This window comes from Arthrobacter sp. SDR-2R (assembly GCF_057747955.1).
Window position 1 is genome coordinate 168281 of sequence record NZ_CM173231.1, and the last position, 55581, is coordinate 223861.

Consider the following 55581-nt stretch of genomic DNA (forward strand, 5'->3'; position numbering starts at 1 on the left):
TGCCGGCCGAACCGTTCCAGGCGCTCCCCCTGGAGACGCTGATCGTGGTGGGCGAAAAGAGCCCCGCCTACTTCGGCATCGCCTGCGGCCAGATCCACGACGTGCTTTCCGGCTCCAGCTACACCATCCTGCCCGGGCTGGGCCACGACGGCGCCATCAAGGCCCCGGACAGGCTGATCAAGGAACTGAGCGACTTCTTCGCCGGCTAGCGCGGCCTGGGCTAATGTCCTGCGCCGTGGCCCTCGCCGGCGCCTTCGGTCTTGCGCATCATCGCTGAAAGCACGACGGCGGCAAGGGCTATGACGGTTGCCGTCAGGAAGGCGGCGCTCATCCCGGCGACGAGTCCCGACGTCGCACTCACAACCGCGAAGATTGACACCAGCAGCGCCGTTCCAGCGGCACCGGCCACCTGCTGGGTGGTGCTCATGATCGCGGAGCCGTGCGAGTAAAGGTGCGGCGGGAGCGGGTTGAGCCCGGTGGTGAAGGCGGGGGTAAACAGCAGCGCGAGGCCGAAACTCAGCCCAACGTGCAAGGTGACGATCCACCACACCGCTGTTCCGGCGTCGAGCATTGAAAACTGCCAGAGGGTCACCACCATCAGGACGGATCCGGTAATGGTGAGCGGCAGCGGACCCACCTTGTCGAACGCCCGGCCGATGACCGGGCCCAGCAGGCCCATGGCCAGGCCGCCGGGGAGCAATGCCAGGCCGGTTTCCAGCGACCCCAGGCCCCGGACCTGCTGGAGGTAGAGCGGCAGCAGGATGACGCCGCCGAACAGGGCCATCATGGCCACCACCATCAGCAGGACGGAGACGGTGAACATCCGGAACTTGAAGGCGCGCAGGTCCAGCAGCGGCGCGGCTGCTTTCTGTAGGCGCACCTGGCGGAGGACGAAAACCGTCAGGGCGGCCACGCCGATGACCAGGGCTGCGATGGCGCCGGCACTGGGGCCGGCCTGGCCGCCATGGCCGCCGCCGATCTGGCTGAGCCCGTAGACCAGGCCGCCAAAGGCCGGGACGGTGAGGATGACGGACAGCACATCCAGCCTGGCCTTTTCAGGCTTCCCCACGTTGGTGAGGTATTTGGCGCCGATGGCCAGCGCCGCCAGGGCAACCGGCAGCACGAAGACGAACATGAAGCGCCAGGTGAAATGCTCCAGGATCAGGCCGGACACTGTGGGACCCATTGCGGGTGCCACAGAGATGGCAATGCTCACGTTGCCCATGACGGCGCCGCGCTTGGCCAGCGGGACCAGGGTGAGGATGGTGGTCATCAGCAGCGGCAGCATGATGGCGGTGCCGCCGGCCTGGACAATGCGCGCCAGGAGCAGGACCTCGAACCCGGGAGCCACCGCCGCAAGCGCCGTTCCACCCGCGAACAGGCCCATGGCCAGCATGAAGACGGCGCGCGTGGACAGGCTCTGGAGGATGAAGCCGGTAGTGGGGATCACCACCGCCATGGTTAGCATGAACCCCGTGGATAGCCACTGGACCGTGGGAGCGTCCACGCGAAGGTCCACCATGAGCCGCTGCAGGGCGACGTTCATGATGGTCTCGTTGAGGATCACCACGAATGTCGCCACCAGCAGCGTGCTGATGATGGTTACCGATTCACGGGACATCTTCTCCGGCGCTGCGGACTGGGTTCCTTCGCGGGTTTCAGCGCGTATTCCTTCGCCCTGAACGGGCTTGCCGCTGGCGTTCGGAGAGACTTCGGTAGACATGGGTGTTCCCTCAGGGGTTTTTGGAAGTGATGCACGGCCGGCGCCGCTGCAGATGCAAACACTCTACCCGCTGGAGTAATTCCTCCATACGGGTTTTTCAACCCTGAGGGAACATTGGGGGTCAGGCGGTCTGGCCCGCGTGCTGGCCTTCGGAGATCTCTTCCACCAGCTTGTTGTTGAAGGCCGGGAGGTCGTCCGGGTTCCGGCTGGTCACCAGGCCCTGGTCCACCACCACTTCCTGGTCCGTCCAGTTGGCGCCGGCGTTCTTCAGGTCGGTTTCAAGCGTGAAGTAGGACGTGACGTTCCGGCCCCTGATGACTCCCGCCTCGATCAGCAGCCAGGGTCCGTGGCAGATGGATGCCACGGGCTTGTGCTGTTCAAAGAAGCTGCGCGTGAAGCTCTGGGCATCCTTGTCCACCCGCAGGTGGTCCGCGTTGACGACGCCCCCGGGAAGCACCAGGGCGTCAAAGTCCGTGGCATTCGCCTCTGCCACGGTGAGGTCGACGTCGAAGGTGTCGCCCTTCTCGGTGCCGTTGTAGCCCTGCAGCTTGCCGCTCTTGGGTGCCACCAGGGTGGGCTCGCCGCCGGCATCCTTCACTGCCTGCCAGGGGCTGGTGAGCTCCACCTGCTCCACGCCGTCAGTGAGCAGGAATGCCACCTTCTTGCCTGCGATGCTGTGCTCTGACATTGATCCTCCTCATGCTTGCGGTTGCACGCTTTTGGCGCACAGGTCCCCGCTTCGAGAGTTGTTTGCCTGACGCTTTCCAGCCTAGGAAAGTTGAAAGTCATAAGCAAGCTGACTATTTACTTTCCGGGGTACGTGCTTTGTTCGGTACGGCGGCTGCGGGCCGGCAAGGACGACGGCGGCACGGGGCTGCACGCTGGCGGGTTGTCTGCGGGCCTTTCGGGTTCCTTCTGCGCACGGCAAAGGGAGCTGCGAGTCCTGCGGATTGTGCCTCGGCGCCCTTTTCGCTGCGGATATCTTTTGGCGCTGCGCATCTTCCCTTTCGCGCGGCATATTTGGGGTGCGAAAAGGAATGTGCGTGTCGATAAGGCGTACGACGGCGGCACGGGGCTGGCACGCTCGCGGCACCTTGGCTGCGGCTGACGTTGGGGTACGGGCAGGAGCCTCGGGGGCAGGGCTGGTCGGCAGGCCTGATTGTCGGTGCCTCACTGGATGATGTGGGTATGGAAATCGGCACGGGTGTTGGGGTGGTTTTGGAGGGTGTTTCTGCCTCTGTTGCTGCCCTCGATGCGCTGGACCGTGAGGATCATTTCCTTGCCGCCGGGACTGGTGTTGGCGCTGATGTCGATGTGCTGCAGCGGCGGTATGAGCTCCGGCTGGAACGGCTGGAGGCAGTCTCCCGGGTCGAGGCTCAGCTCGCGGCGGTCAAAGCTCGTGATGCCGTGGAGTGCGTCGGTTTCCAGCAGGCACTGCTTGCCCCTGACGCCCCGGTGGATGAGCGCATGTTTTCGGAGATGTCCGCGGTGGAGGAGATCGCCGGTGTCCTGACCGTCAGTTCCGCGGCCGCAGGTGCTTTGGTGGAACAATCCCGCCGGGTGTGTTCCCTGCCGCCGCTCCTGGGCGCCCTGTCAGCCGGTGACCTGTCGTGGCAGCATGCCAGGATTGTCGCCGATGAAACCGAGGGGCTCACCCCCGACGGGGCTGCTGCCTTGGTGGCGCACTTCTTCGACCCCGACGCCCCCAACCCCGCCCGCGGCGCCGCGCCCGGCGAACTCGTCCCCGCCCGGTTCCGCGCCAAGGTCCGCGCCTGGCGGGAACGCCACCACCCCGAAACCCTCGCCAAACGCCACGCCAAAGGCGTCGCGGACCGGCGGATGGAATACACCCCGGACCGCGACGGCATGGCCTGGCTCTCGCTCTACCTCCCCGGCGACACCGCCTGCGCCATCTGGAACCGCACCACCGCCACCGCCCGCGGCCTCCAAGGCCCTAACGAGCCCCGCACCCTCACCCAACTCCGCCCCGACATCGCAGCAGCACTCCTCCTCGGCACCGGAAACGCCACGGCCACGGGTGATCCTGCGGGAACAACTACCGGGAGTAGCGGTGGTGTTGGAAAGGTTCCCACCCCGCGGGCCGATGTCCTGGTCACCGTCCCGGTCTTCGCGCTGCTCGGCCTGACCGATGAGCCGGCCGTGCTGGACGGCCTTGGCCCGATCCCGGCGTCGATGGCGCGGAGGCTTGTCGCGGACGGGGCGGAGTCGTTCTACCGCGTCCTGGTCGACCCCCGCGACGGGGCACCCCTGGAGATCGGACGCACCCGCTACCGGCTCCCCGAAACCATCAAACAATGGATCCGCATGCGGGACGGAAAATGCACCTTCCCCGGCTGCAGCAACCACACCCCCGACAACCACACCGACCACCTCACCGCCTGGGAACACGGCGGCAGAACAGCCGTCCGGAACCTGGCGCAGCTGTGCCCCAAACATCACCGTTTGAAGCACGCCCGCGCCTGGATCCCCGACCCCGCCACCAACAACGGACCGCCCGGCTGGACCTCACCCACAGGCCGCCACTACAACCCCGAACACCAAGACCCCGAACCAACCCACTGGCCACAATGGCCCATGCCCGCTGCTGCAACCCCGGGTGGAGATCCCGGCCCGGAGCACCCACAGTGGGAACCAGACGACGACACCTTCATAGACCTCAACGATCTGTCACCGGAAGACCCCCTCTGGGCAGACTTCTACACCACGCCATTCGCGCCCTTTCCGGACCGCGTTGGCGCCGGGCAGTAGTAACTGTGGCGCCGGAGCAATGCATCGCGTCGTACCTTATGCCTCGCCTCGGACGCCTATCTGGCGTCGGGCGCTATGCCCGGTGGTGCTCGATGAGCCAGCGCGCCATCTGTTGGGCGCGCTGGGCGGCCTGGAGGTCACCCTCGGTGGCTGAAGTTATGGAGCCCTTCATCAGGATGTGCCAGGAACGCGAAAATTCCTCCGGTCGGGCCAAACCGGCTTCCTCCGCCAGCCCCCGGACGTGCCCGCGGACCTTCGCCAGGTAGTCGATGCTCGCCTGGCCCAGGGGGTGGGAGGGCCCCATCTCCAGCAGGACATTGATAAAGGCACTGCCTTCGAAATCGTCCTGCTGGAACCAGTCGCCCAGGACGTCGAAGATCGCCAATAGTTGCTCAACGGGAGTGCTTCCCTTGCCGCGGGCCTTGGAAATGATGCTGTCCTCCGTCCACTGCTTATCCCGCCGTTCCAGGAAGGCCAGGACCAGCGAATCCTTGGATGGGAAATGCCGGTAGAAAGTCGCCTTCGCTACACCCGAACGCTCGATGAGCTCGTTGACGCCCACAGCCCGGATCCCCCGGCGCGAGAAGAGCTCGTACGCCACGGACAGGATCCGTTCCTCCGGGCTCGACTGGCCGCTCGGCGAAGCCGGCGCCGCTGGGAGTGGCACTGGCGATTCCGGCCCTGACGATGCTGGGGACGATGAATTTTCGGGCTCCGGATTCGTCACGTCCATGGGGTAATTCTGTCATGAGACAGACTTGTCTTCCCCGTTGTAATGTTTGTCCTACGTGCAGTGCATTCGAACGTCGCGGTGGTTCCCCGGCCACTGCAGCTTGATGCAAGGAGGCCACTATGACCGTAGAGCGGTCGGTCCAAGGCGTGCCATCGGCTCCCGAGCCGTGGATCCCCAGTGATACTCCTGTGGAGATCCGCCAGTTCGCCATCGAATCCCTGCGCTGGCAGGCGCAGGAGATTATCGACGAACAGCTTTCCAGCACGGATCCGGCCGAAGAACTCTCCAGGGCACGGCTTCGACAGTTCGTTGCACGCAACCCCGGCCGTCCGGAAAAAGCACTCCTGGAACAGCTGATGGCCAGCGAGGACGGGCTTGCCCCTTAACCCGCCATCGTCGTTCCCGGCGCTTCAGCCCGGCTGGAGGCCAGTGAAACAAGAAGTCAGGAACTGAGCGGCATATTGTCGATCAGCCGCACCGGGCCAACCTTGGCGGCGATGAGCGCCAGGGCCTCACCCCGGAAGGGAGTCTCGCGGCAGTTCTCGGCCAACGGTTCAAGGGTTCCCGGATCCACTACATCGAAGTAGTCCAGTTCCACCAGTGGCTGGGACCTCACAAGCGCCAGCGCGGAGTCCAGGTCCAGCGGCTCATGCGCGTTTGCCCGCTCCTCCAGCAGCCGCAGGGCCCTGGACAGAACAAGCGCGGCATCCCGCTCGGCGTCGGACAGGAAGCGGTTGCGGCTGGACAACGCCAAGCCGTCCTCCGCCCTGACCGTGGGCACGCCGACGATCTCGACCGGAAAGTTCAGGTCGGCAGCCATCCGCCGGACCAGGGCCAGCTGTTGTGCGTCCTTCTGCCCAAAGTAGGCCCGGTACGCCGGCAGGCCGCCTGCTTGTGAAGCCCCGTCAGTGGAACCGGAAGGAAGGCCCGCTGCCGGCATTCCGTAGTGCAGCAGTTTTGCCACAACGGTCAGGGCGCCGTCGAAGTGTCCGGGCCGGGAAGCGCCCTCCCACTTCTCCCCCAGGCGGCCGGAGGTAATCCGGACCAACGGCTCCCCACCGGGGTAAACCTCCTCCACGGACGGCGCGAACACCAGGTCAACACCCTGTTCCTCCAGCAGCGCAAGGTCGGCGTCCAGCGTCCTGGGATAGCGGTCCAGGTCCACAGCGTCGCCGAACTGCAGGGGGTTGACGAAGATGCTGGCCACCACAACGTCATTGTGCTCGACGGCGGTGCGCGCCAGAGCGGCATGGCCTTCGTGGAGTGCGCCCATGGTGGGCACCAGGCCCTGCGAGGTCCCGCGCCTGGCGCCAAGGAGCCTGGCGCTTTCCGCGTGCAGTTCGTGAACGGTTTTGACGAGTTGAATGGACATTCAGTCCTCCTTTGGATCGAGGGCCTCGTGCAGCCCCTTCAGCTGGTCAGGTTTCAGCAGTCCACGTCCTTCTGCCCTGAGGGCAGTGGCCCGCGCCATCGCAAGGTAGGCCTCAAGCACATCACCGTGCCCGCCGCCATCGAACTCCCGCAAAGCCTCCGCATGGGCACGGACCGTCCCCACGTCCCCGCGGGCCACCGGGCCGGTCAGCGCAGACTCCCCTGAGGCCAGCGCGTTTTCCAGCGTGGCCCTCAGCAGCGGACCAAGCATGCGTTCGGGCGCCTCCACGCCAACCTCCCGCAGGAGCTGCGACGCCTGCGCCACCAGGGTCACCAAATGGTTGGAGCCGTGCGCCAGGGCAGCGTGGTAAAGCGTCCGGTCCGCCTCGGCGATTGCAACCGGTTCCGCCCCCATCTCCACTACCAGCGCCTGGGCGATGGGCAGCATGGCGGCATCGGCCGTCACCCCGAAGGTGCAGTCCAGCAGCCGGGTGAGGTCCAGGCTCATTCCGGTGAAAGTCATGGCCGGGTGCAGCGCCAATGGAATGGCACCGGCGGCGCGGACGGGATGCAGCACGCCGACGCCGAACCGACCGGAAGTGTGTGCCACAAGCTGGCCGGGCTGCCATGCCCCAAGCTTCGCCAGGCCCTCCACCAGGCCCGGGAGGGCGTCATCCGGCACTGCCAGCAACACCAGTTCCGCGCGCTCAACGATGTCCTGCACTTCCAGGATGGGCACGCCGGGCAGCAGCGCTTCAGCCCGTTCCCGGCTTGCGTCGGACACCGCCGACACCCCGACGACGGCGTGCTCGGCTGCGCGCAAAGCCGCGCCAAGCACGGCTCCCACCTTGCCGGCACCGATGATTCCGACGCCGAGGCGTCCGGGCTTAGCCATGCTGCTGGCCTTCCTGTTGGTGGTGGGTGCGGGTTTCGCCGGCCGCCGCCTGGGACATCGGCGCGGCAGGGGTCGGCCCGGCAGGCAATTGCACGCCCAATTGCATGCCACCCGGCAGCGTGGGCGCAACTGCCGGAACAACCTGCAGCAACCATTGTTCGGTGGTTTGCCGCTTCCGGGCCAGCCGTGCGCGTGCTGACTGGTCGTCGAAGAGTTGCCTGGCTTCGTCCAGCCCGGCCTGCCTCAGGCGCGGCACAACCGGCCCGGCGGTTGTATGCAGGACCAGGTCCGCCACCCGGAACCGGCGTGCCAGGGGCCCCTGGTGCAGGGCCAGCGACTGGGTCCGCTGATGGGGAACCAGCACCAGCTCACGCCACCACCGCCCGGAACGGATCAGGAGGGCCGTGTCCGTTGACGTGAACCCGTTCCGGCGCCACGCGAGGGGCGCCAGCAGCCGGGCCCGGCGCGGCGTGGTGACGAATCCGCCGTCGGAATCCCTGCCTGCAAGCCCGGTGGTGAACACCAGCTCCGGCCGGTCCGTCCCGGGGTCCGGCAGGACCAGCGACAGCATTGCCATGACGTCGGCAAGCTTGCCGACGGGCAGGAGGATGGTCCTGGTGTTGCCCTCGACGGCGTTGCCGGAAACCCCGTAGCCGGCCGCATTCACCTGCATCCGATACCAGCCGAACGGCCGCCACAGCGGAGGCTGGGCGATTTTCACCGCCTGGATCCGGCCGGGCGGAAGCGTCTGCGCCTGGGTGTCCAGCAGCCCGTACCGCAGCCGGATGCCGTCGGGCGAAACCGCTGCGGTGAAGTTGAATCCCTTGTTGAAATAGTTCCAGTAGCCGGCGGCAAGGCCCAGGGCCGCCGGCACCAGGTAGAAGTAGAACGCGCGGTTGTCCGTCAGTGCCGACAGAACCACCGACGCAATGCCGCCCACCACAATGAAGACGCTTTGCTCGCTGAGGATCAGCGATCCGAGAAGGCGCGACGGCGGCACGGCGAGGACAGTGATTTCCGGCGCCTCGGGTGCGGGTTGGGGAAAGCGTCCCGGCCCCGCAGAATCCCCGGAAAAACCATCCGGGGCGGAACCAGCGCCGGCACCGGTATGGGAACCGGCGCCGGAGACTGCTCCGGAAGCCTGCGCCAGGATGGTGGCACGAAGCTGGCGGGCGTCATCGATCTTCAGGTAGGCCAGGCGCACCGCTGATTCGCCGGCGTCGGCCACCTCGAATTTGAGTTCGGCCAGTCCGAAGATCCGGGCCAGCAGGGGCTGCACGATGTCAATGGCCTGCACCCGGTCCAGCCGTGCCTGCCGGTGCTGGCGGAAGATGAGCCCGCTGTTGACCCGGACGTAGCCACCGGATACCTGGTACTTGGTGAAGTACCAGGTAAGCACGAATCCCAGCACCGCCACGGCCAGCACCACGGCCCCGCCGCCCAGCAGCCATGGGGCGCGCCTGGCGAACCCCTCCTCGAACACGGGTTGTCCCTGCAGTGTCCGCTCGAAGAGGTCCCGGCCGAAGAAGAACGTGATGGCTGCCAGGGCAACCCAGCCGCGGACGAACGGCGAGGCGGGATGCACGCGCAGCCATTCGCCGTCGGGCGTTCCGTTGGTTTGCGGGCCGGCCGCAGCAGGCGGAACCGCTGCCTGCCCGGGCAGCTGGCCGTCAGTGGTCACAGCCCTGCCAGCCTGGCTTCGCCGCGGGCGGCCAGCTGTTCCCGGAGCCGTGCGCCCTCCGCTGCCGGCAGGCCGGGGATGCGTGCGTTCGTTCCGGGTGACGCGGTGTGCAGCTTCACGGTGCACAGGCCCAGCGCGCGTTCCACGGGTCCGACGCCGATGTCCACGTACTGCATGCGGCCGTAGGGGACGGCCATGGTGCGCTGGAAGAAGATCCCGCCCCGGATCAGCAGGTCCTCGTCGCGCTCGGCGTAGCCGATGGCCCTGACCTGCCGCGGAATGAGCACCAGCCGCCACAGGGCAGCCAGGAGCGTGGCGGACGGAACAGTGATGGCGAGCCACAGCGGCGGCCACCGCCACCAGCCCAGGAGGACAAACAGCAGCGGAGCGGCCAGGACCACTACGGTGACAAGGTTGGCCACGGCCCATTCCACCAGGCGGACTGTGATGTATTTCGGTGAAACCCGCTGCCAGGCGATACCCGGCGGGTCAATCGCCTCGGTATGCATATTCGCCTTCCCCGGCGGCTTCCCCGCGGGCAGGGCGGCCCTTCTTCCCGTCGAGGCTGTTGGCGTCGCCGTCCTCCGGGGGGATCTTGCAGAAGCGCTCCACGAGGAGCCCCACCACGATCATCACCAGGCCGCCGCCGGCCATGGCCAGGGCCAGCCAGGTGATGCCCTGGTCGCTGCGCAGGCTCCAGATCCGCAACTGGTCCAGGAAGATGCCCACGTGCCAGCCCAGGAGCACCGTTCCAGCGTAGGCGCACGCCTGTGCCAGAATCAGCGTCCGCGCGGCCAGAAGGGGGTCCAGCTGAGTCTTCGTGGCCGTGCTGTTGGGCTTGAGGCTGTTGCGCCACCGCAGCACCCGGATACCCAGAATCAGCGTGATGGCAACGATGACGCCCATGGTGGCCAGCGCTGTGGCGGGCAGGACAGGCGTGGCCATGCTGTACCGGCTGGTGACTACCGTGGCTGACCAGCCCGCCACGGCGAGGATCACGCAGATCAGCAGGAGGCGCAGCGGGTTGATCGGCTTCATCGCTCCTCCACCGCTCCCGCCGTGGGCATGCCGTCAAAGTCGCCGAACCCGTCGAACGGCGACAGGTCTTTGAAATCCTCTGCCCGGGCTGCCAGGGCGCTGATCCGTTCGCCGTCCAGCGTAGCGGCTGGTTCGATAAGCGACCAGGGGTAGAGGACGAAAGCCCGCGTCGCGGCGCGCGGGTGCGGCAGGGTCAGCGCAGGATCATCGCTGCGGAGGTCACCGTAGGTGATGATGTCGACGTCGAGCGTCCGCGGGCCCCAGTGGACCTCGCGGACGCGGTGGTGCTTGTTCTCCACCGCCTGGCAGTGTTCCAGCAGTTCCTGGGGGCTCAGGCTGGTTTCCACCGTGATGACCATGTTCAGGAAGTCCGGCTGCCCGGCCGGGCCGCCCACGGCTTTGGTCTGGACTATGGGTGAAACGGCAAGGAGCCGGACCTCCGGCGGATCCACCAGGTCCCCCACAGCCTCGGTCAAGGTCTCGTTCCGTTCACCGAGGTTGCTGCCCAGGGCCAGCACGGCCTTGGTATAGGTCCCGTTCACGTCTGCACCCCGGAGCCGTCATGGCCAGCGGGGACCAGTGCCCGGTGGACGGTGACAGCCACGTCCCCGAAAGGAACCGCGATGGGAGCCTGTGGCTTGTGCACGGTGATGTCCACGGCCTGGAGCTTGAATTCGGACAGGAGGCTGTCGGCGATCCGCACTGCGAGTGCCTCGATGAGGTTGAGTGGTTCGCCGGTGATCCAGTCGGTGATACGCTGCGCCACCTCGCCGTAGTGCGCGGTGTCCCGCACATCGTCGGACTTTGCCGCTTCGGTGAAGTCCAGGTGGAGCACTGCGTCCACCACGAAAGGCTGGCCCTCCCGGCGTTCGAAATCAAAGACGCCGTGATGGCCGACGGCGGTCACTCCGGTCAGCGTAATCCTGTCCATGGGTCCCCCAGCCCTATTGGTTTTTGGGTACGGCTTGTGCCGCGGATGCTGCGGCCATGCGTGCAGCCACCTTGACGGCGTCAAGGCTGGACCCCACCTCGTGCACACGGACGGCCCAAGCCCCGCGGTAGGCGCTGATGGCTGTGATCGCCGCTGTGGCCCCGTCCCGTTCCTCCGGGGCGGCGGACTTGCCGGCCACCGTCAGCAGGGTGCCGAGGAAGCGCTTGCGGGAAGCGCCCACCAGGACCTTGTGGCCCAGGCTGTCCAGCTGGTCCAGGTTCTGCAGCAGCTCCCAGTTCTGGGCGTCATTCTTGGCGAACCCCAGGCCGGGGTCGATGATGATCTGTTCCTGGCTGACACCGGCGGCGTAGAGCTTGTCGCGGACTCCTGCCAGCTCGGCCACCACTTCACCGGCAACGTCCGTGTACTCGGCGAGGGAGTTCATGGTACGGGCGTCCCCACGGCGGTGGGTGAGGACGTACGGCACCTTGGAGGCCGCCACGAACTCGGCCATTTCGGGCTCGATGCTCAGGCCGGAGATGTCGTTGATGATGGCTGCGCCGGCTTTTACCGCCGCTGCCGCCGTCGAGGCATGCGTTGTGTCGATGCTGACCAGTGCGCCGGCCTTCACCAGGGCCTCGATCACCGGCAGGACGCGGCGCTGTTCTTCTTCCGGGCTGACGTCGTCAGCGCCGGGCCGGGTGGATTCGCCGCCGACGTCGATGATGTCCGCACCCGCGTAAAACATCCGCAGGCCGGCGGCGATGGCGGTGTCCGCCGTGGCGTGCTTCCCGCCGTCGCTGAAGGAATCGGGGGTGACGTTGAGGATTCCCATGACCAGGGTGCGGTCGGTGGGCAGGCCTTCGAAGCGCGCGGCCGGGCGGGGCTTGCGCAGGATGGGCAGCGGGGAGGTTGCGGGCCCCGTTCCAGGGGCTGCAGCGAGTGAATCCATGGTCTGTAGTTACCTTCCGAGGATGAGGCTCATGGCTTCGGCACGGGTGGCCGGGTCATGAAGCTGCCCGCGGACCGCACTGGTGACGGTCTTCGCTCCGGGCTTGCGGATACCGCGCATCGACATGCACATGTGTTCGCATTCAACGACCACGATGGCGCCACGGGGCTTGAGGTAGCGGACCATCGCTTCGACGATTTCAGTGGTGAGGCGCTCCTGCACCTGCGGGCGGCGGGCGTAGATGTCCACCAGGCGGGCCAGCTTGCTCAGCCCGGTGACCTTGCCGTCGTGGGACGGAATGTACCCCACGTGGGCCACCCCGTGGAACGGCACCAGGTGGTGCTCGCAGGTGGAGTAGAACGGGATGTCCTTGACCAGGACCAGTTCCTCATGGTCCAGGTCGAAGGTGGTGGACAGCACGTCAGCAGGATCGTGGTGCAGCCCCGCGAAGACCTCGGCGTACGCCTTCGCAACCCGCTTCGGGGTGTCGCGCAGGCCGCCGCGGTCCGGGTCCTCGCCAATGGCAAGGAGGATCTCGCGGACGGCCGCCTCGATCCTCGGCCGGTCCACCTTTTCGCGTTTCGAATGGTGGGATCCGTCCTCCGCCAGGTGTACGGCGGAGGCGGGAACGTCGTCGTCGTCGAAAGAAGTCACAGGGAAAGCTTAGCCGCGAAGGGTGTCAGGCCCCGAGTCGGAGGTGCCTCCGTGAAACGGAGCGTCCTCCGGAACGCCCTGCGAGTGCGGCGGCTGGGCGTCCAAAGGCTCGTCCAGCCGGGCCTTCTTTGCCTCTTCCTGTGCCTCGCGTTCCGCCCTTTCCTGGCGGGACTCCACGGGGCCTGCCATCTGGACAGGACGGGTTTCCTTGGACAGCCACACTTCGCGGAAGTCGCGCTTGCGCACGTCGCGGAAGATGTCGGCAATCTCGGACTGGTTGAGGGTTTCGCGCTCCAGCAGCTCAAGGGCCAGGATGTCCAGGATGTCGCGGTTCTCGGTAAGGATCTCGTAAGCCTCGTCGTGGGCCTGCTCGATCAGCCGGCGCACTTCCTCGTCCACCACGTAGGCGATCTGGTCCGAGTAGTTGCGCTCGTGGCCGGCGTCGCGGCCCAGGAAGGGTTCGCCGCCGCCCTGGCCCAGGCGGACAGCGCCGACGCGTTCGCTCATGCCGTACTCGGTGACCATCTTGCGGGCAGTGCCGGTGGCCTTCTCGATGTCGTTGGAGGCGCCGGTGGAGGGGTCGTGGAACACGATCTCCTCGGCAACGCGCCCGCCCATGGCGTAGGCCATCTGGTCGAGGAGTTCGTTGCGGGTGATGGAGTATTTGTCGTTTTCGGGGACCACCATGGTGTAGCCCAGGGCCCGGCCGCGCGGAAGGATGGTGATCTTGGTGACCGGAGCCGAGTTCCGCAGGGCTGCCGCCACCAGGGCGTGGCCGCCTTCGTGGTAGGCGGTGATCTTGCGCTCGTGTTCCTTCATGACGCGGCTGCGCTTCTGCGGGCCGGCCATGACTCGGTCAATGGCCTCGTCCAGGGCGCGGTCGTCAATCAGGTTGGCGTTGGAGCGCGCGGTGAGCAGTGCGGCCTCGTTGAGGACGTTGGCGAGGTCTGCGCCGGTGTAGCCGGGCGTCTTCTTCGCCACACCCTTCAGGTCGACGCCGGGCGCCATCGGTTTGCCCTTGGCGTGCACCTGCAGGATCTGGTCGCGGCCAATGAGGTCCGGCGCCTCCACCGAAACCTGGCGGTCGAAACGGCCGGGGCGCAGCAGTGCCGGGTCCAGGACGTCGGGCCGGTTGGTGGCGGCGATGAGGATCACGTTGGTTTTGACGTCGAAGCCGTCCATCTCCACCAGCAACTGGTTGAGGGTCTGCTCGCGTTCGTCGTTGCCGCCGCCGATGCCTGCACCGCGGTGGCGGCCAACGGCGTCGATCTCGTCCACGAAGATGATGGCGGGCGAGTTGGCCTTGGCCTGTTCAAAGAGGTCGCGGACGCGGGATGCGCCGACGCCGACGAACATTTCCACGAAGTCCGAGCCCGAGATGGAGAAGAAGGGCACGCCGGCCTCACCGGCCACTGCGCGGGCCAGCAGCGTCTTGCCGGTGCCGGGCGGGCCGTACAGCAGCACGCCCTTGGGGATCTTGGCGCCAACGGCCTGGAACTTGGCAGGCTCCTGCAGGAATTCCTTGATCTCCTGCAGTTCCTCGACGGCCTCGTCCGCGCCTGCGACGTCGGCGAAGGTCACCTGCGGCATGTCCTTGCTGACCATCTTGGCCTTGGACTTGCCGAACTGCATGATCTTGGAGCCGCCGCCCTGCATCCGGGTCATCAGGAACCAGAAGAGGGCACCCAGCAGGATGACGGGGATCAGGAGGGAGAGCAGGCCGGAGAACCAGTTGCTTTCAATCGGCTGGTCGGTGAAGCCCTGGGCCGGCTTGGCGTCGGTGACAGCCTTCACCACGTCCTGTGCGCGGGCGTCAACGAAGAAGAACTGGACGCTCTTGCCTTTGTCCTGCCCGTCCACCTGCAGGTTGTCCTTCAGCGTGAGGTCAACGCGGTTCTCGCCGTCGAAGATCTTGGCCTGCTCCACCTTGTTGCCGGAGAGCAGTTCCAGGCCCTTGTCCGTATCGATGCGGGCGGCACCGCCGGGGGCGAGCGTTGCAAAGGCCACCAGGAGCAGACCGACCACAACGACGATCCAGATGCCCGGGCCTTTGAAGAAGTTCTTAGCTTTCATCTGTTCGGGGGCTGGCCCCGTCCCTTCCGGTAGTGCTTCACGGCGAGTAGTCTGCGCGCGTGATGGTGCTGCGTCAGCTTCTAGCTATACACCGTCCGGAGTACATCACGCATAGCGAAAAGCAAAAGTTCCCTGTGGGCGTAGCAGTGCCGGGACAGCCCAGGAGTTGCCCACATGGCGCGGTTTTACCGGAGTACGGCGGCGGAGTGTGCGGCGCCGCTTACTCGTAGACGTGCGGGGCCAGGGTGCCCACGAAGTCAAGGTTGCGGTACTTTTCGGCGTAGTCCAGGCCGTAACCCACCACGAACTCGTTGGGGATGTCATAACCGACGTACTTGACGTCGATTTCCACCTTGGCGGCTGTGGGTTTGCGGAACGCCGTGCAGATCTCCACGGACGCGGTGCCGCGGGACTCCAGATTGGTCTTGAGCCAGGACAGGGTGAGGCCGGAGTCGATGATGTCCTCGACGATCAGCACGTCCTTGCCCATCAGGTCGGTGTCCAGATCCTTCAGGATGCGTACCACGCCGGAGGACTGGGTGCCCGAACCGTAGGAGGACACTGCCATCCAGTCCATGGAGATGTGGCTGTGGAGTGCGCGGGCAAGGTCAGCCATGACCATGACGGCGCCCTTGAGCACGCCCACCAGGAGGATCTCGCGCCCTTCGTAGTCCTTGTCGATCTGCGCAGCGAGCTCGGTGATCCGCTGCTGGATCTGCTCCTTGGTGTAGAGAACGTGCTTGAGATCTGCCTGGACGTCGTTTGAATCCACCAATGGCTCCTGTTTAGATGCGGGGTGCGACTATTTTGCGGGCGGTTTTTGGGACCGGAATACTAGCTTCCCACAGCGCGCCCGTTCGCGGGGAACAGAACCGGGGCCGCCCTGGGCACCCGGCACGCCGGCGTCCTTTGATCCCTCCAGCTGTGCCAGCGACAGCCGGTACACGCTGACGCCGCCGGGAAGCTCCACCGGACCCGCCGAACCCTGGCGCCGCAGCAGCGCTTCCGCCGCCAGAAGGCGCTGGTAGCTGGGCTGCTGGCCGCCGACGTCGGCCGCTGCCTTGGCGATCACACGGAACCTGATGGCCGGGGCCAGGGCACGCAACGCCTCCTCGGGCAGCGCCAGTGCGCCGCCGTCCCGCTCCACCAGGGAGGCGAAGGTGCTTTCCGCCACAGCCTCCAGGTAGTCGGCGTCAAGCTGCAGGATGGCGGCGGTCCGGGCCAGGGATTCGGCAACCCCGGGGCCCAGGTTCTCCTCGAGGTGCGGAAGGACCTCCACGCGGGTCCGGGAGCGTGCAAACGCGGGATCGGCGTTGGTGGGATCGTGCCAGGGATCCAGGTCCTCCACCGCGCAGATCTCCTCGGTGTCCGCCCTGCGCAGGCCGAGGAACGGGCGCAGCAGGACACTGTTTCCGGCGCCTGCCCGGGACGGCCGCATGCCCGCGAGCGAGCGGGAGCCGGAGCCCCGGGCCAGGCCCAGCAGTACCTGCTCCGCCTGGTCGTCGAGCGTGTGGCCCAGCAGGATGGCGCCGGCGCCCTGTCCCGCCGCGGCGGCTTCGAGCGCGGCGTGCCGGGCTTCGCGTGCGGCGGCCTCTGGGCCCATACCGGCACCAGCCACCGTGACCGTGCGGATCTCAACCGGTGAAAGGCCCAGCTCCTCCAGGGTTTTGGCGGTGCGCGCGGCAATGTCGCCGGACCCCTCCTGCAGCTGGTGGTCCACCACCACGGCTCCCACGGTCAGCGGGCGTCCGTCCACATGCCCGCGCCGGGCAAAGTACGCAGCGACGGCGGCCAGCGCCAGGGAATCGGGGCCTCCGCTGCACGCCACGACGACGTGGCCGGGATATCCGGCATCGGCGAGCGCGTTTTGCAGCATCCTGCGCGCAGTCCCGACGACGGGCGCGAGCCTTCCGGGCCGGCGCCGTCCGCTGCGTGGCCCGGCGGTGCCGGCAGGCCACTCAGTCCCGGGTACAGGTGTGTCCGTCAATCAGTGACCCATCCGCTCAAGCCACAGCTTGGCGTCGTGGATTTCGGGCTCGGTAGGCAGGTGGTCCACGGACTCCCAGACTTTGTTGAAGCCGTCCATTCCGGCCACGTCCACCACGGCCCGGACGAAGCGGGCGCCGTCGGAGTACTGGCGCATCTTGGCGTCCAGGCCCAGGAGGCTGCGGATGAACTTCTCGATCACGCCCCGGTCCTTGCCGCGGTCGTTGAACCGCTGCCGGATGGTCTTCACGGACGGGACGATGCTGGCGTCGACGGCGTCCATCACCACGTTGGCGTGCCCTTCGAGGAGGCTCATGACGGCGGTGAGGTGCGAGATGGCGGCCTTTTCCTCCGGATCCTGCAGCAGGTCCAGAATGGCGCCGCGGCCGGGAGTGTTTCCGGTGGCGGAGCGGTCCTTCAGGGAGCGGGCAGCAGCGGTGGCGCGCTCCATCAGGGTGTCGACGTTGCCCAGCAGGTGGCCGCTGAGTTCGTCGATTTGTTCCAGCATGTGGTGCCGCAGCCAGGGGGCGGCCGCGAACTGGACACGGTGGGTTTGCTCGTGCAGGCAGACCCAGAGCCGGAAGTCCTCGGGCGTGACGTTGAGTTCCCGTTCCACCGACACGATGTTGGGGGCCACCAGCAGGAGCCGGCCGGCCGCGGGAGCCGTGGAGTTTTCTGCCAGCGCCGCGAAGGGATCGTACTGGCCCAGGACCTTGCTGGACAGGAAGGCAAGCACGGCGCCCAACTGGCTGCCGGTGATGGCGCCGCTGACCTGGGCGGCAGCGGGGCTGAGGCTTCCGCGGCGGCTGTCCAGCATCTTCTGCATGGCGGGTTTGAGCATCACCGCGAAACTCTGCGTGTTGGCTTTGGCCCAGGACGCGCGGTCCACCACCAGCACCGAGGAATCGCGAAGGTCGCGCGCCGCCTCCAGGCCGGTGATGTCGTGCACGTGCGGAACGGAAGCGTCCGCCAGCCGTCGAAGGCTGTCCACCGCTTCCCCGATGGCCTTTTCATCGAGCTCCGGCCCGGCGGGAGCCAGCCGCGCTGCGGCAGACGCAGCGAGGTCCCAGTTGATCAGGGACTGGGCTGTTGGGGACAACGTCGATGCGGATTCGCGCGCAGTGGACTCCATGGTTCCCATCAGAACACAGCAGGCTGGGGATCGTCCTTAAGTTCGCTGACCGGCGAACTTGCACAGCCCCGGCACAGGAGGCCAAAAGCGCCGTCCCAGTCCAGGCCGGCACGTTGGAAGTGCAGGAAGAATCCCCCTCATGGAGTACCAATGGCAGCCGTGCTAGCGGCAGCCGCAGCCCGCCAGCGCCGTGGCGGCCCGGTCCAGGGCTTCCTTGTTGCCGGCCGCGCCCGGGGTCAGGCCGTTGCCGATGAAGGAGAAGACCAGGAGCCGCCCGTCGGAGTCCACCACATATCCGCTCAGCGCCAGAACGGTGTTCAGTGTCCCGGTCTTGGCGCGAACCAGGCCGGCACCGCCGGACGTGGTGGCATCCCCGTAGCGGGTGTCCAGGGTTCCTGACAGGCCACCAACCGGAAAGCCGTCCAGGGCGACCCGCAGCCTGGTGTCGGCGCCGGTGGTGATGGCCAGCACCACGTCAGTGAACTGGCGGGCCGCAACCTGGTTGCCCATGGCCAGCCCGCACACATCCACCAGCTTCACGGCGTCAGAGGGGATGCCCGCTGCCGCGAGTTCGGCCGCGACCACGGCCGTTGCACCGTCATTGCTTCCGGGCCGGCCGGTGGCCAACGCGGCCATCCGGCCCATGGTTTCGGCAAGGTAATTGTCAGATACCTGCAGCATCAGGTTCACCTGCTCAGCCACGGTGGCCGATTGCACGGCCGCCAGGGCTGGGGCGGCGGCTTGGGACGCGCCGGGTGAGCGTTCGACGCCGGCCGCCACGGTGAGGCCGGCCCCGGCACCTGCCGCACGGAGCCGGGCCGCGAACTCCTCCGCGGCGGTTATGGCGGAATCCTGGGGCCGGGGGCCGGTGGTGACGGCGGGGTCGAAGCGTGCAGAGTTGAGGGCCAGGGGGTACAGCGGCGCTATTTCGCCCGCTTCCACGTCGCCGCTCTGCCAGGCCGGATTCAACGCCGCGCCGGTGAAGAGGGAGTCATCCACCACTACCTTGATGTCTCCCGTGGTTCCGGCGGCCTGCAGGGCCTGCACCGTAAGGGCGGCAAGGGTGGCAAGGCCGGCGTGGCCCATAACCTGGTCCGGCTTCGACTCCCCGGCGGCCAGGAGGACGTCGCCGCCGCCCACCAGCACCACCTGCCCGGCGGCGGAGCCCGGCACCACCTTGGTGGCGAAGCGGTGGTCCGGCCCCAGGGTGCGCAGTGCGGCCACCGCCGTCAGCAGTTTAAGGTTCGACGCCGGCACCCGGCTTTCCGCGCCGCCCCGGTCAAAGAGGACCTGGCCCGTGAGCGCGTCCTGCACCATGCCGGTGAAGGTACCGCCGCCGTCGGCCTTCAATGCCGGGTCCACCTGGGCTGCCACCGCTGACGGAAGGGGCACTGGGGCCGACTGCTGAAGCGGGGCGAGCGCCTGAGGGGCGGACAGGGTGGCGGGGGCCTGCTGCCAGGCGGGGGGCGCCGGGGCGGATTCGGGGGCTTCCGCACCAAAGACCCCGGGGCCCAGGAATCCGGGGGCCACCAGCAGGGCTCCCGGGAGGGCGAGGACAAGCAGGATCAAGGCCGCCAGGGCCAGGGGCCAGGGCTTGCGCGGCCCTTCCGCGGGGGTCCGGCCAGGGCTGCCGGGGCGCCCGGACCGGTGCGCGCGCAACGGTTCCTGGCCGGTTGTTTTGGTCATGCTGGTGCTGGTCCTCAAGTCCTGAAATTTCCCCACAAGTTCCTGATTCCAGGGCCTCTCGCTATATCCTCAATAGTAGTCGGCGGCACCGACACTCTTTTTTGTGGGCCCGTCAAGTGTGCCGCGCACCCCCTGCAATTGCCGAGGAGCATTCCATGAAGCACGACGTGACCATCGAGATCCCCAAGGGATCGCGCGTCAAGTACGAAGTTGACCACGAGACCGGCCGTGTCCGCCTGGACCGCGTCCTCTTCACCTCAATGCAGTACCCCACGCACTACGGGTACTTCGAAAACACCCTCGGCGAGGACGGCGACCCGCTGGACGCGCTGGTGCTCCTGCAGGACTTCGACCTGCACCCCGGCGTCATCGTCGAGTCCCGCCCCATCGGTGTCTTCAACATGACGGACGACGGCGGCGGGGACGCCAAGATCCTCTGCGTCCCCGTGGATGCCCGCTTTGACCACATCCAGGAAGTCAGCGACGTCAACGAATTCCTGATCAAGGAGATCGAGCACTTCTTCACCCGCTACAAGGACCTGGAGCCCGGCAAGTGGGTCAAGGCCGAGGGCTGGGGCGACCGCGCCGCGGCCGAAGCCGAGCTGGAAGCCTCCATCAAGCGTTACGTGCCCGCGTCGCACTAGTTCCACGTCGCACTGGTTCCACCGGCGCACTGGTTCCACCGGCCCCCGCCTTTGGGCGGCCAGGCCCTGAATCCCCGTCTGCCGGACAAGTCCCCGCTTCATGCAAGGGGGATAGGTCCGGGAGGCGGGGATTTGTCGTTGTCCCCACAAAGGTAAATCTGTGGAATCGTGGGGCTGTGAGTTCTGAGCCAGCACTGACTTCCCAGCTCTTGTTCCATCCGCCCTGCGGCCCTGTCGCCGGCTGGCGGGACGGCGAGGTTAGCCGCGCCACAGGGATCCCGTACGCCGAGGCCGCCCGGTTCCAGCCGCCCGTGCAGGTCCCGGACTGGACCTCCGAGCTGTCCGCCACGTCCCTCTCCCCTGCCTGCCCCCAGGCGCCCGTGCCGTTCCTCGACGACGTCCTGGGCACCAGATACGGGGAGCTTCCGGGGAGCGAGGACTGCCAGAACCTTTCCATCACCCTGCCCGGCGACGTCAGGCCGGACGAAAAGCTGCCCGTCATGGTCTGGATCCACGGCGGCTCCTACACCACCGGCTCCGGGGACCTGGCCATCTTCGACCCCGCCCGGCTGGTGGCCGAGAACCGCGTCATCGTGGTTTCCGTGACGTACCGGCTGGGGCTGTTCGGGTTCCTGGCCACACCCGCGGGGCGTCCCGGCAACCTGGGGCTCCTGGACCAACTGGAGGCATTTCGGTGGGTGCGGCGGAATATCCAGGCCTTTGGCGGCGACCCCCGCCGGGTCACCGCATTCGGCCAGTCCGCCGGTGGTGACGCGATCGCCCACCTGATGGCCACACCCGAGGCGCCCACCCTCTTCCAGCGCGCCATCATCCAAAGTGCACCGCTGGGCATCACCCGCGGGCGGGCCAAAATGAACCACGCCATGGGCATTGCCGCCGAATCGGTCACCGAACAGACACCGGCCATGGACGTGGTGGCGGTCGAGGAACAGGTCACCCAGGTGGCCAAAAAGTTCGGCATGCTGGCCGCCATGCCCTTTGGCACACAGTACGGGCACGATCCACTCCCGGAGGAAGCCGGGATCGAAGCGGCGTGGGACCGGACGGCGCCCGGCATCGAGGTGCTGATCGGCCATACCTCGGAGGAGGCGCGCCTGTTCCTTCCCCGCAGCCCCCGACTGATGCGGCTGGCCGGGATCCCCTTGGTGGGTCAGCACGCCGTGCGTGCCATCGACTGGGTGGTCACCGAAACCGTGTACGGCCGGGCAACGCGCCGGTTCGCCCGGCGCCACGCCAAAGCGGGCGGAAAAGCCCACCGGTACCTCCTGACCTGGCATGCCCCCGGCAACATCTTTGGCGCGGCCCACACCGTGGACCTGCCCCTGCTGCTCGGCACCAGGGAAACATGGGACGGGGTGGGACTGATCGCCGGCGCCCGCTGGGAGGACGTGGAGGCGGCTGGCCGGAAGGTGCGGGCCCTGTGGGCCGGTTTCGCCCGCGGCGCCGACCTTGGGAAGTCCGGCGGCATCACCGGAGTCCTGCAGTATCAGGCAGCCTGAGAGCGTGAATACGCTGGGCGTGGACCTGGCGGCGGCCACCAGGAAGACCGCCGTCGCGGTGATCGAGTGGGAGCCAGATGCGGCCCGGCTCACCCACCTGGCCCTGGACGTGGACGACCAGGACATCGTGGAGCTGTTCGGCTCCTGCGACATGACCGGCGTCGACTGTCCGGTGGGCTGGCCCGACGCGCTGATCCCGTTCCTTACCGGCCACCTGAACTTCGACGCCGATCCCGTCCTCGAGTACGACGGAATTGCCGGCCGGAGGCTGCTCGCCTACCGGGACACCGACCGCTTCGTCACGCGCGAAACCGGGCTGATCCCGCTCAGCGTCTCCGCCGACCGGCTGGCCCATCCTGCCATGCGCTGCGCCGTGATCCAGGCAAAGATCGCCGCGCTGCACGGCCCACAGGCGCGTGACGGCTCAGGACGCCTGGCCGAGGTCTACCCGGCAGCATCCCTGAAGATCTGGGGCCTGAACGGGCGCGGCTACAAGGGCCGGGGCGTCCCGGAAGCCGAACGTCTCGGCCTCCTGCTGGCGGCCCTCGAAGAGCAGGCGCCATGGCTGGACCTGGGCGGGCACCGGGGCACGCTGGCCGGTTCGGACGATCTCTTCGACGCCGTCATCGCTTCCCTGACCGCCCGGGCCGCCGCCCGTCGTCGTACGCTCTTGCCGGACGGTTCCCATGCGCAGGCAGCGCGCAGCGAGGGCTGGATCCACCTGCCCTCCTGCACGCTGGACGAACTCCGCAACTAGGTGGGGGTCAGCCGCCCAGCTTCCAGTTCCGGATCTCCTCCGGGTCCTCGCCGTGGGTGCGGGTGTGCTCGCGCGCCCGGTTGCGGCGGTCCTGCAGGTCCTGGCGCAGGAGCGAGTGCTTCTCAGCCAGGCCGGGTACCCGGTCGATCGCGTCGATAGCCAGGGTGAACCGGTCGATTCCGTTGAGCATGGCCATGTCGAACGGTGTGGTGGTGGTCCCCTCTTCTTTATAGCCGTGCACGTGGAGGCCCTGCTGGTTGGTCCGCCGGTAGGCGAGCCGGTGGATCAGCGCCGGGTAGCCGTGGTACGCGAAGATGACCGGCTTGTCGGCGGTGAAAATCCCGTCGAAGTCATGGCCGGGGAGGCCATGCGGGTGCTCGCTGTCGTCCTGCAGCCGCATCAGGTCCACCACGTTCACCACCCGCACCTTGAGTCCGGGCGCGCCCTTCCGGAGCAGTTCGGCGGCCGCCACGGTCTCCACGGTGGGGACGTCACCGGCGCAGGCCAGGACGACGTCGGGCTCCTCGCCGGGCACCTCTGAACCGGCAAACGTCCAGATCCCCAGGCCGCGGCGGCAATGGTTGGCGGCATCGGCCGGACCGAGCCAGGTGGGTGAGGGCTGCTTCCCACTCACCACGATGTTCACGTAGTCCGTGGAGGCCAGGCAGTGCTCCATGACGGAGAGCAGGGTGTTGGTGTCCGGCGGCAGGTAGACCCGGATGACCTCGGCCTTCTTGTTCACGGCGTGGTCGATGAAGCCGGGGTCCTGGTGCGAGAAGCCGTTGTGGTCCTGCTGCCACACGTGCGACGACAGCAGGTAGTTCAGGGATGGCACCGGCTGGCGCCAGTGCAGCTTCCGGGAGACCTTCAGCCATTTGGCGTGCTGGTTGAACATGGAGTCGACGATGTGGACGAAGGCCTCGTAGCAGTTGAAGACGCCGTGCCGGCCGGTGAGGAGGTACCCCTCCAGCCAGCCCTGGCACAGGTGCTCGCTCAGCACCTCCAGGACCCGGCCGGAGCGCGCAAGGTGCTCGTCGACGTCATCGATCCTGTACTGCCACACCTTGTCGGTGACCTCATAGACGTTCTGCAGCCGGTTGGAGGCCGTCTCGTCCGGGCCGAACAGCCGGAAGTTATCCATGTTCTGCGCAATCACGTCCCGCATCCAGGATCCGAGCGTAACCATGGGGCTGACCCGCTCGGTGCCCGGGCTGGGAACCTCCACGGCGTGGTCGCGGTAGGCGGGCAGCTTCAGCGCGCGCCTCAACAATCCGCCGTTGGCATGCGGTGTGGCACTCATGCGGAAGTCGCCCGTGGGCGCACCTTCGGCGACGTCGGGCCGGAGCCGGCCGTCGCCGTCGAACAGTTCCGCCGGCCGGTAGGACTGCAGCCACTCCTCCAGCTGCTTCAGGTGCTCGCCGTTGGTGCGGACCTCGGACAGCGGCACCTGGTGGGCCCGCCAGGTGCCTTCCACCTGCAGCCCGTCAACCATGCGGGGTCCGGTCCAGCCCTTGGGCGAGCGCAGCACGATCAGGGGCCAGCGGTGTCCGCCCTCCCCCGCCTCTTCACCGGAAGCGTCCCCCCGGTGGGCATCCTGGATGGCCTTGATATCCGCCAGGCACCGGTCCAGGACGCCGGCGAAATCGCGGTGCGCCTTTTCGGTGTCGTCCGGGTCCGCCACCGTGACGAAGTACGGTTGGTGCCCGTATCCGCGCAGCAGCTGCTCCAGCTGGTCCTGGGGCATCCGGGCCAGGATGGTGGGGTTGGCAATCTTGTAGCCGTTCAGGTGCAGGATGGGCAGGACGGCACCATCCACGGCGGGATCAAGGAAGTTGTGGGAGTGCCAGCTGGCGGCCAGCGGACCGGTTTCCGCCTCGCCGTCGCCAATCACCACAGCGGTCACCAGCTGCGGGTTGTCGAACACCGATCCGTACGCGTGGGCCAGGGAGTACCCCAGCTCCCCGCCTTCGCTGATGGAGCCGGGGGTTTCCGGGGCCGCGTGGCTGGGGATTCCGCCGGGGTAGGAGAACTGCCGGAAGAGTTCGGCCAGGCCTGCCTCGTCATTGCCCACGTGGGCATAGATTTCCGAGTACGTCCCCTCCATCCAGGCATTGGCGACGACGGCGGGACCGCCATGGCCGGGACCGGCGACGAAGAGCATCTCCAGGGAGTCGCGGCGGATCACGCGGTTCAGGTGGGCGTAGACGAAGTTGAGTCCGGGGGTGGTGCCCCAGTGCCCCAGCAGGCGGGACTTGGTGTCCTCTGCCTGCAGCGGTTCCCGCAGCAGGGGGTTGGACCGGAGGTAGATCTGCCCCACGGAAAGATAGTTGGCGGCCCGCCACCATTTGTCGACGAGGCCCAGGTCTTCCTGCCCCGGCCCCTCCTGCCGTGCGGCGCCCTGCTGCACGTCGTCCTGCTGCATCTCATCCTGCCCAGTGCTGCCGGCCATAACCATCCTCACGTCGGGTGTGCCGCTGCAGGCGGCCGTTCCCCCATGGCAACAGATGGAGGGGCAGGCAGGCAAGCCCCGCCGTCGGGCTTTCCGCTCTTGCCACCCAGCGCCAGCCGGCATGGGCTCGCCCGGGCCGGGAAAATCTCCTGCCCCAACCGGCAACCGGGCCCTGCAATCGGCCGTTCCGTAGTTCCTACTTCCGGGTAGTGTGGATCCAGAAATGTTCACGTTGACCATCAATCAGACGGACAGCCGGCGCGACGGCGACCAGGTGCCGCAGCTGCTCAAGGCGCTGCGGCACATCCCTGCGCGCCTGGACTTCGACCGGTCGGTGGAGGACGAAGTCCAGGGAATCGTCGACTGCCCGCAGCAGGCCGTGGATGCCGCACTGATCGCACTTCGCAGCGGGCACTGGTACGTGGGGATCGGCGCGGGGCCGGTAAATGAGCCGCTGCCCAACCAGATCAAGGACGCCTCCGGCCACGGTCTGGTGTACGCGCGCCGGGCCGTGGACAGGCTCCGCAGCAGCAAGGAGCGGATCCCGTTGGCGGTGGAAGGACCGCTGGCCGATGTCGCCCACGACGCCGAGGCCATCCTCAGGCTGCTGGGCCATATCGTGCGTGACCGTTCCGATGCTGAATGGCGGGTGCTGGACCTGCTGACCCCCGGTGTCCGGGGGCAGCAAAAAGCCGTGGCGCAGGAACTGGGCATCACCACCCAGGCCGTCAGTAAAGCGGTGGCCCGGGCGCAGTGGAACGAGGAGCACGGCGCCCGGCCCGCAGCTGCCAGGTTGCTGGCACTGATCCTCGAAGCCCGGTAGCCAGCTGACTGTCCAGGCAGCGCTCGTTAGCTACCTTCCGGGGCCGGCCGGCCTAGTTGCCGGCGGCTGCCATCACGGGCTCGCCGTTGAAGTACTCCAGTTTCCAGCCGTCCACCGCGTGGTGGTGCGCCAGGTTCAGCACCGCGTTGTCCACGCTCGCCAGGGTCTGGCCAATGGCCCGGCTGAGGCTCACGCGCAGCAGGGTGCCGTGGGTGACCACCAGCAGCCGCTGGCCGCGGAACTCCTCCGCCAGCGCCTCAAGTGCGGCAAGGCCGCGGTCGGCGGCCTCGTCTTCACTTTCCGCGCCCTTGAAGCCGCCCGGAATGCGCAGCGCGTCCAGTTCGGGTCCGGCCTGCATCCCTTCGGCCGGGCCGAAACTGCGCTCGGTGAGTTCCGGAACGCGCCGGGAAACCGCCAGCCCGAGCCCTTCGGCAATCAGGTCTGCGGTTTCCGCGGCACGGCTGAGGGGCGACGAAACGATTGCGTCCCATTCGTACGGGGCAAGGACGGCGACGGCGTCCCTCGCCTGGCCGCGCCCGACGTCGTTCAAGGGGATGTCGGTGGCTCCCTGCAACCGGCGCTCGGCATTCCAGTCGGTCTGGCCATGGCGGACGAGGGCGAACGTCGTAAGGGTCATGCTTCTATTCTGCCTTGACCCAGGACGCGGTCCGGAATCGGGACGGACGGAAGTACCCCGGCCTAGAGGAGGCTGCGCAGCACGTGGGCGGCGCCGTCGTCGTGCACTGAGTGGGTGACCTCATCAGCGGCGGCCACCACCTCCGCCGGAGCCTGGCCCATGGCTACACCCCGGCCGGCCCAGGTGAGCATCTCGATGTCGTTCCGGCCGTCACCGACGGCGACGGTGAGGTGCTCTTCAAAACCAAGGCGGACCCGAAGGTTTTCCAGGGCGCTGGCCTTGGTCACCCCTGCGGCAGCGATATCCAGCCACGCAGTCCATCCCACCGAATAGGTCACTCCCGCCAGGCCCACGTGGTTGATGGCCTCGTTGAACTCCTCCGGCGTGTTTTCGGTGCTGAAGACCACCACGCGGACGGCGGTGGCTTCCAGCATGGTGTGGAAGTCCACGCCCACGGCCTCCACCCCGAAGCTGGCGTCCTGGAACCGCTCGGTGGAGAGGAAATTGCCGTCGGCATCCTCGAGTGCGTACTTGGCGGACGGGAGGCGCTCCCGGAGCGCACGCAGGGCCGGAGCGGGATCGAACGTGGCCTTGTGGATCACTTCGTAGCCGTTTTCGAGTTCCGGGTGGAGCCGGAGCGTTACGCCGCCGTTGCAGCAGACGGCGTATCCGCGCTCGATTCCGATCTTCTCGATGATGGGAAGGGTGGCGTTCAGGGAGCGGCCGGTGGCGATCATCACCTCGTGCCCCGCTGCAACCACGGCCTGGGCGGCTTCCCGCACACCAGGGGACATGTGGCCGTCGTGGTTCACCAGGGTGCCGTCCACGTCCAGGGCGACCATGAACTTCTGGTCCACAGCGGCGAAGCCGAGGGTGTTGGTGTTGGTGTTGTTGTTCGGATTGTTGTCTCGCCGGTCATCGTTGCCGGCGACTGAGGTTTCAGTCAGCGTTGTCATCCACATAGTGAACCAGACGTAACTGACACGCGCTAGGACGCAGGACACAGGTTTATTGAACTGTTGGTAAACACGGCGGATTCCCACATCCCGGCGGTCCCTCGCGCAGCAGATCCCCCTGGGCGGACGAGTCCCCGTCTTCCCTGGACCAACAGTCCTCACCTCGTTCGCACATCCGTGCCTTCACGGTTCTGATTAGCGAACCAGCTTCTGATTCGCGGGCGAGGACGTGCCGCAGCCCGGGCGGAGTCCGGTTGCCAGGAGCGGGCGGAGTCCGGCTGCCAGGAGCTTGCACCGCAGCCGGCCGGGGTCCGTGAGGTCAGCCCATCGCCAGCGAACAAAGCCGTGGCCCAGCGCCCGGATCCGGTCCTCGCGGAGCTTCTCCCGATATACGGCCTCGTCAGCCGTCATCCCGTCACGCAGGGCGGCCTGGACGTACTTCCCCTTGCCGTCGAACTCACCCACCACCCCCTGGGAAGGCCACCAGAAATCGCTCCTGCCGATGAAGCCGTTGCCGTCCTTAAAGACGTGTTGAAGTTCGGGCTGTTCGAAACCAAGGAACTCAAAGATGGCCCGGCTGTACGACTCCCCAACGGACTCCGGCTCGGGGCTCGCCAGGGCAGCGACCCGCTCCGCGCGGCGCCGGGCAGCCGCAGACGGAAGAGCCGCTATGCCGGCGGCAATGCCCGGCACGGACAGAAGGCTGGCACCACGATCCACAAGGCCGTCGGCCAGGAGTTTGCGGGCGGCCCCGTCTGCGAGTACCAGTGCCTGGCTCAGGTTCGTGGAGGAAATGACATCCACGGTGGTCTCCATGAGTCCTGTGCAGAGGAACTCCCCATGGCGGACAGGTTCCAGCACGCTCTTGAGCCGGTACCTAAGCGGATAGGAACGCGTGCGGCGCACGTCTTGGGCCGTTCCGTCCCCGCCCAGGACCAACAGCGGCGATTTCCTGATGCCGCTTCGGCCGGGCAAGGCAGTCGCCAACTCCACGCACGGTGGCGTTCCCAGCGTCGGCAGACCGCTCGCCACCGCTGCCGTTTGCCCGCACAAAACGGCACCTTTGACCGATCTGGCGAGTGACGTCGTCGTCCATGCGAAGCGCCGGGACGGCAGCGCGTTGAGCCAGTCCTCGGTGGAGACGTAGAAGCCGCGCCGAATCCGCACCAATTGCCCTGCTTTGAAGGCGCGGTGCACGCCGTCGGTGCCGGCGCCCGTGCGGAGAATGGCGGCAGTATCAATCAGTCCGGGTGGCATGTCCATTCCAACAGGATGTTGGACCATGGAAGCGCGGTCACCGGTCCGCTGCCTGTATGTGGACAAGCGACCGTCAGGCCTAAGCATGTTCGCGGATCAGAACCATGAAGGTCCTGATCCGCGAACAAGCTTATGAAAGGTCCTTTAGGGGACCGGCAGGACCTCGAGGCCGCCCAGGTACTTCTGCAGCGCCTTGGGCACGTTGACGGAGCCGTCCGGGTTCTGGTGGTGCTCCAGCAGCGCCACGATCCAGCGCGTGGTGGCGAGGGTGCCGTTCAGGGTGGCCACTGCCCGGGTGCCCTTGGCGACGCCCTCGGAGTTCACCACGCGCTCACGGATATTCAGGCGGCGCGCCTGGAAGGTGGTGCAGTTGGAGGTGGAGGTCAGCTCGCGGTAGGCGCCCTGCGTGGGAACCCAGGCTTCGCAGTCGTACTTGCGTGCGGCGGAGGTGCCGAGGTCACCGGCAGCGGTGTCGATCACGCGGTACGGCAGTTCGCACTTGGCCAGCATTTCCTCTTCCCACGCCAGGAGGCGCTGGTGCTCGGCGGCGGCCTCTTCAACAGTGGTGTAGATGAACATCTCCACCTTGTTGAACTGGTGGACGCGGATAATGCCTCGGGTGTCCTTGCCGTGCGAGCCGGCCTCGCGGCGGTAGCAGGAGCTCTGGCCGGCGTAACGGATGGGGCCCTTGGAGAAGTCCAGGATCTCGTCTGCGTGGTACCCGGCCAGGGCAACCTCGGAGGTGCCCACCAGGTACAGGTCGTCTTCGGCGAGTCGGTAGATCTCGGCGTCGTGCTTCACATCGAAGCCGGTCCCCTGCATGGTCTCGGGACGCACCAGCGTGGGGGTGATCATCGGGACGAACCCTGCCTCGATGGCCTGGTCCATGGCCATCTGCAGCAGGGCCATCTCCAGCCGGGCACCCACACCGCGCAGGAAGTAGAACCGGGCACCAGAGACCTTGGCACCGCGTTCCATATCTATGGCGCCGATCAGCTCGCCGATCTCCAAGTGGTCGCGCGGCTCGAAGTCGGGGAATTCGCGGGGGGTGCCGACGGTCTTGACCACCACGTAGTCGTCCTCGCCGCCCTCGGGCACGCCGTCCTCAATAAGGTTGGGGATGGTGCGCAGGAGTTCTTCCTGCTTGGTCTGCGCGGCATCGGCCTCGGCAGACGCAGCCTTAACCGAGTTGGCGAGCTCCTTGACCTCTGCCAGCAACGCCTGCTTCTCTTCACCCTTGGCCTGCGCCACCTTCTTGCCGAACACGTTCTGCTCGGCGCGGAGGTTTTCAAAGCGGATCAGGGCAGCGCGGCGGGCGGAATCCGCGGAGATGATCGCGTCCACCACTGATTCGTCCGCGCCACGGGCACGCTGGCTGGCACGGTATTTCTCCGGGTTTTCGCTGAGGTCTTTTACGTCGATCACCACACAAGGGTATCCAATACCGCGCACGACGGCGGGCGGCAGGGTGCGTGCCCCCACGCGCCGCCCGCACGGCTACTGTTGAAGCACCATGAGCGACTGGATTCTCTACCTGCTGATTGCGGTGGCGCTTGCCTTCGCCACGTCCAGCTGGTGGGGGGTGCGCCGCCTCAAAGCACTGCATATGCGCAGCACCGTGGCGGGGGAAGTTTACGACTCCGGGCTGGCGCAGCAGCGGGTGGCCGTGGTCCTGAATCCAATCAAGGCGCGGGCCGGGGAAGCGAGGGAAATCATCCAGCGCGCCTGCCTGGCAGCCGGGTGGGAGGAGCCTGTCTTCTTCGAGACGACGGCGGAGGACCCCGGCTTTTCCCAGATGCAGGCCGTCCTGGCCGGCAAGCCGGACGTCGTCCTTGCGGGCGGCGGCGACGGTACCGTCCGGGTGGTGGCCGAGGCCCTGGCGCACACGGACATTGCCATGGGTTTGATTCCACTGGGTACCGGCAACCTGCTGGCGCGGAACGTGGACCTGGATGTGAACGACCTTCACGGCAACGTCCAGACAGCACTCTTCGGCCGCCAGCGCTACATCGACACCGCACGGATGGCCATCGAGAACTCCCGGACCGGCCACTACTCCGAGCACATCTTCCTGGTGATCGCCGGGATAGGCATGGATGCCGAGGTCCTGGCCGACACCAATGACGGGTTGAAGAAGGCGGTGGGCTGGCTCGCGTACACGGAGGCGGGCGTACGCCACCTGCCGGGCCGGCGAAAGAAGGTTTCCATTGCGCTGGACGGAAACCCGGAGCAGGTAAGGAATATCCGCAGTGTGCTTTTCGCCAATTGCGGCCTTGTCCCCGGCGGCATCGACCTGATCCCGCAGGCCATGATCGACGACGGCATGCTCGACGTTGTGGTGATGAGCCCCCGCAGCGCGCTGGGGTGGCTGCTGATGTACGTGAAAATCATGTTCAAGCACAGCGGCAAGCTGCCCATCATGACCGTTTACCGGTCAGGCAGGGTGGTGATCAAGTGCCCCGAACCCATGCCCACACAGCTCGACGGCGACACCTCGGGTGAAGCCACGCAGCTCACCGTCCAGGTTCTGCCGCGGTCACTCCTGGTCCGGGTCAAGCGGGACGTCCATGGCAGCAGTGCCACGGCGGTGCGTTAGCAAAGGTGCGTTGACAAAAGAGCGCTGACAGCGCTGTTACGTGACAAAAGCAAGAGTGCTGCGCGGCTCAGGCGCTGGCCTGCTTCTTTGCATCGGCGGCCGCCTTGGCGGCAGCGTGGGCTTCAGACTGCTCGCGGATCATGGCCTGCTCTTCCTCGAAGCGCAGGCGGTCGGCGCGGTCAGCGTCATCCCCGTCCCAGTCCTGGTTGTCAGCGGTCGGCTTGGGGTTGACGATCATCCCCTGGCCGTCGTTCTCAGTGCTGCTGGTCATGACCCTCTCCCTTCGTCAGGGGCCATACCCCGTGTGGATCAAGCAAGCATACGCATTGTCCGCAGCCCGCGGAAGTAGTTCCCAAGCCATTTGCCTACGCTCTGGGCGAAGCTGCGGAACCGGTTTCACCTGCGACGGATTCTGCATCGAGTATGGATTCCACCCATGATTGGGCCGCAGAGAACGCCGCGTCGGAGACATAGGCCGGGACCGGCGTCTGCTGCTTGTCTGCCCTGGCGTACGAGCCAAGGAAACGCGTCCCCGGGCTGATGCGGTGCAGCCCCGCCAGCGCGTCGGCCACCCTCGCCTCGCCTGCGTGGCCGTCGGCATCAATGCTGAAGAAGTAGTGTCCCAGGTACTGGCCCGTGGGCCGGGACTCGATCCGGCTGAGGTTGACGCCGCGGCTGGCGAACTGGTCCAGGATCTCCATCAGGGCTCCGGGACGGTCCTCCGGAAGCGGCACCACCACCGTGGTTTTGTCCGCACCGGTCCGGGCCGGCAGGGCCCCTGGCAGGCTCACCAGGATGAAGCGGGTGACCGCACCCGGGTTGTCACCGATATCCTCCGCCAGCACGGACAGTCCAGCATGTTCGCTGGCCACCAGCGGCGCGCAGATGGCCGCGTCGTAGTGGCAGTCGGCCGCCAGCAACCCCACGGCCGCGGCGGCGGTCGAGGAGCCGGGAACGTATTCCGCATCGGGTATGTTCTTGTCCATCCACAGCCTGCACTGGGCCCAGGCGTGGCCGTGCGTGGAAACGCGCCGGACATCTTCCAACCGAGCCCCGGGACGGGTTACCAGGACAAAGCTGATGGGAATCAGGACCTCGCGGATGATCCGCAGTTCCTGGCCGGTGGCGATGGCGTCCAGCGTGGCCGTGACACCGCCCTCCACGGAGTTCTCGATGGGGACCATGGCGGCGTCGGCCGCACCTTCACGAACCTTCCCAAGGGCGGAGTTGACGTTCGACGCCGGGATCCTCACCGCCTCAAGGGCATCGGGTACCTGGAGGAGGGCAGCCTCGGTGAAGGTGCCTTCCGGACCCAGGAACGTGTAGGTGCGGGAAGTACCGGCCACTAAAGCACCAACGGCTTGAGTCCGTTGTCCGAAACCAAAGGTTTGCCGGCCTCCAGCCACTGGTCCATCCCGCCCGAGACGTTGATGGCGGAATATCCCTGCCCCGTGAGCCATTGGGCAACGCGGAAGGAGCGGCCGCCCGTACGGCAGATGACATAGAGGTCCTCGTCCGGATCGAGCTCACCCAGCCGGGCCGGGATCTGGTCCATGGGGATGTGGAGTGCGCCGTCAGCGTGGCCGGCGACCCATTCGTAGTCCTCCCGGACGTCCAGGATCACCGCGTCAGCGGGAATGTCATGCACGGGGACGGTATCGAAGTCACTCATCGGAGTCCTGTCTTGGCGGATCAGATTCAGGTTTAAGCCTAGCTCTTCCGCCCCCTTCCACCGTGAACAGGTATGCAAAAAGCCCCGGGTTAGGCTGGTGAAGCCCAAGGAGGTTTTCATGTCCCAACAGCCCGCCGCCCTCCCCGCACCCCCGGCTCCGGCCGCCCGCACGGAACGGCCTGCCGGTGCGCAAACGGAGTCCCGGTTCCGTGACTGAACTCCATGAGCTTTCGGCACTGGCCCTGCGGGACCTCCTGCGGAGTGGAGCAGTGTCCGCCGCGGAGGCCGCCGCCCATTTCCTGGCCCGGACCGGCCAGCGGAACGCCCTTCTCGGCGCCTTCATCACCGTGACCGCGGAACAGGCCATGGACCAGGCCAAGGCGGCCGATGCCGTGCATGCCCGCGCCGACGCCGATGACCTGCCTGTGCTGCACGGCATGCCCCTTGCCTTCAAGGACCTGACGGACGTGGCCGGGGTGGTGACCACGCACGGCAGTGCCGCCCTTGACCACAAACCCGCCCCCGCCGACGCTCCGCTGGTGTCCCTCTTCAAGGATGCCGGCGTGGTTTCGCTGGGCAAGACACAGGTACCTGAATTCGGACTGACGGCCTACAGCGAAAACCGCTTCGCACCGCCGTCGCGCAATCCCCATGCACCCAGCAGGAGTTCGGGAGGTTCGTCCGGCGGCAGTGCAGCGGCCGTGGCAGCGGGGCTGCTGCCTTTCGCTCCGGGGACCGACGGCGGCGGGTCAGTCCGCATCCCGGCGGCAGCATGCGGCCTGGTGGGCCTGAAGCCGGGCCGAGGGCTGGTGGCAGCCGGGGAAAGTGCCGGCGATCCCGCGCGGCTGGTGGTGCCCGGTCCCCTTGCCCACAGCACGGAGGACGCGGCGCTGATGATGGACGTCCTGGTCCCGGGAAACCACTACCTCCGGGCAGTGCAACAAGAGGAGCCGCCGCGGCTGCGGATCGGCGTCACCCTGGACAGCCCGTGGTCCGGCACGTTTCCCTTCACGCCCGAACAGGAAGCCCTGGACGCGCTCCGTGCCGGTGAGGCCCTCCTGGAACACGCCGGCCACAGCCTGGATGATGCATCCGTCCGCTACGACAACCGTTACCCGGATGCCTTCACGACGGCGTGGACCGCCGGGGTGGGCGCAGCCAGGATCAGTCCGACGCGTGAAGCTCTGCTGGCCCCCTTGACGCGGACCTTCCGCCGTCGGGCACAGCAGCGCAGCCCCGCCAAGCTCGCAGAGGCACTGGCATTCCTGCGGCAGTTCCAGCATGACACGGTGGCGCAGTACGGGCAGTGGGACCTGATGCTGATGCCGGCCCTGGCGCAGACGCCGCGGCCGGTGGGATGGTTCACCGGCACGGCGCATGGCGGGGAGCGCTGGCCGTCGGCGCAGTGGCCCGGGGACGCCGACGGCGACTACCGGAAGCAGTGCGAATACGCCCCGTGGTCCTCCATGGTGAATGTGTGCGGCCTGCCGGCCATCACCGTTCCCGTGCACTGGACCGGGGGTAGCGCCGGCAGTGGACTTCCCATGGGAATCCAACTTGTTGGCCCCATGGGCTCCGAAGCCCTCCTCCTGCAGGTGGCCCACCAGCTGGGCTACTAGGGAAACTTCGGGAAGCTTCGCCGGAGGGCAGATGTTGACCTGCTCCTAACACCGGCTTAATCCGCTGGTAACCCTGGCGGCGCACACTTGAAGGAGCACCTTTCAACACCCTCCATTCGCCCTCCGCCCGATGAGGAGTTGCCCCACCATGAACGTTGAACACCCTGCCCCAGGCACCGAAGCCACCATGACGGCAGACGACGGACGTCCAGACATGAGCAACTCGAACGTCAGGGAAGACCTGGCGATGACAGGCCGGTGCGCGCTGGTCCACCTGCCCACGGGACGGACCTGCCTCCTCCCCCTCCGGCATCAGGGGCCCTGCGAGTTCCACCGCCCGCAGGAGGCACAGGACGTGGTTGACGGCGCCTGACAAGCGCGGACATCACTCATGCGGCCGCTGAGGCCTCTGGTGCGTTCGCTGCCCCTGGACTGCGTTGGCATATCGACTCCCCCGCCAATCAGGAGGACGATTAAAGGGCAGTCACCATGAGGAGGTCTGTGATGTGCTACGCATCGAACAAGGACTTCGGGTGGGGCGCCAGGAAAGAAACCAAGCGCCGGCCTGAAGCCGAAACGGAAGCCCCTGCGGAAACTCCGGAGGAGCCGGTCAAGGCACCGGACTTCACGTTCTGGGCCTTCCCCAACTGGCGCAGGATGCCTGCGCCCCGCACCCCCTCCGCCGAACGGAGCAAGGAGAGGGTCTGACCCGGGCGGTGAGACCCGGGCCGGGCTGACCGGACCGAAAATGGCCCGGCCAGACTGCCGGAAGGAGGGGTTCTCACGTGAGGGCCCCTCCTGGCCGACGGCTCCCCCGCACCCTTTCCCTGCGCAGGTCATTGCGCCGGTCATGACGCAATTCCTAACGCAGGACGCGGTACCGGTCGTTGTGCCGCGTCAACCGGGGCGTCTATGGTTAGACAATAAGCATGCTTAGCATTTTGGGAAAGGGGACGGACATGAGCGCAGGACAGTACACGCCAGGGCCGGAAGGCCGGCAGGAACCGGATGCCACCACGCCGTCGAACGCAGCGCAGCCATCGGGAGACCGGGCCGCAACCTACGGCGGCGCGCCGTCCTACGCACCGGACGCAGGGGGAACAGTCGGAACAACGGGGACACCGGCCACCGGGACAGCGGCGACGGGCCGTGGAGTCCCTGAACGCAAGGTCACCCGCGCCGGAGTCATCTGGGCAGGTGTCGTGGCATCCTTGGTGCTCCTGATCCTGCTGATCGTCTTCATCCTGCAGAACCAGGACCAGGCCCTGGTCCGGTTCCTTGGTTTTGAGGGGTCCGTCCCGCTGGGGATGGCACTGTTCATCGCTGCCGTATCAGGCGGCGTCTTGGTGGCCGTGGCAGGCGGAGCGCGCATCCTGCAGCTGCGCAGGAACGCCCACCGGACCAGACTCCAGTCCAGGAGGTAGTCCCTTGGCAGCGGGTGCCGCCCGCCGCCGCGGGCGCTTCCCGCGACGGAAAGGCTGACCGCAGTGGGCAAGGTCGTGGTGATGAACCATGTGACGCTCGATGGCGTCATGCAGGGACCGGGGCGCCCGGACGAAGATCCCCGGGGAGGATTCACCGGCGGCGGCTGGGCCGTTCCGCGTGCCGACCAGGCGACGGTCCAGAAGATGGGCGGGCGCATGGGCGCCGGCCACGCCTTCCTCTTTGGACGGCGCACCTACGTGCAGCTCCTGTCGTCATGGAACGCCCAGGGCGGTCCATTCAAGGACGCCCTGAACAACACGCCCAAGTACGTCGCCTCCGGTGACCCCGCCTTGAAGCTTGAGTGGCCAAACTCAACGCTCCTTCGCGGGGACGTTCCGGCGGCTGTGAAGGAGCTCCGGGAAACCTTCCCCGGGAACCTCGTGATCATGGGCAGCGGAGTGCTGATCCGCAGCCTTATGGCGGCAGATCAAATCGACGAGTACCTGCTCATGATCCATCCCCTGGTGCTGGGCAACGGTCACCAGCTTTTCACCGGGGCAACAAAAACGCCGCTGCGGCTCCTCGAAGCCGCACACACCGCCACGGGCGTCATTATGGCCCTCTACGTGCCGGACCAGCCGTAGGAAGCGCCGGAACCGATACTCCGGCGCCTCCCGGGCCTGCCCCCCCACGACCAAGTGGCAACCGTCAGCTGCCGCCGAGGGATGCGAACTTCCGCGCCCGGGCAGCCACGAGTTCCGGCACGGGAACGCCGGCCACCGAGCCCAGCTCAAACTCAATCGCCCGGGCCATCCGGGTGCAGAATTCGCGCGGCTCCAGAGAAGCATCGTCCCGCTCATCCACAATGTGGTCCACCAGGCCGTTCGCGTACAGCGCGGCCACGTTCACTCCCTGCGCCTGGGCCATGGCCGGGGCGAACGCGGTGGTCCGGTGCACAATGGCGCTGGCACCTTCCGGAGGAAGCGGTGAAAGCCAGCTGTGCTGGGCCGCGATGGTCCTGTCCGCGGGCAGCAGTGCCAGGGCACCTCCCCCGGCGCCCTGGCCAAGCAGCACGGAGACCGACGGCGATTCCAGACCGATCAGTTCGTGCAGCGAGCGCGCAATTTCGCCGGCGAGTCCGCCCTCCTCCGCCTCCTGCGACAAAGCAGCGCCCGCGGTGTCGATCACGGTGAGCAGCGGCAGCCGCAGTTCCTCCGCCAGCTTCATGCCGCGGCGCGCCTCCCGCAAGGAGCCCGGTCCCATCCCGGCGGCGTCCTTCCGAAGCGGGCGGGCGTGGCCCAGGACGATGCAGGACTGGGTGCCAAAGCGCGCCAGTGCCAGCAGCAACCCGGGGTCCTTCTCCCCCTGTCCGGTTCCGTTCAGGGGGAGAGCGTCGGTGGCGCCGACCTTCAGCAGCTGGCGCAGGTCCGGCCGCCGGGGACGCCGGGAGATCCCGATGGACGTCCAGGCGTCAACTGTTGAAGGCCGGACGTTGAGGGTCTCGGGAGGGGCAGGGCGCGCAGCCACCGGACCCCCGGGAGAGAGGATGTCCAGTGCCCGGCCCACCAGGTCTGCAAGATCGCCGGGTTCCACCACGCCGTCGATCAGTCCCTTGTGGAAGAGGTTCTCCGCCACCTGCACGTTCTCCGGGAACGCCTCGCCGTACAGCGCCTCGTACACCCGGGGACCCAGGAAGCCCAGCAGGGACCCAGGTTCCGCCACGTTGATATGGCCCAAGGAACCCCACGATGCCATGACGCCACCGGTGGTGGGGTGCCGCAGGTAGACCAGGTACGGCAGCCCGGCCTGGCGGTGCGCCCGGACGGCGCCGGTGATCTTCACCATGGACAGGAACGCGAGCGTCCCTTCCTGCATCCGGGTTCCCCCGGACGCAGGCCCGGCCAGCAGCGGCAGCCCCTCCGCGGTGGCGCGTTCGACGGCGGCAACGATCCGTTGCGCCGCCGCGTGGCCGATGGAGCCGGCCAGGAAGGAGAATTCGCTGACGATCAGCGCAACGCGGCGGCCGCGGATGAGGCCGGCGCCGGTGACCACCGACTCATCGGCGCCGCTGCGTTCGCGCGCTTTTGCCAGGTCGCGGGCGTACTCGTCAGAGACGTCCGGCTGCTCCGGTTCGGTGTCCCAGGAGACGAACGAGCCCTGGTCCACCACGGCGTCCAGCAGTTCGGTTGCGTTCAGGTGCCGCACCTTTTCCCTCGTCGGCATGCTATTTGGCCCCCGCCGTTACAGAAGCCAGGCCCAGCCACTCGCGGATTGCCGGCCCGTCCTCGTCCAGCAGCGGCGGTGCATCGTGCTGGGTGGGGGTGGTTTCGGCCGCATCCCCGGGAGCGAAGAACCGCAGCGGCGGGCCGGGCAGGCTCACTTTTCCGAGCAGCGGGTGGTCCACATCCACCACCAGCCCCTGGGATGCCACCTGCTCCCAGGCGTACACCTCGTCCAGCGAGCGGACCTTCCCTGCCGGGATCCCGACGTCGTTCAGTTTCGCCAGCAGTTCCGCCGCACCGTAGCCGGCGAAGGCGCGTTCGACGGCGGCAATCACCCCCGCACGGTTCCGCACCCTTTCGGCATTGCTGGCAAAGCCGGGGGCACCCGGCTCCAGGCCAAAGGCCGCAGCAAAGGACGCCCACAGCTTCTCGCTGCCGACGCTGATCTGTACGCTGCCGTCCTTGCAGTTGAACAGGCCGTAGGGGGCGATGGACGGGTGGTGGTTGCCCTGAGCCTGGGGAACTTCGCCTGCAACGGTGGTCCTGGTGCCCTGGAAGGCATGGACGCCGATCAGCGATGCCAGCAACGACGTGCGTACCACCTTGCCCTGGCCGGTCCGGGTCCGCTCCACCAGCGCCGCGAGCACGCCGAAGGCGCCGTTCATCCCGGAAAGCAGGTCGGCAATTGGAACGCCGACGCGCTGGGGGTCGTCCGGCCCTGACCCGGTGAGGGACATGAGTCCGGCCTCGCCCTGCAGGATCTGGTCGTAGCCGCTGCGCTGGGACTCGGGCCCGTCGTGGCCAAAGCCGGTGATGGACAGGATCACCAGCCGCGGGTTGAGCTCATGCATCGCCGCGGTGGAGAAGCCCAGCCGGTCCATGACCCCGGGCCGGAAGTTTTCGATCACCACGTCCGCCCGCTCCAGCAGGCCGCGGAGCACCGCCTGCCCGTCGCCGCTCTTCAGGTCCAGGCTGATGGACTCCTTGTTGCGGTTGCAGGACATGAAGTAGGTGGACTGGAGGTCGTCTTCGGGGCCGACGAAGGGCGGCCCCCAGCCGCGGGTGTCGTCACCGGTTCCGGGGTTCTCCACCTTGATGACGCGGGCGCCGAGGTCCGCCAGCATCATGCCTGCGTGGGGTCCGGCCAGTGCGCGGCTGAGGTCGACGACGGTGTGCCCGGCCAGGGGGCCTTGGCGGTTCTCGGTGCTCATGGTTTGGGTTTCCTTTCTGGAACGGGTGGCGGACGGCCGCCGGTGTGGGGCAGCGGCAGCTAGAGCCAGCCGGGCACCACCAGCGCCAGCCATGCCAGGACGGGGCCGGCCACGATCACGATGCCGCTGTAGCCGAGGATCCGCTTGTAGAACTGGTCCTTGTCCACGCCTTCCGGGGCATTGGCCAGAACCAGCGCGCCGTTGGTGGAGAACGGTGAGACGTCCACGATGGTGGCGGACACTGCGAGGGCGCAGATGACGCCGACGGCGCCGATCTCGCCGGTGGAGAGGAACGGAACCGCGAGCGGGATGAGCGCTGCAAGGATGGCGGTGGAGGAGGCAAAGGCGGATACCACGGCACCGATGAAGCAGATGATGAGGGCGGCCAGGAGCGGCATTCCCATTCCGGCAACGCCGCTGGAAACGAACTTGATGGTTCCAGCTTCCTCCAGCACTCCGACGAACGTCAGCATGCCGCAGATCAGCAGCACGGTGGACCAGCTGATCTTGTTGATGGCCCCCTTCTGGGCTGCGGGTGACGCCAGGGCCAGCACAATGGCGATGGTGATGGAGACGAAGCCGACGTCCATCTTGAAGCCAAGGGCCACGACGGCCAGCACGATCAGGCCTGCAATGGTGACCAGCTGCGGAATCCGCTCTTTGCGCTCCTTGGTGGCCGCGACGCCGTCGCCTGCGGGGTCCCTGGGACCGTACATGCCGGAGCCGAAGCCCTTGAAGGGGACGTCGGCGCCGGCTTTGGCGCCGACGCTGACGGCCATCCGTGCCTCAGCTGCCTGCTCCACGAACTGTCCCACCTTGGAGGACATGAGGTTCCTGCCGCCGAGGACCACGAAGAGCACCAGTGCGATGACCAGGTTGAAGATGAAGCTGGACAGGAACAGCGCGGTGGGGCTGAAGGCAAGGTCCGTCTTGGCCAGGATGCCGTTGACGGTGACACCGTAGACGGCGATGGGCGAGAAGCCGCCCGCCTGCGCGCCGTGGATCACCATCATGCCCATGAGCAGCGGGCTGATCTTGTACTTGCCGGCGAAGCTCAGGGCGATGGGGGCAATGATGGCGACGGCGGCGGGAGACAGGGCGCCCACGGCGGTGATGACGGCGGTGATGGCGAACATGACCCACGGGATGAGGGCAACGCGGCTGCCCACCAGGCGGACTGCGCCGCGGACCAACAGGTCGATGGTTCCGTTGTTCTGCGCTATGGCGAACAGGTAGGTGACGCCGACGATGGTGAGGAAGAGGCCGCCGGGAAAGTTGGCCAGGATCTCGTTGGTGGACATGCCCAGCACCAGGGCGCCGAGCAGGAACGCGCCGACGAAGGCGAGCGCGCCCATGTTGAGGGGCAGGACGGTGGCGAGCAGGAACATCGCCGCGAGGATGATGATCGATAAGACAGGAGCGGACATCGTTGGTCCTCCGTTGGGGGAAAGAAAGAATGTGACGTGAGTTACTGGCTCACTGGACTAGCCTCTTAGACAGTGAGTCTATCTGTCAATAGACGAAGGAGGTATTCTGGTCCCTACGACCCCGAGGGAGGGCTTTGTGGAGAAGACAGCACGGCTGGGCCTGGAACGCGTCACGCGGCCCCGGCTGTACGAGCAGCTGGTGGAGCAGATCCTCGCCTACATCGAGTCCGCCCAGCTCCGGCCGGGCGATCTCCTGCCGGCGGAGCGCGACCTTGCCGAACGGCTTGGGGTTTCCCGCGCCACGCTGGCGCAGGCGCTGGTGGCCCTGGAAGTGCTTGGCGTCATCGACGTGCAGCACGGCACCGGCGCAGTCCTGGCCCGGCGGCCCAGCGTAGCCTCGGTCATCAAGGGCCTGCGCGAGCACCAAAGCCGGCTGCCCGAAATCGTGGAGGCGCGCAGCACCCTGGAAGTGAAGCTTGCCGCCCTCGCCGCCGAACGCCGGACCGGCCAGGACCTTGCCGCCATCGACGATGCCCTGGACGTCATGGCCAGGGAAATCAACGACGGCGACCGCGGCACCCACGGCGACGAACTGTTCCACCAGGCCATCACCGCGGCAGCACACTCGTCCGTCCTGGCACAGCTGATGGCCTTCATCGCCGAGATGATCCTGGAAACGCGGATGGAGTCGCTGGGGCAGCCCGGCCGGCCCGAACAGTCCCTGGCGTCGCATCGGAAAATCGCCGATGCCGTCCGGGCCCAGGACGCGGCGGCGGCCGCGGACGCCATGCTGGCGCACATCGAGCTTGTCTCGGACGTGGAGCTGCTCCGCTAGCCAGGCCGCGCGACACGCGGAGGCGTCTGGTTTCCCGGACAGCAGGACCCGGTTGCGGGTGTTGGCCGGCCGCCAAACCCGGTGTGATGGACCCTACGTTTCCATCACTGAGGAGTTAGGCCATGGCCGGAGGCAGTACCGCCGTTGAGGCACGATCGATCGACATGATCCCACCGGGCGAGCGGCACGGACACCCGCGCGGCCAGTTCACCCTGTGGTTTGGTGCCAATGCCCAGATCACCGCCATCGTGGACGGCGCCCTGGCCGTGGTGTTCGGCGCGGACGCCTTCTGGGCAATAGTGGGCCTGCTGGTGGGAAATGTGCTGGGCGGCGCGGTCATGGCCCTCCACTCAGCCCAGGGTCCCAAGCTGGGCTTGCCGCAGATGATCTCCAGCCGCGCCCAGTTCGGCGTCTACGGGGCCGTGATTCCGCTGGTGCTGGTCATCCTCATGTACGTCGGGTTCGCCTCAACAGGCACCGTCCTCTCGGGGCAGGCGATAAACCTCATGCTGGGAGTGGACGCGCCCGCCGTCGGAATCCTGGTCTTCGGTGCCGCAACGGCCCTGCTGGCCATCCTGGGGTACAAGTACATCCACGCGCTGGGCCGCATCGCCACCGTACTGGGCCTGGCAGGCTTCCTGTACCTGACCCTGGCGGTTGCCACCAAGTTCGACATCACCCAGGTGATGATGGTCAAGGGCTTTGAATGGCCCACGTTCCTCACCGCCGTTGCCCTGGGTGCCGGCTGGCAGCTCACCTTCGGCCCATACGTTGCCGACTACTCCCGCTACCTTCCCGCGGACACCTCGGAACGGAAGACCTTTTGGTACACCTTCGCCGGCTCGGTGGGCGGGGCGCAGTGGGCCATGACCCTGGGCGCCCTGGCCGGCGGACTCTCCGCCGCCAAGCTGGGCGGGGACTTCCTGAAGAACCAGGTGGGCTACATGGGCGATCTCGCCGGCGGCGGGCTGATCGCCATCTTCATCTACCTGATGATCGTCACCGGCAAGCTGACGGTTAACTGCCTGAATGCCTACGGCGCCTTCATGTGCGGCGTGACCATCAGCACCGCCGTCAACCGGAGGGATACCGTCTCCAAAGCCGTGCGGATTGCCTTCATCGTGGCGGTAATCGGCGCCAGCGTGCTCATCGCACTGTTCGCCAGCAAGGATTTCCTGAACCTGTTCAAGAACTTCGTCCTCCTGCTGCTCATGGTCTTCACGCCCTGGTCCGTGATCAACCTGGTGGACTACTACAAGGTCTCCCGGGACCGGCTGGACATCCCCGCCCTCTACAACCCGGACGGCCGCTACGGCCGCTGGAACGTGGCCGCCCTGGTTTCCTATGGAATCGGCGTCGTCATCCAGGTCCCGTTCCTGGCGCAGGCGCTGTACACGGGCCCCGTCACCAAGCTGCTGGGCGGCGCGGACATTTCCTGGCTGGTGGGAATCGTTGCCACCCTGGCCGTCTACTACCCCTGGGCCAAGGCCACCAACCGCGCGCCGGCGGAGACCATTTACCCCGGGTATCCGGTAGAGGTGCCCGCCACCGCAGCAGTCAAGGGGTAAGGCACGACGGCGGCAGAAGGCACGATGGCGGCACGGGCGCAGGTGCCCGGCCGCCGTCGCCGTGCTTTCCCAGCCGGCCAGGGCTAGAAGGTGCCCGTATTGGAACCGGCGGTGCCGGCGATGGCCAGGCCGATGATGAGCAGCAGCCAAAGGGCGCCGTAGCCCAGGAGGCACAGGTAGCCCAGCACCAGGCCGGTGATGGACATCCCCCTGCCGGAGGGTTCGCGCCGGAGGGCCAGGTGGCCGGTGATGATGGCGGCAAACTGCGGAAGCAACAGCCAACCCGTGATGACCGAGGCGATGCCGCAGACCATGCTTGCGATGCTCAGGGTCTTCGCTTCCACCGGCCGGCCATAGTAGGACGGCTGGCCGAAATACTGCGGCTGGCCGTACTGGCCCTGGTTGTAGGAGCCCGGGTTGTACTGGGGCTGGCCGTACTGTCCCTGCCCGTACTGTCCCCGTCCGTACTCGGCCGGCGGCCGGTAGCTGGGCCACGGCGAACCGTCACGCTGGTAGTCAGGCCCCTGGGATGGCTGGTTACTCATGGTTTCTCCCCTGCGGATCTCGGCTCCAGCCTACTTCAGTGCATGACCAGGCGGATGGCCAGGGCCAGCATCAGCACACCGATGGCAGCATCAATCCAGCGCCACGTTCGCGGGCTGCCGAGCACTCCAGCCAGCGCGCGTGCCCCATACCCCAGGGCGGAGAACCACAGCACGCTTCCGGTGACTGCGCCTGCGGCAAAGACCCAGCGCAGATCGGCTCCCTGCTGGTTGGCGAGGCTGCCCAGCAGCACCACGGTGTCCAGGTAGACGTGCGGGTTCAGGAAGGTCAGGGCGGCCGTGGTGGCGATCACCGAGTTCTTCGACTTGGGCGCCTGCTCCGCCAGGGTGGAGGGTTTAACCGCCGCCATGAAGGACCGCGCGGCGAACCACAGCAGGTACGCGGCGCCGGCCCAGCGCAGGACTTCCAGCGCCTCGGGGAACCGGGTGACCAACGCCCCGATGCCGGCCGTGCCAGCGACGATGAGCAAGGCGTCGCCGGCCATGCAGACGGCCACTACCGCCCCGATGTGCTCGCGCCGGATGCCCTGGCGCAGCACGAAGGCGTTCTGGGCGCCGATCGCCACGATCAGCGCCATCCCGGTGAGCATTCCCGTTATTCCAGCAGTCCACATACTTACTGACGGTAGGATCCGCATGACATACAGGCAAATTAATGATTCTTGGTATTCATTAGGATGTCTTCATGAATCTTGAGCACCTGAAGGCCCTGGTGGCTGTCATCGACGAAGGAACGTTCGAGGCAGCGGCCGATCTGCTCCGGATCACGCCGTCCGCCGTGAGCCAGCGGATCAAGGCACTGGAAGCGTCGGTAGGCCAGGTCCTGGTCCGCCGAAGGCTGCCCTGCACGGCCACCGACGCCGGCGCGCTGCTGCTGCGGATGGCCCGCCAGGTGCAGGTGCTGGAAGCGGAGACGGCGGCGGCACTGGGCGCAGGGTCGCCGGCCCGGGCCCAGCTGCCGGTGGCCGTCAACGCGGACTCACTGGCCACGTGGTTCGTCCCCGTCCTGCATCAGGCCGCCGCGTGGGAGGACTCAGCCCTCGATCTCCACGTTGAGGACCAGGGCTACAGCAGCCAGCTGCTCCGCGAGGGCGAGGTCATGGGAGCGGTGACGTCGGACCCTGTCCCGGTGAGCGGGTGCAGGGTGGAACTGCTGGGCTCCATGCGGTACGTTCCGGTGGCCACCCCCGGGCTGCGCCGGCGGTTTTCCGTGTCCGGCGGCGTGGATTGGGCGGCAATGCCGGTCCTGAAATTCAACACGAAAGACAACCTGCAGGAGCAGCTGCTCACGGCCAGGAGCCTGCGGCAGCTTCCTCCAACGCACACCGTCCCTTCGTCCCAGGGATTCCTCGCGGCAGTCAAAGCCGGTTTGGGCTGGGGGATGATTCCGGAGCTCCAGCTCACGGACGAGCTGGAGTCCGGCGCCCTGGTGCGGCTCGAGGACGGCCCCCACCAGGACGTGGCCCTGTACTGGCAGGCCTGGACCCTGGACTCGGAACGGCTCAACCGGATGACCGGAGCAGTCCGCGCGGCCGCCAAAGACCGGCTGCTGCCAGGAGATGCGCCGGAGGCTAGCGGCCCAAGTAGGGCAGGATATAGACGGCAAAAATGACGAAGGCCGCCAGCAGGGCAAGCTTCCCTCCACTGGTGCCGCCATGCTGCTGCGCTTTGCCGTTCCTGCCGCGGCGCGCCGATCCCGCCGACGCCCCGGTCCGCGTTCCGGCCGGCGCTCCCGCCCTGTGCCCTGTGGGTTGTCCTGCCTTCGTTCCGCGCGGGGGGAGGGCCCGCCCCGCGGGGTGCCGGGATGCACTTTGGCTGCGGCCCGTTTCGTCCGGGGAGCCGGGCTTCCCGCGGGGAGTTGCTGCGGGGCCGGCCGGGGGCAATGCTCCCGCCGGGCGCACCACGGTTCCCGGCCGTACGCTGCGAAAAGCGGTGATGCCTGGTTCCTGTTCATGGGTGAGCTGCTGGCCCAGGTGCGCGTACAGGCCCACCACTGTTTGCTGGTCGAGCACGGCCGGCAGCGCTTCGATGGCTCCCACCACCCGCTGGGAACCGGCCACGGCAACGTCGGATTCAGTCACCCCGAAAAGGTCGGGCTGCGCGGACATGCAGATGAGTGGACGCACCAGGCGGCGGTGCGGCGGAGTCAGCACCGAGGCCACGGCAGCACACTGGGCCAGGGCCCCTTCCACTGCCTGGGTCCGCGCAAAGCGGCCCTGCCACAGCACCCCGGAAGCCACCCGCACCTCACCGGTCCAGTTCTTCGAGTCGATCACCACCACGCCGCCGGGGCCCACCAGGACGTGGTCAAGGTTCGCTTTGGGCCGGCCGGGCCAGTGGACATCGTGGAGGACGTACCAGCCGCGCGGGACCAGTTCGCTGAGCTTGTCGGCCACCACCCGCTCCCCTGCGGCGCCGGCGTCCCACGCCTTCGTGGAACGTTCGGCCTGGTCGAGTTGGCGCTTCAGCCTCGCAACGCGCTCGGCAGCCAGCCTGGACTGCTCCGCTGCCCCGTCTCCTGCCCCCATTGGACGTCCCCGTTTCCTAGCCGGACAGGACTCCGGCGGCGGCCCGCCGTCGTCCGTTCCTTTCCCTTGTTTCCTGGAATTTTTTGAAAGGTAGCAGGGCGTCAAAGGGCCGGTATATAGGTACTTTCCGGGCCGGGTACTCAGGTGGACTACTTGGTTTGACGAGCACATTGCGCGTCACAGGGTCCGGATTATGGGCGGGTCGTTTGGACTCCTGCCAGGTTCTGGCATGCTGGAGCCATGGCTAGCCGCGCGGGTACAGTTGCCCAACCCCAGGACCTTGTTGACATCACTGCGCTTCTTGACGCGTATTACGACGTTGCGCCGGACCTGGGTGATCCCGGCCAGCGCGTCGTCTTTGGCACCTCCGGGCACCGGGGCTCCAGCCTCAAGGCCTCGTTCAATGAACAGCACATCGTTGCCATCACGCAGGCAATCGTGGAATACCGGGCTGCGCAGGGCGTCACCGGCCCGCTGTTCCTGGCCAAGGACACCCACGCACTGAGCGAGCCCGCGCAGAACTCCGCGCTGGAGGTGCTCGCCGCGAACGGCGTCCAGGTCCTCGTCGACGCCAGGCACGGCTACACCCCCACCCCGGCGCTGAGCCACGCCATCCTGACCTACAACCGGAAAGCCGCACCGGGCGCCCCGCAGGCCGACGGCATCGTGGTGACCCCCAGCCACAACCCGCCCGGCGACGGCGGCTTCAAGTACAACCCCCCGCACGGTGGCCCGGCGGACTCGGATGCCACCGGCTGGATCGCCAACCGCGCCAACGAGCTGCTGGAGAACGGGCTGCGCGGCGTGAAGCGGATCCCGCTGGCGGACGCCCAGGCCGCAGACACCACCGGCAAGTTCGACTTCCTGAGCAGCTACGTGGACGACCTTCCGTCCGTCCTGAACCTGGACGCCATCCGCAATGCCGGAGTCCGGATCGGTGCCGATCCCATGGGCGGCGCGTCCGTGGACTACTGGGGCGAGATCGGCGAGCGCCACCACCTGGACCTGACCGTGGTGAACCCCACGGTGGACCCGCAGTGGGCCTTCATGACCCTGGACTGGGACGAGAAGATCCGCATGGACTGCTCCTCGCCGTCGGCCATGGCGTCGCTGATCCAGCGGATGTCCGACGCCGCCGCCTCCGGCCAGCCCGCATTCGACGTGGCCACGGGCAACGACGCCGACGCCGACCGCCATGGCATCGTCACCCCGGACGGCGGGCTGATGAACCCCAACCACTACCTGGCCGTCGCCATCGACTACCTCTACCGCAACCGCAGCGGCTGGAACCCCGCCTCGGTGATCGGCAAGACGCTGGTGTCCTCCTCCATCATCGACCGCGTGGCCGAGAGCCTGGGCCGCAAGCTCGTTGAGGTGCCCGTTGGCTTCAAGTGGTTCGTTCCCGGCCTGCTCTCGGGTGAAGGGGCGTTCGGTGGCGAGGAATCCGCCGGTGCCTCCTTCAACAAGCTGGACGGCAGCGTCTGGACCACGGACAAGGACGGCATCCTGCTGGCACTGCTGGCCTCGGAGATCACCGCGGTCACCGGCAGCTCCCCGTCCCAGCTGTACAAGGGGCTGACGGACCAGTTCGGCGCCCCCGTCTACGCCCGGATCGACGCCGCCGCCACCCGCGAGCAGAAGGCTGCACTCGGCAAGCTGTCGCCGTCGGACGTTACCGCCACGGAACTGGCGGGCGAGACGATCACCGCCAAGCTCACCGAGGCGCCAGGGAACGGCGCGCCCATCGGCGGCCTGAAGGTGGTCACCGAAAACGCCTGGTTCGCGGCGCGCCCGTCCGGCACGGAGGACGTGTACAAGATCTACGCCGAGTCCTTCAAGGGCGAGGAACACCTGAAGCAGGTGCAGGCGGAGGCCAAGGCGCTGGTGGACAGCGTCATCGCCTAGTACTGCGAAGGTTCCTGGCTCCACAACCGGAGGATGCGCCTGATGGCGTGGTCGCCGCCGGGCGCCATGTCCACCAAAGCCACGCGGTCAAGCACGACGGCGTCGCCCCGGTGGAGGCGCTTGGCGTCCGGGCCTGGGGTGGCCTGGTGGGAGACGTGCGGCCGGTAGCCGGACAACGTGTGGCGCGGCGTGAGGATCCTGCCGCCCGCGTCCACCACCACCTGCACCAGCCGCTCATGCAGTTCCTGCAGGGCGTGGTGCGGTTCCACCAGGTTGACGGGGACGGACCCGTTGCGGCCAAAGGCGGCGTCCTCCCCCACGGTCAGCTCCGCGCCAAGCGCTGCGTTGGCCGGCCCATCTGCAAGCGCGGCGATGCTTTGGGCGACGTCGGCACCGTCCGCGGCGGCGTCGAACCTCACCAGGGTGACGTGCAGCGGCCACTCCGTCCGCAGAAAAACCTGGCCGTCCGCCACCGGTTCCACGAAGGCCACAAAAATGAGGTTCCGCATCGGCATACGCCCAGTCTCCCACCGGCCCACCTCCACGCCTCTGACGCCCCATCACATCCCGCCCAAAAAACCCAAACGCCCCATCACCAGGTGATGGGGCGTTTGGAGAAAAGGCGCAGGAAGTGATGGGGCGTCAGACGGTGCGGACAGCCTCGTCGTAGGAGAATTTGGGCTTTGCCTCGCCCCAGGCGTCCTCGCCCGGCTGGCCGATGTTGACCACCAGGAAGCTCTTCTGGTCGCCGGCCGGGAAGAAGGCGGCGTCGATGGCGTTGAAGTCAGCGCCGGTCATGGGGCCGGCGGCGAAACCGAGCGAACGGACGGCCAGGATGAAGTAGCCGGCCTGCAGGTGGGCATTGTTGTTGCCCATGGCTGCGGCGAGCTGCGGGTCGGCGTCGTACATGGCCTTGGGGGCGTTGTAGCCGGGGAGGAAGTCGTCCCACTTGCCGGCCCAGTCGGTGTCGTAGCTGAGGATGGCCACCAGCGGGGCGGAAGCCGTCTTGGCCTGGTTGCCGCGGGACAGGGCATCCACCAGGGTGGCGCGGGCCTCGGGCGAGCGGACATAGGTGACGCGCAGCGGCTGGGAGTTGAACGCGGTGGGGCCGAACTTGGTGAGCTCGTAGATGGCCTGGGCCTGCTCCTCGGTCACCTCGCCGGTGAAGGAGTTGGCGGTGCGGGCCTGGGCAAAGATGGCGTCCACGGCTGCCGAATCGATAACCGCTTCTTCGTGGGCAATGGTCATTGGCTTACCTTTCGCTGCGCCGCCCGCCTGCCGGGGTGGCCTCTGATGCTTTCCATAGTTGCAACTTCAACTGCTTTCCTCCTCTTCCCGTGACGCCGGGTGACCTTGGCCACAGCGGGCCCGCACAAACACTTGGCGGTATTCTGGAGCGAGTTGATCTTCGCCCCCTCGCGGCACCCCCTGAAAGGCATTCCTTCCCATGAGCATGCTCGGAATCAAATGGAAGCTGCACGGCACCGGCAAAACCATCAAGCCCGGCCAGGTGGTGGCCCCGGATGAGCGGCTGGCGTGGCCCCTGACCATCGGCGTGGGCATGCAGCACGTGGTGGCCATGTTCGGCGCCACCTTCCTGGTTCCCATCATCACCGGGATGCCGCCCGCCACCACGCTGTTCTTTTCGGGGATCGGCACGCTGCTGTTCCTGGTGGTCACCAAGGGCCGGGTGCCCAGCTACCTGGGTTCAAGCTTTGCCTTCATTGCACCCATCACCGCCTCGCAGGCGCAGTTCGGCATCCCCGGCGCCCTGGGCGGCGTGGTGCTTGCCGGCGCCACCCTGGCCCTGGTGGGGGCCGTGGTGCAGAAGTTCGGCGCCGGCTGGATCAACCGGTTGATGCCGCCCATCGTCACGGGTGCCATCGTGGCACTGATCGGCCTGAACCTTGCCCCCGCCGCCAAGCAGAACTTCGACGCCGCCCCGATTACGGCCCTCATCACACTGGTCACCATCATCCTGGTCAGCGTCCTGTTCCGCGGAATCCTGGGCCGGCTCAGCATCCTGGTTGGCGTTGTGGTGGGCTACCTGGTGGCCATGCTCCGCGGCGAGGTGAAGTACGACAAGATGGACGCCGCAGCCTGGGTTGGGCTGCCGCATTTCCAGACCCCCGAGTTCCACATCGGTGTCCTGGGCCTGTTCGTCCCGGTGGTCCTGGTGCTGGTGGCAGAGAACATCGGCCACGTGAAGTCCGTTGCCGCCATGACAGGACAGAACCTCGACGGCGTCTCCGGACGCGCGCTGATGGCAGACGGTGCTGCCACCGTGCTGGCCGGCCTGGGCGGCGGATCGGGCACCACCACGTACGCGGAGAACATCGGCGTCATGGCGGCCACCAAGGTGTATTCGACGGCGGCCTACTGGGTGGCGGGCATGTTCGCCATCCTGCTCAGCTTCTCGCCGAAGTTCGGCGAACTGATCGCCACCGTCCCGGCAGGCGTGCTGGGCGGCGCCGCCACGATGCTGTACGGCATGATCGGCATCCTGGGCGTGAAGATCTGGGTCCAGAACAAGGTGAACTTCTCCAACCCGGTCAACCTGACCACTGCCGCAGTGGCCCTGATCATCGGCATCGCGGACTACACCTGGACCATTGGCGACCTGAAGTTCACCGGCATCGCCCTGGGTTCTGCTGCCGCCCTGGTGATCTACCACGGCATGAAGGCCGTCGCGAAGGCGCGCGGAACGGTGGCCGAACCCGAAACCGAGCAGGGCGTACTGCCTCCGGCAGCGAAGGCCGCGATGAAGGCCGCGGCCAAGCGCTCCCCCAGGAAGCGCTAAGCCACCCTGCCGGTTTCCACCCCGGGGTCCACTCCAGGCTGTCCGTCATAACCCGGTCCGGAGGTCCTGGCCGCGGGATGTCCGGGCGGGAAGGGACCGGGACGGCCGAGGCCGAACACCGGGACCGGCTGCGGCCGCTTGGCCGCCAACCCGCTGACCTGGTGGGGCCGCATCCGCTTCAGCACCCACGGCACAAAGTACTGCTTGGCCCAGACCAGGTCTTCGGCCCGGGCCTGCGTCCAGCCGTGCGCGGGAAGCGGCCGCGGCTGCAGCGGCCTGAGCGTATGCGGTACGCCCAGGGCGTTGAGGGTGGCCACCGCTACGGAATGGTGGCCCAGCGGGGACAGGTGCAGCCGGTCCGGGTCCCACATCAGAGCATGCTGCAGCTCCGGCAGGCACCAAAGGTCAACCATGATGGCGTGGTGCCGGGCCCCGATCCTGTGGAGATGTTCGTTGTAGACCGCCACGCGGCCGCGGATCTTGCCGAAGACCGGCGTGTTCCCCCAATCGGGACCTGCATACAGCAGGATGGTGGCGCCCGTGTCAGCCAGGATACCCACGGCCTCGTCGATCTTTTCCGCCAGCTTGTCCGGGTCGCCGTGGCGGAACACGATGTCGTTGCCACCGCCGGACATGGCAATCAGGTCGGGCTTCAACGCCAGGGCCGGTGCCAGCTGCCCGTCGAGGATTTGCCGCAGCAGCATGCCGCGGATGGCCAGGTTGGCATAGGCGAAGTCCGGCTGGCTGTCCGCCAGTTCCTCCGCCACGCGGTCAGCCCAGCCCCGGAGGCCGCCCAGGCTGTGCGGCTCGGGATCGCCGATCCCTTCGGTGTAAGAGTCCCCCAGGGCGACGAACCGGTGCCAGGGGTGCCTGCCCGGTCCTTCCGTGATGGAGCGCAGTTCCTGTTTCCCGATAGTCATGCTGTCCTCCCTTCCGCAGCAGGCGGGGGTTCCGTCCCCGCCGCAGCGTCCTTGCGGGCCGACCTTCCGGTTGGAAAGTCCCGCCCCGCCGGCGACGGCCGCGGGAGCTCCGCCACGCCGTCGTACGTTTCCTGCCGCAGCCCCGACGGCTGCCCAACCCCGAGGTCCATCCCTGCGGGGGCCACAACGTTCAATGCCACGTCCCGGAGATCCAGCTCGTGGTGCAGCGCCTGCGTCTGCAGGAACCGCAGCGCACCCTCCCGGGTGAGTCCGTATTCGTTCATCAGGCTGCGCACGGCGAGGTCCACCAGGACCAGGGAGCTTTGGACGACGGCGAGACCCGCCGTCGTTTCCGCGCGTTCGGCCACCCGGACCACAACATGCATGGCCCGCGCCACCTCACGGGCATAGCTTTGGCTGCGCACCAGGTCATCGCTGGTGAAGGCGTGCGGGAAAGGCGCGTAAAGATTGATGGCGGCACTGGTCCCGCCTTCGGTGAGGATGGGGACGGAGAGCAGGGACTGCACCCCATGGGCCGCGGCAGCGCTGGAATACCCCGGCCAGCGGCGGTCCCGGCTCAGGTCCGACACCAGGACGAATTCTGCGGTGCGCATGGCTTCCATGACCGGTCCGTCAGCGAACGAGCATTGCTCCCGGTCCGCTTCGCGTGCCTGCTCCGTACTGGCTGCGATGGTCCGCGCCGTGCCCAGGCGGAAGAGGGTGGCCGCCCAGCTGATGCTGCGGCGCTCACCTTTGATACCCGCCATGAAGTCGCGGGTGACGTCCCGGAGGTAGTCTTCGACGTCCTTGCTGTCGAAAACCGGCTCCGGGGTAACTGGAAGCGGTCCCCAGCCAACCTGCCCCGTGGGTTCAGCGGCCATGCTCCAGCCCTGCTATCAGCGCACCGGGCCCACTGCAAAACCTTGCTCTAAGAATACGACCGCTGGCCGCCATAGTGGGCAAAGTTGGCGAAACAAGGGGGTTTCGTCTGGTTGGGGACGGACGGCACGCCGGCGTCCCCTCCACCGGCTCCGCTGAGCAGTAGCATCGGGAGAGGGAACGCCGAATACTCCCTGTTGCCCTGGGTACGTTTCCTTGGGCAAGGGGTCTTGGAGCATCCATGCCAGCACGGAAACGAGCAATGGAAAGAGGAGCTTATGCCTGAGCCGGGCACCAGCGGGAACACTTCGGAAGCGGATGCAGCCGCCCCCATCGGGGAAGTGGAAGCGGGCGCTGCGGAGCCGTCAACGGAACTGGACGTCAATTTCGACGAGCAGTTCTTCGCGGCCAGGCCCAAGGCCCTGCGGCCCATCGCGCGCCGGCGCCAGTTCGTCGGCAGCAGGCCGTCCTTTGAGTTCGACGGGCGGAACGCGGCGTACGTGGACTGGCTCCGCAACCAGGCGATGCTCGGGGATGCGAACACGCTGGCCCGGCAGCTGTCCGGCCAGGCCAGCATGTGGCAGAACTCGTACGCCCATCCCAACCCGCGGGCCGCCGTCGAACGCGCCTCCGTGTGGTTCACCGCCTACCCGCTGTCCTTCATCACCCCGTCCGGTCAGTCATTCCTTTCGGCGCTGGGCGATCCGGCCATGTGGAAGGCGTTCCGCGAAATCGGCATCCGCGGAATCCACACCGGGCCCGTGAAGCTCGCCGGCGGCATCAGCGGCTGGTCCCACACACCCAGCGTGGACGGGCACTTCGACCGCATCAGCATGGCGATCGACCCTGTTTTCGGCACCGAGGATGAGTTCCGGCGGATGTGCGAGGTGGCCGCCGAGCACGACGGCACCGTCATCGACGACATCGTCCCGGGCCACACCGGCAAGGGCGCGGACTTCCGCCTGGCCGAAATGAACTTCCGGGACTACCCCGGCATCTACCACATGATCGATATTCCGGAGGAGGACTGGAACCTGCTCCCGGACGTCCCGGAGGGGGCGGACTCGGTCAACCTCAGCCCCGACTCCGAGCAGGCGCTGCAGAAGGCCGGCTACATCATCGGCAGGCTGCAGCGGGTCATCTTCTACGAACCCGGGGTGAAGGAAACCAACTGGAGCGCCACGCGGCCCATCGTGGATACCACCGGCAAGACCCGCCGCTGGGTCTACCTGCACTACTTCAAGGCCGGCCAGCCCTCCATCAACTGGCTGGACCCCACCTTCGCCGGAATGCGCCTGGTGGTGGGCGATGCCCTGCATTCGCTGGTGGACCTGGGCACGGGGGCGCTGCGCCTGGACGCCAACGGCTTCCTGGGCGTGGAGAAGAGCGCCGAAGAACAACCCGGCTGGTCCGAGGGGCACCCACTGTCCGAGGCAGCCAACCAGCTCATCGGCTCCATGATCCGCAAGGTGGGCGGGTTCTCCTTCCAGGAACTGAACCTGACCATCGACGACATCAAGGCAACCTCCGATGCCGGCCCCGACCTGTCCTACGACTTCATCACCCGGCCTGCGTACCACTACTCCCTGGTCACGGCCGATACCGAGTTCCTGCGGCTGACCCTCCGGCTGTCGCTGGAAATCGGCGTGGACCAGGCGTCGCTGGTGCATGCCCTGCAGAACCATGACGAACTCACTTACGAGCTCCTGCACTTCGCCGCCGGGCACCGGGACGAGATGTTCGAGCTCAACGGCGAGGAACTCACCGGGGCGCAGCTGGCCGAACAGGTCCAGCAGACCCTGCGGGAACGGCTCACCGGCGAAAACGGGCCCTACAACGCCGTCTTCACCACCAACGGCATTGCCTGCACCTCGGTGAGCTTCATCATGGCCGCGCTGGGCATCAAGGACCCGTCCACCACCACCCCGGAGCAGGAAGCCCAGATCCGGGACGTCCACCTGCTCCTGGCCATGTACAACGCCCTGCAGCCGGGCGTCTTTGCCCTTTCCGGCTGGGACCTCACGGGCATCCTGGCCCTGGACCGGAGCAGCGTCCGCGAGCTCACCTCGCAGGGCGATACCCGCTGGATCAACCGCGGCGCCCACGACCTCATGGGAACCAGTCCGGACGCCACCACCTCGTCCGCCGGGATGCCCCGGGCCCGCAGCCTGTACGGGCCGCTGCCCGAACAGCTCAAGGACCCCGACTCGTTCGCGCGCCGGCTGCAGCGGATCCTCGCCGTGCGGGAAGAGAATGGGATCGCCACCGGCACCCTGCTCGACGTCCCGGACGTTTCCAACCGCAGCGCACTGGTGCTGGTCAACCGGCTGAAGGACGGCAGCCTGCAGGTCACGGCGCTCAACTTCTCCGGGCAGGACATCGCCGGCAGCATCCAGTCCAACGAGCTGCCGTCCGGCGCCAACGTCAAGGATCTGTTCAGCGGCGAGACGGTGGGGCAGGTGGATGACCTGCACAGCTTCTTCCTGGAGCTGCCCGCGTACGGCGGCACGGCACTGATCCTGGCCGAAGCGCCCGAGCCGGAGGCGGAGGCGTAGAGCCCACGCCGGGTAGGCCGGGGATTCCCGGCTTTACCCGGCGATGGCGCCTGCCAGCGTGGCTTCGATGACGGCCGGCGAGAGGACGTACTGGGTGACCAGTTTGCTTGCGCCAAGGACCGCCGCCTGGCTCCCGGCGCGGGAGCCGTTGATGCGCAGGTGCGAGGTGGCCAGCGGCGGGGAGCGCCG

55 protein-coding genes (2 of these 55 only partly in view) are annotated in these 55581 nt (G+C 67.3%); 19 read left to right on the forward strand and 36 right to left on the reverse strand.

Features of this window, described 5'->3' with window-relative positions; translation table 11 throughout:
• Positions 1 to 209 carry the 3' portion of an alpha/beta fold hydrolase gene (locus tag AC3ANU_RS00810; RefSeq protein WP_488315248.1) on the forward strand. It extends 628 nt beyond the left edge of the window, so the window shows 209 of its 837 coding nt (coding positions 629-837); its start codon lies beyond the left edge, outside the window; its stop codon occupies positions 207 to 209.
• A gap of 11 nt (positions 210 to 220) precedes the next feature.
• Here AC3ANU_RS00810 and AC3ANU_RS00815 read toward each other — a convergent pair whose 3' ends face one another.
• Complete coding sequence (locus AC3ANU_RS00815; protein ID WP_026266019.1) at positions 221 to 1723, reverse strand: MDR family MFS transporter; 1503 nt, start codon at positions 1721 to 1723, stop codon at positions 221 to 223.
• Positions 1724 to 1844: 121 nt separating this feature from the next.
• Positions 1845 to 2411 carry a type 1 glutamine amidotransferase domain-containing protein gene (locus AC3ANU_RS00820; protein ID WP_134165307.1) on the reverse strand — a complete coding sequence of 189 codons (567 nt, stop codon included), beginning with the start codon at positions 2409 to 2411 and terminating at the stop codon, positions 1845 to 1847.
• A 500-nt stretch (positions 2412 to 2911) separates the two neighbouring features.
• On the opposite strand from AC3ANU_RS00820, the gene AC3ANU_RS00825 reads away from it, so the two are divergent.
• Entirely contained in the window at positions 2912 to 4492 is a 1581-nt protein-coding gene (locus AC3ANU_RS00825) for an HNH endonuclease signature motif containing protein (protein ID WP_488315249.1), read from the forward strand.
• A 73-nt stretch (positions 4493 to 4565) separates the two neighbouring features.
• Here AC3ANU_RS00825 and AC3ANU_RS00830 read toward each other — a convergent pair whose 3' ends face one another.
• Entirely contained in the window at positions 4566 to 5093 is a 528-nt protein-coding gene (locus AC3ANU_RS00830; RefSeq protein WP_134165346.1) for a TetR/AcrR family transcriptional regulator, read from the reverse strand.
• A gap of 251 nt (positions 5094 to 5344) precedes the next feature.
• Between AC3ANU_RS00830 and AC3ANU_RS00835 the strand changes: the two genes are divergently transcribed.
• Positions 5345 to 5611 (forward strand): hypothetical protein, encoded by a 267-nt coding sequence (locus AC3ANU_RS00835; RefSeq protein ID WP_018770249.1) that lies wholly within the window; start codon positions 5345 to 5347, stop codon positions 5609 to 5611.
• A gap of 56 nt (positions 5612 to 5667) precedes the next feature.
• Here the strand turns inward: AC3ANU_RS00835 and AC3ANU_RS00840 are convergent, their stop codons facing one another.
• The 14 genes from AC3ANU_RS00840 to dacB form a co-directional block, all read right to left on the reverse strand.
• The gene (locus AC3ANU_RS00840; RefSeq protein ID WP_488315250.1) at positions 5668 to 6597 is read right to left on the reverse strand and encodes a 4-phosphopantoate--beta-alanine ligase; all 930 of its coding nucleotides are present in this window, start codon (positions 6595 to 6597) and stop codon (positions 5668 to 5670) included.
• Positions 6598 to 7491 carry a Rossmann-like and DUF2520 domain-containing protein gene (locus AC3ANU_RS00845; protein ID WP_018770251.1) on the reverse strand — a complete coding sequence of 298 codons (894 nt, stop codon included), beginning with the start codon at positions 7489 to 7491 and terminating at the stop codon, positions 6598 to 6600. It lies immediately after the preceding gene.
• Positions 7484 to 9172, reverse strand: a complete 1689-nt coding sequence (locus AC3ANU_RS00850; RefSeq protein WP_488315251.1) for a PH domain-containing protein — start codon at positions 9170 to 9172, stop codon at positions 7484 to 7486. Before AC3ANU_RS00850 ends, AC3ANU_RS00845 begins: the two co-directional genes overlap by 8 nt.
• Positions 9169 to 9681: a PH domain-containing protein gene (locus AC3ANU_RS00855; RefSeq protein ID WP_018770253.1), complete on the reverse strand. Its 513-nt coding sequence runs from the start codon at positions 9679 to 9681 to the stop codon at positions 9169 to 9171. Before AC3ANU_RS00855 ends, AC3ANU_RS00850 begins: the two co-directional genes overlap by 4 nt.
• A complete protein-coding gene (locus AC3ANU_RS00860; protein WP_134165310.1) occupies positions 9662 to 10210 on the reverse strand; it encodes a DUF3180 domain-containing protein in 549 nt (182 codons plus the stop codon). Before AC3ANU_RS00860 ends, AC3ANU_RS00855 begins: the two co-directional genes overlap by 20 nt.
• Positions 10207 to 10752: a 2-amino-4-hydroxy-6-hydroxymethyldihydropteridine diphosphokinase gene (folK, locus tag AC3ANU_RS00865; RefSeq protein ID WP_134165311.1), complete on the reverse strand. Its 546-nt coding sequence runs from the start codon at positions 10750 to 10752 to the stop codon at positions 10207 to 10209. The genes AC3ANU_RS00860 and folK overlap by 4 nt, the downstream gene beginning before the upstream one ends.
• A complete protein-coding gene (gene folB, locus AC3ANU_RS00870) occupies positions 10749 to 11141 on the reverse strand; it encodes a dihydroneopterin aldolase (protein WP_224084210.1) in 393 nt (130 codons plus the stop codon). Before folB ends, folK begins: the two co-directional genes overlap by 4 nt.
• A 13-nt stretch (positions 11142 to 11154) precedes the next feature.
• The gene (gene folP, locus AC3ANU_RS00875; RefSeq protein ID WP_224084209.1) at positions 11155 to 12093 is read right to left on the reverse strand and encodes a dihydropteroate synthase; all 939 of its coding nucleotides are present in this window, start codon (positions 12091 to 12093) and stop codon (positions 11155 to 11157) included.
• 9 nt (positions 12094 to 12102) lie between these two features.
• The gene (gene folE, locus AC3ANU_RS00880; protein ID WP_018770258.1) at positions 12103 to 12747 is read right to left on the reverse strand and encodes a GTP cyclohydrolase I FolE; all 645 of its coding nucleotides are present in this window, start codon (positions 12745 to 12747) and stop codon (positions 12103 to 12105) included.
• 9 nt (positions 12748 to 12756) lie between these two features.
• Complete coding sequence (gene ftsH / locus AC3ANU_RS00885; protein ID WP_018770259.1) at positions 12757 to 14820, reverse strand: ATP-dependent zinc metalloprotease FtsH; 2064 nt, start codon at positions 14818 to 14820, stop codon at positions 12757 to 12759.
• A gap of 220 nt (positions 14821 to 15040) precedes the next feature.
• Positions 15041 to 15592 carry a hypoxanthine phosphoribosyltransferase gene (gene hpt / locus AC3ANU_RS00890; protein WP_018770260.1) on the reverse strand — a complete coding sequence of 184 codons (552 nt, stop codon included), beginning with the start codon at positions 15590 to 15592 and terminating at the stop codon, positions 15041 to 15043.
• Positions 15593 to 15622: 30 nt separating this feature from the next.
• Complete coding sequence (tilS, locus tag AC3ANU_RS00895) at positions 15623 to 16696, reverse strand: tRNA lysidine(34) synthetase TilS (protein WP_224084498.1); 1074 nt, start codon at positions 16694 to 16696, stop codon at positions 15623 to 15625.
• A gap of 111 nt (positions 16697 to 16807) precedes the next feature.
• Complete coding sequence (locus AC3ANU_RS00900; protein WP_026265930.1) at positions 16808 to 17938, reverse strand: zinc-dependent metalloprotease; 1131 nt, start codon at positions 17936 to 17938, stop codon at positions 16808 to 16810.
• Between the two features lie 162 nt (positions 17939 to 18100).
• On the reverse strand, positions 18101 to 19624 hold the full coding sequence (gene dacB / locus AC3ANU_RS00905) for a D-alanyl-D-alanine carboxypeptidase/D-alanyl-D-alanine endopeptidase (protein ID WP_488315252.1): 1524 nt from the start codon (positions 19622 to 19624) through the stop codon (positions 18101 to 18103).
• Positions 19625 to 19779: 155 nt separating this feature from the next.
• Here dacB and AC3ANU_RS00910 point away from each other — a divergent pair, with 155 nt between their 5' ends.
• The 3 genes from AC3ANU_RS00910 (at position 19780) to AC3ANU_RS00920 (ending at position 22545) form a co-directional block, all read left to right on the forward strand.
• Complete coding sequence (locus AC3ANU_RS00910; RefSeq protein ID WP_018770264.1) at positions 19780 to 20268, forward strand: inorganic diphosphatase; 489 nt, start codon at positions 19780 to 19782, stop codon at positions 20266 to 20268.
• A 176-nt stretch (positions 20269 to 20444) separates the two neighbouring features.
• A complete protein-coding gene (locus AC3ANU_RS00915) occupies positions 20445 to 21788 on the forward strand; it encodes a carboxylesterase family protein (protein WP_488315253.1) in 1344 nt (447 codons plus the stop codon).
• Between the two features lie 4 nt (positions 21789 to 21792).
• Positions 21793 to 22545, forward strand: a complete 753-nt coding sequence (locus AC3ANU_RS00920; protein ID WP_488315254.1) for a DUF429 domain-containing protein — start codon at positions 21793 to 21795, stop codon at positions 22543 to 22545.
• A 7-nt stretch (positions 22546 to 22552) separates the two neighbouring features.
• Here AC3ANU_RS00920 and AC3ANU_RS00925 read toward each other — a convergent pair whose 3' ends face one another.
• The gene (locus AC3ANU_RS00925) at positions 22553 to 24994 is read right to left on the reverse strand and encodes a phosphoketolase family protein (RefSeq protein ID WP_488315255.1); all 2442 of its coding nucleotides are present in this window, start codon (positions 24992 to 24994) and stop codon (positions 22553 to 22555) included.
• A 223-nt stretch (positions 24995 to 25217) separates the two neighbouring features.
• On the opposite strand from AC3ANU_RS00925, the gene AC3ANU_RS00930 reads away from it, so the two are divergent.
• Positions 25218 to 25817, forward strand: coding sequence for a hypothetical protein (locus tag AC3ANU_RS00930; protein WP_488315256.1), 600 nt, complete (start codon positions 25218 to 25220; stop codon positions 25815 to 25817).
• A gap of 52 nt (positions 25818 to 25869) precedes the next feature.
• On the opposite strand, the gene AC3ANU_RS00935 is transcribed toward AC3ANU_RS00930, so the two are convergent.
• The 4 genes from AC3ANU_RS00935 to serS all read right to left on the reverse strand — a co-directional run bounded on the left by AC3ANU_RS00935 (position 25870) and on the right by serS (position 30092).
• The gene (locus AC3ANU_RS00935; protein ID WP_134165316.1) at positions 25870 to 26454 is read right to left on the reverse strand and encodes a histidine phosphatase family protein; all 585 of its coding nucleotides are present in this window, start codon (positions 26452 to 26454) and stop codon (positions 25870 to 25872) included.
• A gap of 62 nt (positions 26455 to 26516) precedes the next feature.
• Positions 26517 to 27410: an HAD family hydrolase gene (locus AC3ANU_RS00940; RefSeq protein ID WP_268002418.1), complete on the reverse strand. Its 894-nt coding sequence runs from the start codon at positions 27408 to 27410 to the stop codon at positions 26517 to 26519.
• A gap of 195 nt (positions 27411 to 27605) precedes the next feature.
• Positions 27606 to 28673, reverse strand: a complete 1068-nt coding sequence (locus AC3ANU_RS00945; RefSeq protein ID WP_488315257.1) for a hypothetical protein — start codon at positions 28671 to 28673, stop codon at positions 27606 to 27608.
• Between the two features lie 138 nt (positions 28674 to 28811).
• Positions 28812 to 30092 carry a serine--tRNA ligase gene (gene serS / locus AC3ANU_RS00950; RefSeq protein WP_488315258.1) on the reverse strand — a complete coding sequence of 427 codons (1281 nt, stop codon included), beginning with the start codon at positions 30090 to 30092 and terminating at the stop codon, positions 28812 to 28814.
• Positions 30093 to 30180: 88 nt separating this feature from the next.
• Between serS and AC3ANU_RS00955 the strand changes: the two genes are divergently transcribed.
• Positions 30181 to 31263, forward strand: a complete 1083-nt coding sequence (locus AC3ANU_RS00955; RefSeq protein ID WP_018770273.1) for a diacylglycerol/lipid kinase family protein — start codon at positions 30181 to 30183, stop codon at positions 31261 to 31263.
• A 67-nt stretch (positions 31264 to 31330) separates the two neighbouring features.
• Here AC3ANU_RS00955 and AC3ANU_RS00960 read toward each other — a convergent pair whose 3' ends face one another.
• From AC3ANU_RS00960 to AC3ANU_RS00970, 3 genes are all read right to left on the reverse strand, one after another.
• A complete protein-coding gene (locus AC3ANU_RS00960) occupies positions 31331 to 31534 on the reverse strand; it encodes a hypothetical protein (RefSeq protein ID WP_056388420.1) in 204 nt (67 codons plus the stop codon).
• 94 nt (positions 31535 to 31628) lie between these two features.
• Complete coding sequence (gene pheA / locus AC3ANU_RS00965; protein ID WP_134165318.1) at positions 31629 to 32609, reverse strand: prephenate dehydratase; 981 nt, start codon at positions 32607 to 32609, stop codon at positions 31629 to 31631.
• Positions 32609 to 32935 (reverse strand): rhodanese-like domain-containing protein, encoded by a 327-nt coding sequence (locus AC3ANU_RS00970; RefSeq protein ID WP_056388424.1) that lies wholly within the window; start codon positions 32933 to 32935, stop codon positions 32609 to 32611. The genes pheA and AC3ANU_RS00970 overlap by 1 nt, the downstream gene beginning before the upstream one ends.
• 209 nt (positions 32936 to 33144) lie before the next feature.
• Between AC3ANU_RS00970 and AC3ANU_RS00975 the strand changes: the two genes are divergently transcribed.
• From AC3ANU_RS00975 to AC3ANU_RS00995, 5 genes are all read left to right on the forward strand, one after another.
• Positions 33145 to 34554, forward strand: a complete 1410-nt coding sequence (locus tag AC3ANU_RS00975; protein ID WP_488315259.1) for an amidase — start codon at positions 33145 to 33147, stop codon at positions 34552 to 34554.
• A gap of 148 nt (positions 34555 to 34702) precedes the next feature.
• The gene (locus tag AC3ANU_RS00980) at positions 34703 to 34927 is read left to right on the forward strand and encodes a hypothetical protein (RefSeq protein ID WP_056388427.1); all 225 of its coding nucleotides are present in this window, start codon (positions 34703 to 34705) and stop codon (positions 34925 to 34927) included.
• 131 nt (positions 34928 to 35058) lie between these two features.
• Complete coding sequence (locus tag AC3ANU_RS00985; protein WP_018770279.1) at positions 35059 to 35262, forward strand: hypothetical protein; 204 nt, start codon at positions 35059 to 35061, stop codon at positions 35260 to 35262.
• Positions 35263 to 35513: 251 nt separating this feature from the next.
• A complete protein-coding gene (locus tag AC3ANU_RS00990) occupies positions 35514 to 35978 on the forward strand; it encodes a LapA family protein (RefSeq protein ID WP_134165320.1) in 465 nt (154 codons plus the stop codon).
• 63 nt (positions 35979 to 36041) lie between these two features.
• The gene (locus AC3ANU_RS00995; protein ID WP_224084200.1) at positions 36042 to 36623 is read left to right on the forward strand and encodes a dihydrofolate reductase family protein; all 582 of its coding nucleotides are present in this window, start codon (positions 36042 to 36044) and stop codon (positions 36621 to 36623) included.
• Between the two features lie 64 nt (positions 36624 to 36687).
• On the opposite strand, the gene AC3ANU_RS01000 is transcribed toward AC3ANU_RS00995, so the two are convergent.
• The 3 genes from AC3ANU_RS01000 to AC3ANU_RS01010 are packed head-to-tail and all read right to left on the reverse strand — an operon-like array spanning position 36688 to position 40839.
• A complete protein-coding gene (locus AC3ANU_RS01000; RefSeq protein WP_223993370.1) occupies positions 36688 to 38202 on the reverse strand; it encodes a carboxyl transferase domain-containing protein in 1515 nt (504 codons plus the stop codon).
• A 1-nt stretch (position 38203) separates the two neighbouring features.
• Positions 38204 to 39412, reverse strand: a complete 1209-nt coding sequence (locus AC3ANU_RS01005; protein ID WP_488315260.1) for a CaiB/BaiF CoA transferase family protein — start codon at positions 39410 to 39412, stop codon at positions 38204 to 38206.
• A gap of 59 nt (positions 39413 to 39471) precedes the next feature.
• Positions 39472 to 40839, reverse strand: a complete 1368-nt coding sequence (locus tag AC3ANU_RS01010; RefSeq protein ID WP_488315261.1) for an SLC13 family permease — start codon at positions 40837 to 40839, stop codon at positions 39472 to 39474.
• Between the two features lie 136 nt (positions 40840 to 40975).
• Between AC3ANU_RS01010 and AC3ANU_RS01015 the strand changes: the two genes are divergently transcribed.
• Both AC3ANU_RS01015 and AC3ANU_RS01020 read left to right on the forward strand, forming a co-directional pair.
• Positions 40976 to 41674 carry a FadR/GntR family transcriptional regulator gene (locus AC3ANU_RS01015; protein WP_488315262.1) on the forward strand — a complete coding sequence of 233 codons (699 nt, stop codon included), beginning with the start codon at positions 40976 to 40978 and terminating at the stop codon, positions 41672 to 41674.
• 122 nt (positions 41675 to 41796) lie between these two features.
• On the forward strand, positions 41797 to 43242 hold the full coding sequence (locus AC3ANU_RS01020; RefSeq protein WP_488315263.1) for a purine-cytosine permease family protein: 1446 nt from the start codon (positions 41797 to 41799) through the stop codon (positions 43240 to 43242).
• A gap of 83 nt (positions 43243 to 43325) precedes the next feature.
• On the opposite strand, the gene AC3ANU_RS01025 is transcribed toward AC3ANU_RS01020, so the two are convergent.
• Together AC3ANU_RS01025 and AC3ANU_RS01030 are read right to left on the reverse strand one after the other, a co-directional pair.
• Positions 43326 to 43787, reverse strand: coding sequence for a DUF4190 domain-containing protein (locus AC3ANU_RS01025; protein ID WP_056388438.1), 462 nt, complete (start codon positions 43785 to 43787; stop codon positions 43326 to 43328).
• Between the two features lie 35 nt (positions 43788 to 43822).
• The gene (locus tag AC3ANU_RS01030; RefSeq protein ID WP_488315264.1) at positions 43823 to 44395 is read right to left on the reverse strand and encodes a LysE/ArgO family amino acid transporter; all 573 of its coding nucleotides are present in this window, start codon (positions 44393 to 44395) and stop codon (positions 43823 to 43825) included.
• A gap of 95 nt (positions 44396 to 44490) precedes the next feature.
• Here AC3ANU_RS01030 and AC3ANU_RS01035 point away from each other — a divergent pair, with 95 nt between their 5' ends.
• The gene (locus tag AC3ANU_RS01035; RefSeq protein ID WP_488315265.1) at positions 44491 to 45417 is read left to right on the forward strand and encodes a LysR family transcriptional regulator ArgP; all 927 of its coding nucleotides are present in this window, start codon (positions 44491 to 44493) and stop codon (positions 45415 to 45417) included.
• Here AC3ANU_RS01035 and AC3ANU_RS01040 read toward each other — a convergent pair.
• A complete protein-coding gene (locus AC3ANU_RS01040) occupies positions 45377 to 46333 on the reverse strand; it encodes a nuclease-related domain-containing protein (RefSeq protein ID WP_488315266.1) in 957 nt (318 codons plus the stop codon). The genes AC3ANU_RS01035 and AC3ANU_RS01040 overlap by 41 nt on opposite strands.
• Positions 46334 to 46573: 240 nt before the next feature.
• On the opposite strand from AC3ANU_RS01040, the gene pgm reads away from it, so the two are divergent.
• Positions 46574 to 48238 (forward strand): phosphoglucomutase (alpha-D-glucose-1,6-bisphosphate-dependent), encoded by a 1665-nt coding sequence (gene pgm / locus AC3ANU_RS01045; RefSeq protein ID WP_018770291.1) that lies wholly within the window; start codon positions 46574 to 46576, stop codon positions 48236 to 48238.
• Here the strand turns inward: pgm and AC3ANU_RS01050 are convergent.
• Positions 48235 to 48747, reverse strand: coding sequence for a 2'-5' RNA ligase family protein (locus tag AC3ANU_RS01050; protein WP_488316004.1), 513 nt, complete (start codon positions 48745 to 48747; stop codon positions 48235 to 48237). The two genes, pgm and AC3ANU_RS01050, sit on opposite strands and share 4 nt — an antisense overlap.
• Before the next feature lie 133 nt (positions 48748 to 48880).
• Positions 48881 to 49486, reverse strand: a complete 606-nt coding sequence (locus AC3ANU_RS01055; protein WP_488315267.1) for a malonic semialdehyde reductase — start codon at positions 49484 to 49486, stop codon at positions 48881 to 48883.
• A gap of 199 nt (positions 49487 to 49685) precedes the next feature.
• Between AC3ANU_RS01055 and AC3ANU_RS01060 the strand changes: the two genes are divergently transcribed.
• On the forward strand, positions 49686 to 51038 hold the full coding sequence (locus AC3ANU_RS01060) for a uracil-xanthine permease family protein (protein ID WP_018770294.1): 1353 nt from the start codon (positions 49686 to 49688) through the stop codon (positions 51036 to 51038).
• Here the strand turns inward: AC3ANU_RS01060 and AC3ANU_RS01065 are convergent.
• Both AC3ANU_RS01065 and AC3ANU_RS01070 read right to left on the reverse strand, forming a co-directional pair.
• Positions 51035 to 51958: an SGNH/GDSL hydrolase family protein gene (locus AC3ANU_RS01065; RefSeq protein ID WP_018770295.1), complete on the reverse strand. Its 924-nt coding sequence runs from the start codon at positions 51956 to 51958 to the stop codon at positions 51035 to 51037. The genes AC3ANU_RS01060 and AC3ANU_RS01065 overlap by 4 nt on opposite strands.
• Positions 51955 to 52839 (reverse strand): GAF domain-containing protein, encoded by an 885-nt coding sequence (locus tag AC3ANU_RS01070; RefSeq protein ID WP_018770296.1) that lies wholly within the window; start codon positions 52837 to 52839, stop codon positions 51955 to 51957. The genes AC3ANU_RS01065 and AC3ANU_RS01070 overlap by 4 nt, the downstream gene beginning before the upstream one ends.
• A gap of 276 nt (positions 52840 to 53115) precedes the next feature.
• On the opposite strand from AC3ANU_RS01070, the gene treS reads away from it, so the two are divergent.
• Positions 53116 to 55392, forward strand: a complete 2277-nt coding sequence (gene treS / locus AC3ANU_RS01075) for a maltose alpha-D-glucosyltransferase (RefSeq protein ID WP_056388456.1) — start codon at positions 53116 to 53118, stop codon at positions 55390 to 55392.
• 33 nt (positions 55393 to 55425) lie between these two features.
• Here treS and AC3ANU_RS01080 read toward each other — a convergent pair whose 3' ends face one another.
• A protein-coding gene (locus AC3ANU_RS01080; RefSeq protein ID WP_018770298.1) for an ROK family transcriptional regulator crosses the window boundary here: on the reverse strand, positions 55426 to 55581 show its end. 1062 nt of this gene lie beyond the right edge of the window; only the last 156 of its 1218 coding nucleotides appear in the window; its start codon lies beyond the right edge, outside the window — the gene reads right to left on this strand; it ends in the stop codon at positions 55426 to 55428.

Coding starts and splice junctions, on each gene's coding strand:
- AC3ANU_RS00815 (WP_026266019.1), bottom strand. CDS start 1,723: ATGTCTACCGAAGTCTCTCCGAACGCCAGCGGCAAGCCCGTTCAGGGC.
- AC3ANU_RS00820 (WP_134165307.1), bottom strand. CDS start 2,411: ATGTCAGAGCACAGCATCGCAGGCAAGAAGGTGGCATTCCTGCTCACT.
- AC3ANU_RS00825 (WP_488315249.1), top strand. CDS start 2,912: ATGGAAATCGGCACGGGTGTTGGGGTGGTTTTGGAGGGTGTTTCTGCC.
- AC3ANU_RS00835 (WP_018770249.1), top strand. CDS start 5,345: ATGACCGTAGAGCGGTCGGTCCAAGGCGTGCCATCGGCTCCCGAGCCG.
- AC3ANU_RS00840 (WP_488315250.1), bottom strand. CDS start 6,597: ATGTCCATTCAACTCGTCAAAACCGTTCACGAACTGCACGCGGAAAGC.
- AC3ANU_RS00845 (WP_018770251.1), bottom strand. CDS start 7,491: ATGGCTAAGCCCGGACGCCTCGGCGTCGGAATCATCGGTGCCGGCAAG.
- AC3ANU_RS00855 (WP_018770253.1), bottom strand. CDS start 9,681: ATGCATACCGAGGCGATTGACCCGCCGGGTATCGCCTGGCAGCGGGTT.
- AC3ANU_RS00860 (WP_134165310.1), bottom strand. CDS start 10,210: ATGAAGCCGATCAACCCGCTGCGCCTCCTGCTGATCTGCGTGATCCTC.
- folB (WP_224084210.1), bottom strand. CDS start 11,141: ATGGACAGGATTACGCTGACCGGAGTGACCGCCGTCGGCCATCACGGC.
- folP (WP_224084209.1), bottom strand. CDS start 12,093: ATGGATTCACTCGCTGCAGCCCCTGGAACGGGGCCCGCAACCTCCCCG.
- ftsH (WP_018770259.1), bottom strand. CDS start 14,820: ATGAAAGCTAAGAACTTCTTCAAAGGCCCGGGCATCTGGATCGTCGTT.
- tilS (WP_224084498.1), bottom strand. CDS start 16,696: ATGCTGCAAAACGCGCTCGCCGATGCCGGATATCCCGGCCACGTCGTC.
- AC3ANU_RS00900 (WP_026265930.1), bottom strand. CDS start 17,938: ATGGAGTCCACTGCGCGCGAATCCGCATCGACGTTGTCCCCAACAGCC.
- dacB (WP_488315252.1), bottom strand. CDS start 19,624: ATGACCAAAACAACCGGCCAGGAACCGTTGCGCGCGCACCGGTCCGGG.
- AC3ANU_RS00910 (WP_018770264.1), top strand. CDS start 19,780: ATGAAGCACGACGTGACCATCGAGATCCCCAAGGGATCGCGCGTCAAG.
- AC3ANU_RS00925 (WP_488315255.1), bottom strand. CDS start 24,994: ATGGCCGGCAGCACTGGGCAGGATGAGATGCAGCAGGACGACGTGCAG.
- AC3ANU_RS00930 (WP_488315256.1), top strand. CDS start 25,218: ATGTTCACGTTGACCATCAATCAGACGGACAGCCGGCGCGACGGCGAC.
- AC3ANU_RS00935 (WP_134165316.1), bottom strand. CDS start 26,454: ATGACCCTTACGACGTTCGCCCTCGTCCGCCATGGCCAGACCGACTGG.
- AC3ANU_RS00940 (WP_268002418.1), bottom strand. CDS start 27,410: ATGACAACGCTGACTGAAACCTCAGTCGCCGGCAACGATGACCGGCGA.
- AC3ANU_RS00945 (WP_488315257.1), bottom strand. CDS start 28,673: ATGGACATGCCACCCGGACTGATTGATACTGCCGCCATTCTCCGCACG.
- AC3ANU_RS00955 (WP_018770273.1), top strand. CDS start 30,181: ATGAGCGACTGGATTCTCTACCTGCTGATTGCGGTGGCGCTTGCCTTC.
- AC3ANU_RS00960 (WP_056388420.1), bottom strand. CDS start 31,534: ATGACCAGCAGCACTGAGAACGACGGCCAGGGGATGATCGTCAACCCC.
- AC3ANU_RS00970 (WP_056388424.1), bottom strand. CDS start 32,935: ATGAGTGACTTCGATACCGTCCCCGTGCATGACATTCCCGCTGACGCG.
- AC3ANU_RS00980 (WP_056388427.1), top strand. CDS start 34,703: ATGAACGTTGAACACCCTGCCCCAGGCACCGAAGCCACCATGACGGCA.
- AC3ANU_RS00985 (WP_018770279.1), top strand. CDS start 35,059: ATGTGCTACGCATCGAACAAGGACTTCGGGTGGGGCGCCAGGAAAGAA.
- AC3ANU_RS00990 (WP_134165320.1), top strand. CDS start 35,514: ATGAGCGCAGGACAGTACACGCCAGGGCCGGAAGGCCGGCAGGAACCG.
- AC3ANU_RS01000 (WP_223993370.1), bottom strand. CDS start 38,202: ATGCCGACGAGGGAAAAGGTGCGGCACCTGAACGCAACCGAACTGCTG.
- AC3ANU_RS01005 (WP_488315260.1), bottom strand. CDS start 39,412: ATGAGCACCGAGAACCGCCAAGGCCCCCTGGCCGGGCACACCGTCGTC.
- AC3ANU_RS01010 (WP_488315261.1), bottom strand. CDS start 40,839: ATGTCCGCTCCTGTCTTATCGATCATCATCCTCGCGGCGATGTTCCTG.
- AC3ANU_RS01020 (WP_488315263.1), top strand. CDS start 41,797: ATGGCCGGAGGCAGTACCGCCGTTGAGGCACGATCGATCGACATGATC.
- AC3ANU_RS01025 (WP_056388438.1), bottom strand. CDS start 43,787: ATGAGTAACCAGCCATCCCAGGGGCCTGACTACCAGCGTGACGGTTCG.
- AC3ANU_RS01030 (WP_488315264.1), bottom strand. CDS start 44,395: ATGCTCACCGGGATGGCGCTGATCGTGGCGATCGGCGCCCAGAACGCC.
- AC3ANU_RS01035 (WP_488315265.1), top strand. CDS start 44,491: ATGAATCTTGAGCACCTGAAGGCCCTGGTGGCTGTCATCGACGAAGGA.
- AC3ANU_RS01040 (WP_488315266.1), bottom strand. CDS start 46,333: ATGGGGGCAGGAGACGGGGCAGCGGAGCAGTCCAGGCTGGCTGCCGAG.
- pgm (WP_018770291.1), top strand. CDS start 46,574: ATGGCTAGCCGCGCGGGTACAGTTGCCCAACCCCAGGACCTTGTTGAC.
- AC3ANU_RS01050 (WP_488316004.1), bottom strand. CDS start 48,747: ATGCGGAACCTCATTTTTGTGGCCTTCGTGGAACCGGTGGCGGACGGC.
- AC3ANU_RS01055 (WP_488315267.1), bottom strand. CDS start 49,486: ATGACCATTGCCCACGAAGAAGCGGTTATCGATTCGGCAGCCGTGGAC.
- AC3ANU_RS01060 (WP_018770294.1), top strand. CDS start 49,686: ATGAGCATGCTCGGAATCAAATGGAAGCTGCACGGCACCGGCAAAACC.
- AC3ANU_RS01065 (WP_018770295.1), bottom strand. CDS start 51,958: ATGACTATCGGGAAACAGGAACTGCGCTCCATCACGGAAGGACCGGGC.
- AC3ANU_RS01070 (WP_018770296.1), bottom strand. CDS start 52,839: ATGGCCGCTGAACCCACGGGGCAGGTTGGCTGGGGACCGCTTCCAGTT.
- treS (WP_056388456.1), top strand. CDS start 53,116: ATGCCTGAGCCGGGCACCAGCGGGAACACTTCGGAAGCGGATGCAGCC.